The following is a 57,399-nucleotide window of genomic DNA, read 5'->3' on the forward strand; positions in this document are numbered from 1 at the left end:
GTGTGACCATCAAGGTGCGTTACCAGGCTGGTGTGCGCTGCCTGATGACCGGACCCTCGGGCACCGGCAAGACCCTGGCGGTGAGCTGGCTGGCCACTCAGCTGGGCCTGCCCCTGTATCGCGTCGATTTGGCCGGGGTAGTGAGCAAGTATATCGGCGAAACGGAAAAGAACCTGGCCGCGCTGTTGGCGCGCGCGGAGCACAGCGAGATCGTGCTGCTCTTCGACGAGGCCGATTCACTGTTCGGCAAGCGCACCGACATCAAGGACTCCAACGACCGCTTCGCGAATTCCCAGACCAATTACCTGCTGCAGCGCATCGAGTTCTATCGCGGCATCGTGCTGCTGACCAGCAACAGCCGCGACCGTTTCGACGCCGCCTTCACGCGCCGGCTGGACAAGATCATCGAGTTTCCCCTACCCAATCCGCAGGAGCGTCGCGCCCTGTGGCAGAGTCATCTGGGCCAGGCCCCGCAGCTGAGCGTCAAACAAATCAATCAGCTGGCCGTGGCCAGTGACCTGGCCGGTGGTCATATCCGCAATGCCGTATTGAGCGCGGCGGTGTCGGCCGATGCCGCTGGACGCGCCATCGCGTTTGAGGACGTGGTGCTGGGCCTGGCCGGTGAGTATCGCAAGCTGGGGCGGCAGTTTCCGGCGGAGTTGCGGCGTTATGAAAAGAGATGAGGAGGTGAACTGATGAGAGTGTTGAGACACCGATTGCAAATGGATGGGAACGCCGTCCCCTTCGCCCAGTCGCCCAACGTAGGGGGGGTATTGGAGCCCAAATACCTGGTGATCCATTTTACCGCGGGCAGCAGCGCCCAGGGGTCTATCAACTGGCTGAGGAACCGGGCCGCCCGGGCATCGGCGCACCTGGTGATCGCGAGAAACGGGGAGGTGACCCAGCTGGTGCCCTTCAATCGGGTCGCGTGGCACGCCGGCGCCAGTGAGTGGGAAGGCCTGCGCGGCATGAATCGGCATTCCATTGGCATCGAACTCGACAACGGCGGCCGTCTCGAGCGCAAGGGAAATCGTTGGTGTTCCTGGTTCAGCGCAGTCTATCCCGAGGAAGAGGTCATGCTGGCAAGCCATCGCCACGAGACCGAGGCCTGTGGATGGCATGTCTATACCTCGGAACAGCTGGAGATGACGATGGAGGTCTGCCAGGTGATCATCGGCAAGTATGGCCTGCACGGCATTGCAGGCCACGACGAGATCGCCCCCGGCAGAAAGTCCGATCCGGGGCCGGCGTTTCCGATGGCCAATTTTCGTGCCCGGCTGTTCGGGCGCGCAGAAGACGACTTCCCCGTGTTTCGCACGCGAACGGCGCTGAATATCCGTACCGGCGCGGGCATTGAATACGAGCGTCTGCCTGACAGCCCGCTCCAGCCCGACACCCGGGTGGAGGTGTTGGAGGAGGGGGACGTCTGGCGCTTCGTCAATGTCCTGAATATGGATCCCCACCACGGTGAGATTCAGGGCTGGGTCCATGGAAAATATCTGGAGCGTGTGGAGTGATGTGCCACCGTTTAGGCGACGGGTTCGTCCGCTTCCATGCGGCCTTTCCTTCGCTCTTGGAGGCCGCCACCCGACAGCCAGGAAAGCTCGATACCTGGGGGCGTGACAGCACCGGGCTGTCGTTCGACGGTACCCGCTCCGCCTTCGCCGGGCGCTTCATAGTGGCGCTGGTGAACGCGCGCCATCCGGGCGATCGGTCGGGGCTCACCATGACACTTGCCTACGCGGTGGGTATCGACTGGCCGGCGCGGGTCTCGGCCGGCGCCGGCATCGATTATTCGGGCGAGGCCGCCGTGTTCGTGCTGGGGGCCATCGGGGCCCTGGTCGGCATCAGCGCCCTGGCGCCGGGCAAGGGTAAATAGGCCATGGCGCACCGCAATGATGGCGGCCGGACGCGGCGCTGAACGGGGCTGAACATGGAAGCCGCCGTACAATCCAAGGAGGACGAGTCGTCCGCCAAGGCGACCCAGCAGGCCACGCCCGAGCCCCAGGCCGCTGAAACAGCAGCGACCGGGATCACGGCGGGTATGCCGCTGTACCTCGGTGGCGGCACTTGCTCGACCTCGCCACTGCCGCCGGGAACGAACACGGCCCGAGCCATCCAGTGCCGAGTGGAAGCAGAAGAGCAGGATGAAGAGGAACTGCTGCAGGCGAAGTGCTGCGTCGGCACGACTACAAGTCAGCCGCAAGATGAGGAATCGTTCCAGCCCGCACGGCCAAGCCCGTCTTATGCTCAGGCCAAGCTCACGCTCGGCCCCCCCGATGACGAATACGAGGACGAAGCGAATCAGGTGGCCGACATGGTGATGCGCATGCCGCAAGGCGAGGCGCTGCAGTCGGGACCAAAGGCCGTTCAGACTCATATCGACACACCCCGCTATTTACAATATTCATCCGCAGCGGCTGTTGCGGCAGCGCCGCCACACTCCCAATCCGGGATCGGTCCCTCGACGGTAACCTCCGCCAAGCTGGCTCGGGCCATCGAGTCGCCGGCTGGCGGTCGGCCGTTGCTCCCCGAGGTTCAGGCACGCGTGGGCCGAGTGCTGGGCCATGATCTGAGCCATGTGCGGGTTCATTCCGATACCCAGGCCGGGCAGGCGGCGCAAGCCATTAACGCCAAGGCCTTTACCCATAAATCCCATGTCTACCTGGGCGATGGACAAAGCGAGCACGAACTCGGCTTGATGGCCCATGAGGCCACTCATGTGGTACAGCAGGGAGCTGGTCAGGGAGCCATGGTGCAACGCAATCCCAATGATGATGAAGCCGAAGACGCAGCGGGCGAGGCGCCGTCGGTTGTGTCACCGGCGCGCCGTCGGGAGGCGAATGTCGGGACCTTCTTTAGCCAGTTGCCGGAACGTTCAGCGCAACAACAGGCCAGCCTGGACACTATTTTGGATGCCTATGAACTGTATCGCTTGATCGAACAAAAAGAAGCGATGGAGCGGCGCTTTGCTTATCAAGAGCGCCGCGGGATGGGGATAGTGCGTTTCACTTCCCACAATATGCAATTAATGCAGCGTATCCAGAGTGAAATCGACAGCGAGTGTCAGCGCTTGGGGCTGGCCAATGAGATGGTTGCCAAAACACTGATAAGGCAGCATATGCCGGTGATGGTGCTGCGGCGTGCCAAGCAGGCGGCCATCGCGTTGTTGAATAAAAACGAGGCAATGGCGCGCGCGGAAATGGAGCGCTATTCAGAACTGGTGTGCAGCCCGGATATTGACGGGCTGCTGGATGCGGATGGTGAACTGGCGGCGCGACGCAATGAAATACAAATGACTCAATATGAGATAGAGCGCGCCTCCATGTACATATCCGCGGTCCCGGCCGGCGTGCCTACAACGGCCGAGGAGTATGGCATACCGCCTAGCGAAGCATCGATAATGTATGTTATTTCCCGTATCGATGAGTATCGAGAACGTCTGAGCAATCAGCAGCAAGAGTATGAGCAAATGCGCGCACGTTTCGGTCAGGCGTTTCCCATACTGCTAACCGAAGGTTATGAGCCCGGGCGTTTTTCGTCGGCACCACCCGAACAGTTGGCACAGCTCACCGCCGAACCGCTGCAAGAGATCATCGAGAATATCCATGACGTCAAAGAGGCGGTGCGTGAAGATGAGATGAAAGTCTGGAATATGCAGCAGGTAATCGATATTGCGATAACGGACATGGGGATCGCTGCGATTCCGGAATACGTGGAGATCGTAACCAGGCATATCGAACGTCAACTGCATGATAGCGCTTTTATGGAACTGGTTAAATCCGCGTTGGCGATTACGACCACGGTTATTGCAGGCCTGATCGGCGGACCACTGGGGGCGGGACTGGTGGGTGGTGCATGGGGCGGCTATTTCCTCAGTGAGAGTGCCGGTCGATACATGATGGAGTCAGCGGCGGAGAATGTCGCCATGGATCCGGCAGTGCGGGATATTTCAGTCAACGAGCCGGAGTTGATTTGGGTTGTGGTCGATGTGGTCGGGCTGGGGTTGGAAGTAGGCCCATTGGTGCGGACGATTCGACCCTTGGCGCGGAGCGCGCTACGGACACGACGTATCGCCGAATTCGCCCGCGCGGTCAGGCGTATTGCACCCGACGCGGCGGAGCGTTTGATCGGCAGTCTGCGGCGCCGCTTGGGGCGAGAGGCGGTTGATGAAGGTGCCGACGCCGCCAGAGCGGCACATGCCCTGGGCGAAGGGCGTAACCTGGATGAGTATTTGCAGGCACTCCGCGCCGAACGCCATGAAGCCGGCACGGTCGGTCGTAGTTGGGACTATGACCATCATCCCCAGGGCCTGCCGGATAGTCGCTGGCAGCCCGGCGATCCCATCGATATGCCCAATACCCAGGGAACGTACCCCGCCTACGACAGGGCCCGGGGACGATATTGGCGCAACCGTGCCCACTTCGAATTAGAGGCCAGGGCACGGGGAGGAGCGGCGCGCCGTCCCGGTGTGACCACTGATCCCGTTTCAGGCTTGAGCGATGACGAACTGCGCCGTATGCGGGACAGTGGGCGGGCGCCGGAATATGCCTTTGGTAATCGCGCCGGACAGACCTGGGAACTGGAGCACCACGGAGTACCGCAACGGGTGGGCGGTTGGTTGCGTGAATTGGGATTTGATAGCCCCGGCGAGGCCAGCCGTCTTATCGAGGCGTCCCGCCCCGGTTCATTGATGGAGGTCACACCGCTCGAACACGCCTTCTTCGACGTGGAAGCACATGGCTTTGGACGCTTAAGGGCCGATGTCAGCGGTGTCCGCTGGGGTGGTACCGCCGCGGCCGATGTACGGGGCGCACGGCCACTGTATCATATGTCTGATGACACGATTCGCGAGATCGTTGCGCGTGCTGCCAACGAGGGAATGGACTTTTCAAAGAGCGCGGCGACACGGCAATTGCGCGATGCGCTGGAATCGGAAATCAGTTCAAGGGGCTTGGGTCTTTCGCTGCATTAGGGGGACTAAGCGGCTCCATTCGGGGAGGGGTTGAAGTGAATAGCCAACTTGAATCAAACACCGAAGGGCGCAGTTATCGTACCCCTGCACCGCTTGATGAAACGCATGAATCGGACGTGGGCTTGCCGCGCTATATGCGCGAGGCCGAAGCCGATGCCGGCGCGCCCGATGCAGGGGTGGGACAGACTGACGCCGGCGTACCGTTGCCCGGCGGGGTGCCTGAGGCCGAAGCAGCGGCGCCGACCGGGCCCAACGCCTGTGCCACGCAAGAAGAGGAAGAACGTAAAGAGCGTTTTCGCCGGCGCAGTCTTTCGGCAACGGACTTCCGCCCCGCGGCGGGCTACGGCAAGTTCGATGCTTATTATTGGCCCTTCATGTCGCTGATGTCGGCCATCGTCAAGATGAAATTCAACTTTCTCGAGGCCGAAGACACGCCGGACATCCCGACCCTGTTCTCCATGGTCCTGGCTGGGCAGGACATCAGCGTCTATTTCTGGACCGACGGCGAGAAGCGCCAGTATGAACGGGACTATGTACAGACGGTGTCGCAGCAATGGTCGTTCCAACACACCTTCCGTTCCACCAAGCCCTGCTGGCCCTTCATCGCCGTACCCTATGTGACGCCACACATCGTCAATGATGCCAGCGACGCTCACTTCAACGTCTCGGTGTTCAAGATGTCCAGCGCTACGGGCAAGCGCACCTCTTCGTTCAGGGCGCGCAACCCCGGCACTGCTGGCTGGCAGGGCACAGGCGAGTTGGACGAGAATGATGTCATCGAGGAACAGGACAAACGCAGTCGCGACGTGGCGCGTTCGGAACGCCGGCGCCTGGAACGGGCCATCGCTGCCGCTGGCGCCTCGCCGGTGTTGTTTTCCCATAATCGCTCCGATATCCAGCCGCCCTTCGGTGCGCGTCTCACCGCCCTGGCAGAGGCCATGAAGGCCAAGAACCCCTCCGACCCGGCCATCCCCCTCATCCTGCGGGGCTTCGCCAGCGCCGAAGGCCCGCGCGCGCGCAACGACCGGTTGTCACGCGAGCGCGCCGAGGCCACCGCCGAAGAGCTGCGCCGTACCGGCGTGCCGCAATCCTTGATCGTGGATCCCCAGGGTCCGGTCGGTGCGCCCAATGATGCCACCAACCGCAAGGTGGAACTCGTTCCCGACAGCGGCTTCGAGACCGGCTACACGGGCAACCGCTTCTCGCCCGCCGCGCACGAATTCGGCCACGCCATCGGCCTGCCCGATGAGTACGTCAACCGCACCACGGGCAACCTCGGTGCCAAACAAACCGCCTTTGTCAACCTGGCGCGGCAGGCCGGCGTCTCACCACCCGACCGCTGGGGCGATCGCACCGCCAGCGTGATGTCGGTGGGTGTGGACGTGTTGCCGCGGCACTACCTCACCATATGGGAGGCGCTGGGGCAGATGACCTCGCCGGATATCGTGCGCAACGAATGGAGCCTCGGCTGAAGGGACGGCGTGATGACAGCACCAGCCCATCGTGGAACACCCCCTGTGAAAGCCCCCGAGTCGGAGGTGTCGAGGCGGCCGCCTTAGCCATCCCATACTGGTTTTTCCGATCAATTCCAACTATATAAGCCAGATAAGCGGCCACCGCAGAACGCTTCCCCATGGAATCGACCCTCACCCTTGCTGCCGGTGCCCTGACCCGACTCGTCGCCCTCGGCATCGGAGCCTTCCTCTGTTACCTCGGCTTTCGGTTGTTCTCGGAGGTGCCCGTTCCGGCGGAGGGGGAGGCGGAGTTATCCGGGGTGCGCGGTATGACCATCAAGCTGACCCGCGTCGGTCCTGGGGTGTTCTTCGCCCTGTTCGGGACGGTGGTGGTCGTCTGGAGCCTCAGCCGCCCATTGGAGTACGCCGAAACGCGCCTGGCCGCGGCGGGGGATGTGCTGGAACGCCGCGCCGGGGCCATGAATCCTCCTGCTGGAGGGCAAGGGCACGAGGACGCCGGCAGCCGGCGCAATGTCGTCGCTCAGGAGGTGCAGTGGCTGAACCAAGTCGCCTTGGGCCTTTCGGGGCGGCCGGACTCCGAACTGGTTCACGACCCGGAGTACATGGTGCCACGCATCAAGCAGGTGTTGATGGAATCGGTCTGGGACGAGACCGTGTGGGGCAGTCCCACGGCCTTCCGTCAGTGGCTTGAACGCACCGGCGGCCTCACCCCTCCCGCCGATCCCGCCACCGCCCAGGCGGCCGCCTTCTACCAGGCTTTGCCGGAGGGCGACCATTGAGTTCGCGCCGCAGTGGGCAGATCCTCCTGGCGGTGCTGCTCGGGTTATGCATCGCCACGGCCGCGGCCCAAGTCCGCTACAGCGACGCCGAACTCAGCGAGCGCCTCCCAAATTACCGTGATGACCTCGGGGTCAACTACCGGGAAGTGATGCTGCCCCGCATCACCCCCCGGGAGCGTGCCGCCCTCGAGAATGCCCGCATCCAATTCCCCTTGCGGATGGAGGGTGACGGTCTGTTCGGCTACTACTCAGCCTACGGTACCGACGGCCCCAAGATCGTCATGCCGGTGAGTTCCCTGCGCTTCCTGAGCGATCTGTGCGTCGCCACCGCCTGGCTGTGGGCCAACGGGTACAGCCAGAGTACCCTTCACGACTACCTCGGCATGCTGAAGTACCGGCGCCCCCAGGACCTCGGCCTCATCGCCATGCCCCAACCCCTGCCGGCCCTGGGCGTGCCGGATAACGCCACCGACGAACCGGCCGTCGAGCGGGTCCGCAGCCAGTGCTTCTCCACCGCGGTGGTCTTTGTTCTCGCCCACGAGATGGGCCACCTGATCCTCGGCCACCGGGGCTACGAGGGCGTGACTCCAGAGCAGGCCCAGGCCAATGAGGCGGCGGCGGACGATTTCGCGCTTGACCTGATGAGCCGGCTGGGTGACCTGCCGTTCGGAGTGCTGTTCTTTTTCACCTATGCGGCCTACATCGAGCCCCATCGGGGCGACTTCGGCGGGGACGATGCCTGGCGCACCCACGTGGCGGGGAAGACCCACCCCCTCTCCGCCGGGCGCATCCTTGCCCTCGCCGACGGTATCGAGCAGCGCGCCGGACGCTTTGCGGCCGGGACCATGCAGGCCCGCAGCTTGGCGGCGGACCTGCGCGTGGTGGGTGAGACCCTGGCCGACCCTGATATCCAGCAGCTTTTGCGCCTCCAGGGCCAGAGCGTACGACCCTACATGCTTGCCTCCCGGAAGGGTGACGTGTGGGAGGTCAGCCCACCGCCGGAGCCCCTGCCGGATGGACCCTTCAGCGGGTTCTTCACCGGCTGGATGGGATCCGGCCCGGAAGACGGTATAGAGGTTAGTCTCGTCCTGTTCCGGCAGGGCGACCGGGTGCACGGACGCTACAGCTATGCCGGCATCGCCGGCACGGTGCGCGGCCGGGTAGAGAACGGGGTGCTCGACTACGAGTTCGTGGAGCCCGGAAGCAGCGGGATTGGGCGCCTGGAAATGATTGGCGAGGGCGCCATTAGTGGCCGCTGGCGCTCCCGCAGTGGACGGGAGGGCGCCCTGGGCGCCGAGCGCGGGGGCTGAGGAAATCCCGACGGAAGGACATTAGCGGCGGTGCTCTCCTTCGACGACGACCAAGAGGCGGTGTACCGGCAACCGCCGCCGCTGGTGATCATCGGCTCGGCGGGCAGCGGCAAGACGGCCCTCACCCTGGAGAAGATGAAGGAGGCGATGGGCGATGTGCTCTACGTCACCCGCTCGCCTTTCCTGGTCCAGAACGCGCGGGATCTCTACTTCGTGCGGGTTTCGATTACCATCGACAGAGCCCCATTATCCCGGATGAGACCCCACTCATGAAGACCGTCTACCTGCCCTATCTCGCCCTCGGACTGGGCCTGTTCCTGCTGGCCGTGGTCATACTTGGCAGCCAGCCGGTCGCCGAAGGGCAGAGTGTACTGCCCTTGTTGACGCGGCTCGTGATCAGCGAATTCGGCTTCTTTCTCACCGCCATCGGGGCCTGGATCGGAGTGCGTCACGCCTTGGTCGAGGCCCCGCGTCCGTTCTATCTCGTCGCCACCGGGGGCTGTGTGTTGTTGGCGCTCGGTTTCGCGACATGGGGGATAAGGCTGTGGCCGACATGAAGCCGCCTGCCAGCGGACCGGTTGGGCATTTAATCTAAATTTCGCAATGCGCCGCGCCGGGTTCCGCCCCGGGTGGTCAGCCAGTCGGCGAGCGCCGGAATGATCTCTCCGAGCACGGCTTCGAAACCTTGGAGTATGGCGGCCGGTTGCGCAGCGCTGACCGGCTGCCGGCCCTCGAAGAGTTCGCGCGCCATCAAGTCGGCCGTGCTGCTGTCATACAGGCGGGCCTCGAAGCCGATTTCCACCTGCAGGCGAGCTTCACCGGTTTCGGCCAGTTCGAACCGACGCAGGTCCAGCACCAGGGTACGCTCCATACCGGCTGCGCTGGCGTTGATCTGGGCGATTGTTCCGGCATCGCGAAGGTGGCGAACGAGTAGGGTGCGCAACAGTTCGGGCCCCGCGGCGATCCAGCGGGCGCTGGCATGGGCCTGCAGTTGACCTTCGCCGGTTCGCACCAGCACCCGCGTCGAATCTCGGATGGGGTCGGAGTCGGGCCGCGTGATGTTCAGCGTCCAGGATGTGTCTCGCCCGGACGGCGAGGGCGCGGGCAGTCGCGGGTCCAGCAATTGCACTGGCGCGCTTTCGGGAAGAATGGAGCAGGCGCTGGTCGCGAGCAGCAGTATCGTGACGGCCAGCGCAATGTTGCGTGGTTTTTTCATCGGGACGGGTACTCTGCCGGTCGTTCCCCGTCAAGCAGGAAGCGCATCGGTTCGTTCTGTATGCGGCGCACCAGGCTCGAGAGATCGCGCACCAGGCGGCGTATTTCCTCGAGACCGCCCGACATCTGGCGCATGCCAACTCCGCCCAGTTGGCTGAGTTCGTCCTGATTGTGCGCCACGATGTTATCGATACGGACTGAAAAGGATTCGAGATTGGCCAGCGTGCTTCCCAGCCGGGCCTTGAGTTCGGGCAGGTCCTGGATTAGGCCCCTATCAACGTCCACTACGAGTGCATCGAACCTTTGGGTCGTTGCGCTGAGTTGAGCCAGCAATACGAGCAGCGATTCGCTGGCCAGCGAGGTGTTGTTCAGTAGCCGATTCAATGCGCCGTCGGGATCGGCTAGCGCTCCGCTCATGTGCTCCAGAGATGCCAGCGTGGCGCCGACGTGCTTGAGATTGCGGTCGCTGAGCAGCGTGTCGAGCTGGTTGAGTACCTCGTTGGCGGTGATCACAATTTGTTCGGAAGACGCCAGCAGGCGATTGAGCGGTGATGAGATGGACTGGATGCGCGGAGGAACTCCGTCGTGTGCTTGCAACAGCGAACTATCGGGGCTGCCACCGCTGAGCTGGATGGCGGAAGTACCGGTCAGGCCGGTCAGCCGAATGCTGGCTACGGTGTCCTGGCGAATGGGCACCTCGGCCTCGATGTCAACCGTGACCAGTACTTCCCGCACGTCTTTCGGGTTGAGGTCCAGTGCGGTCACGCGTCCCACGTTGACGCCGTTGTACAGCACCGGACTACCATCGGACAGGCCGATGACGGACTCGTTGAACAGGATCTGGTAAGTATTCCAGGCGCTGTCAGTGGCGTAGCGCGCGGCAAACAGCCCGAACACCATTGCCCCTATGGCCACTGCGAACGTGAACGCACCGATGATGACATAGTTGGCCTTCGTTTCCATTCCGTATCTCTCAGCCCGGCGCTTGCTGCTGATGCCGGGCGGCGCGTGCGCGTGGCCCGTGAAAATAATCTCTGATCCACTCGTGATCGATCTGTTCGATCTCACGCAGTGGCGCCACCGCCAGAATCTTGCGCTCGGCAATGATCGCCACGCGGTCGCATATCGCATAGAGCGTATCGAGATCATGGGTGATCAGGAACACCGTAAGCCCCAGTGCTCGCTGCAGCGTACGCAGCAAGTTGTCGAACTCTGCTGCACCGATGGGATCCAGTCCGGCGGTTGGTTCGTCTAGAAACATTAATTCGGGTTCCAGTGCCAAGGCGCGTGCCAGTGCCACGCGCTTGCGCATGCCGCCGGAAAGATCCGACGGCATCTTGGGGCTGGTGGGCGCGGGCAGTCCCGATAATTGGATCTTGGATCGGGCGAGGTCGCGCCGCAACTGCTTCGAGAGTTCGGGTACATGGGTTTTAAGCGGAAGCTCTACGTTCTCCAGTACGGTTAGCGATGAAAACAGTGCTCCATCCTGAAAAAGCACGCCGGTGCGACGGGACATGAGCCGTTGTGCATCTGCGTTATCATTCAACGACTGCCCAAAGACCTCGATAGTGCCCGCCGTAGGACGCAGCAGGCCGAGAATCGAGCGCATGAGTACCGATTTGCCACTGCCCGATCCGCCAACCACGCCCAGGATCTCGCCGCGTTGGACGTCCAGGTCGAGTCCCTGGTGAACGATGTCCGAACCAAAGTGATTGTCCAGACCCCGTATCCGTATTACTGGGTCGTCGGGGCCTGGTTCGCCACTCATGTCATCGTTCGTGCTCACCATCCGATTTCCATGAAGTAGACCGCGGCCAGTGCGTCGATGACGATAACCATAGTCAGGCTGCGCACCACGGCGGTGGTGGTGTGTTCGCCTACGGACTGGGCGGTGCCACTCACCCGGAGCCCTTCAAGGCAGCCGATAAGGGCAATGATGACGGCGAACATCGGCGCCTTGACCATGCCGACCAAGTAATGTTTGAGGGCCACCGTCTGCCCCACGCGATCCAGGAACAGGGTCAGGTTGATATCCAGCGACCAGACCGAGACCATCAGTCCGCCGACCAGGCCGGCAATGGTGGCGATGAACGCAAGCAACGGCAGGGTGATCAGCAACGCGATGAGGCGTGGCAGAACCAGCACCTCGATCTCATCGAGCCCCAACGTGCGGATGGCATCGAGTTCTTCGCGGGTCTTCATCATGCCAATCTGGGCGCAGAAGGCGCTCGCAGTCCGGCCGGCCAGCAGGATGGCCGTCAGCAAGACGCCGAATTCTCGCAGGAAGGCAAAGGTCACCAGGTCGATCACGAACAACTCGGCGCCGAAGTTTCGCAGCACGGTTGCGCCAAGAAACGCGACCACCGCGCCGACCAGGCCGGCGAGGAGGATCGATAGCGGCACCGCATCCAGACCGGTCTGCTCTATGTGGTAGACCGTCGATGTCAACCGCAGCCGCTGCGGCCTCACCACAGTTCGGCCGAGGCGCAGCATGGTGAGGCCCATGAAATTGAGCAGTTCACGTGTGCTTTGCGTGACTTCGACGGTGGTTCTGCCGATTTGCGCCAGGATCTGCCGCCACTGCGGTTCGGTTTCCGGTTCGGGCTCATGCTTGACGTCACACGCCGAATCAACCGCCTCGAACAGTTTGCGCCACTGGTCGGTCAGACCGGCCGCCGCCGCATCCTGCCCGGTGCGGGCGAACAGGCGTTCCAGTAGTACCGCACCCGAGGCATCCAGTCGCGAGATACCGCTGACGTCCAACCTGGAGGCGCGCCCCGCAAGGGCATCGACTCTTTGGTTGAGCACTTCGACGTTATCCAGGATCCAGTCCCCGCGGGCCACCAATAGTCCCTCGGCCCCGGCTTCCCATACCAGGTCGGTGCTTGCATTGGATGTCTTGTTCGCGTTCATCGTGGTACTGGACCGTAAAGGACCGGGTAGTAGGGCAGGCGGCGTGGCATCCGGGCTATGCCAATGGGGCTGCGGACCACGGGTCAATCGAGGCCGGAGTTGTATTGGCCGGTTCCCGGCGTATAGGCAGTGGTACGCCGGGTGTCGTTCGCTGAGCTAGTGTAATCCGTCCGTATTCACACTCCAATTCAAAACTCGGATGCTCCGGACCACGGGATGATTGCAATTGTTCAAGAACTCTTGTAGCGTCGCGACATGGATCAGACCCGCGCGATCGCCGTTCTTGAATCTTTGGCCTCCGGGCTGCGGCTGGAGGTGTTCCGCCTGCTGATGCGCCAGAGCACGCAGGGTATGGTGGCCGGTGAGATCTCCAGTACCTTGAATATCCCCCCGACCAATCTCTCTTTCCATCTCAAGAACCTGACCCACGCGGGACTGGTGGTGGTCGAGCAAGAGGGCCGGTTTCAGCGTTACCGCGCGAACATGCCTCTGATGCTCGACCTGGTCGCCTACCTCACCGAGGAATGCTGTGGGGGTGACGCCGGACAGTGTCGGGACCTGCCTGGGGGATCCACGGGCTATGCGGGCATCGTCTCCGCGCATAGCCCCCCGTGTGCCGGAGCAGGCTCCTGAGGAATGCCGGTTATTCCATGACTCAAAAGCATTTATTCAACATTTCAACCATTCATGGAGTATCGTAATGATTAACATACAGGTGTTCGACCCCTCCCTGTGCTGTAGCACCGGCGTTTGCGGTGTCGACGTGGACCAGCGACTGGTCGACTTCTCCGCCGATATGGACTGGGCGAAGCGTAACGGTCTGGCCATCGAGCGCCTCAATCTTTCCCAGCAGCCGGTCGCCTTTGCCGAGAATGGGGCGGTACGCGGGATCCTGGAACGTGCGGGTGAGGCCGCCTTGCCGGTCATCCTCGTCGATGGTCAGGTGGCACTGACCGGTCGATATCCCACCCGGGACGAGTTGGCGCGCTGGGCCGGTCTGCCGGAACCGGCCGAGGGGTTCAACATCGCGGCAGCGCCTGCGTGCTGTGGTGGTGGGACCAAGTGCTGAGCATGGGCGACGCAAACCTGAACTTTCTGGCCGACCCGCCGCGTTTCCTGTTCTTCACCGGCAAGGGCGGAGTGGGCAAGACCTCCATCGCCTGCGCGACGTCCATTCATCTGGCGGAAGCTGGCCGGCGCGTGCTGCTGGTCAGCACCGACCCGGCATCGAACGTCGGCCAGGTCTTTGGCATCGACATCGGCAACCACATCACCCCGGTTGAGGCGGTTGCGGGGCTGGCGGCGCTGGAGATCGACCCCCAGGCCGCGGCCCAAGGCTATCGTGACCGCATCGTGGGTCCGGTCCGCGGGGTGCTGCCCGAAGCCGTGGTGGCGGGCATCGAGGAGCAGCTTTCGGGCGCCTGCACCACCGAGATTGCGGCCTTCGACGAGTTCACGGCCCTGCTGACCGACTCCGAACTCCTCGACGGTTACGACCACATCGTTTTCGACACGGCGCCGACCGGCCACACCATCCGCCTGTTGCAGTTGCCGGGCGCCTGGAGCGGGTTTCTCGAGACCGGCAAGGGCGATGCCTCCTGCCTGGGGCCGTTGGCCGGATTGGAAAAGCAACGGGAGCGCTACGGCGCCGCGGTGGCGGCGCTGGCAGATCCCGAGCGCACTCGTCTGATCCTGGTGGCCCGCCCGCAGCGGGGCAGCCTGACTGAGGTGGCACGCACCCATGCCGAGCTTGCGGCCATCGGACTGCGGCGCCAGCACCTGGTGGTCAACGGCGTATTGCCCGCCAGCGAGGCCGCTGCGGATGGGCTGGCCGCCGCCATTCACGAACGCGAGAGCCGGGCGATGGCCGATCTGCCGGCGACCCTGGCCGACCTGCCGCGCGATCGGCTGCCGCTGAAGGCCTTCAACCTGGTGGGCGTGGAGGCCCTGGGACGATTGTTCCAGGATGACGATAGCGCGGCAGAGGCCGGCGACCGGGCCGGGCCGACCCAGGGCGCACCTGATGCTCGGCCCCTGGCGGATCTGGTGGATGCCATCGCCGCGGATCGACATGGCCTGGTGTTGTTGATGGGCAAGGGCGGGGTCGGCAAGACCACGGTGGCGGCGGCCATCGCGGTGGCCCTGGCCGAACGGGATCTGCCGGTGCATCTGACCACCTCCGATCCGGCCGCTCACCTCTCGGACACCCTGGCCGAGGATCTCGACGGGCTGACGGTCAGCCGCATCGATCCGCGGGTGGAGACCGAACGCTACCGCCAGCACGTGTTGGAGACCAAGGGCCGCAAGCTCGACGCCGAGGGCCGCGCCCTCCTCGAGGAAGATCTGCGTTCGCCCTGCACCGAGGAGATCGCCGTGTTTCAGGCCTTCTCGCGGATCATTCGCGAGGCCGGCCGTAAATTCGTGGTGATGGATACCGCCCCGACCGGACACACCCTGCTGCTGCTCGATGCCACGGGTGCTTACCATCGCGAGGTGAGCCGCCAGATGGATGGTTCCGGTGTCGGCTACACCACGCCCATGATGCAGTTGCAGGATCCGGCGAGAACCAAGGTGTTGATCGTGACCCTGCCGGAAACGACCCCGGTGCTGGAGGCGGCGAACCTCCAGGTCGATCTGCGCCGGGCGGGCATCGAGCCCTGGGCCTGGGTGGTCAACCAGAGCATTGCGGCCACCCAGACGCATTCGCCGTTGCTGCGCCGCCGTGCGCGTGCCGAATTGCCGCGCATCGCCGAGGTGGCGGACCACTATGCCCGACGCCATGCGGTGGTCCCGGCCTTACGGGACGAACCCGTCGGGACGAAGCGCCTGCTGAAGCTGCTCGATGCGGTGCCAGCGGCGTCCGAACTGGCTGGCGGCCGGCATTGACCGCGGCCGTGAAAGCCGGGGAGCGGGCGTGGACCCATACACAGACACGGTCCGCTCCAATCCCGGCCACCCATTGTACGCCGCCCGAGGCCTCACCATGGAGCCGCGGCGCAACAACCCCTGGGGGAAACCATGAATGTGAATGACTTGATGACCCGGGACCCGGTGACTGTGCGGCCGGAGCTTCCGGTCGAGGCCATCGTGGACCTGCTCGTGGACCGTGGCATCAACGGCGTACCGGTGGTGGATGACAAGGGCGCACTGCTGGGCATGGTGACCACGGGTGATCTCATCCACCGTGTCGCCGATGAGCGCCTCGATGACCCGGGCCCCATCTGGCGAGAGTCCTTTTACAAATCGGTCTTTAGCGGGACCGAGGCGGAACCGAACCCCGCGCAAGGCACCACGGCCGCGGAGGTGATGACCCCCGATCCCGCCTATGTGGCACCATCCGACGACATGGCCGTGGCCGCGCGTCTGCTGATCGAGCATCGTGTGAACTCGCTGCCCGTGCTCGACGCCGGCCGGGTGGTGGGCCTGGTGTCCCGCCTCGATCTGCTGCGCTGCCTGCGGGGGCATCCCGATTGCTGCAATCCCTTCAAGCGGCATGACTGATGCCCCTCTACCCTCCGGTTTTTCCCTCCAATCCAATTAAGGATCCGTCATGCTTCTGACCGCCCTGGTTATCTTCGTGGCCACCATCGCCCTGGTGATCTGGCAGCCCAGGGGGCTGGGGATCGGCTGGTCCGCCCTGGGCGGCGCCGCCATCGCCCTGGCCACCGGCGTGGTGAGTTTGTCGGATGTCCCCATCGTGGTGGACATCGTCTGGAACGCGACCCTGACCTTCGTGTTTATCATCATCATCTCACTGCTGCTGGACGAGGCCGGATTCTTCGAATGGGCGGCGTTGCACGTGGCCCGCTGGGGTCAGGGCAACGGCCTGCGGCTGTATGGATTCATCGTGCTGCTGGGGGCAGCAGTGGCGGCCATGTTCGCCAACGATGGCGCCGCGCTGATGCTGACCCCCATCGTACTGGAGATCGTGCGGGCCCTGGGGTTCGGTCCGGTGGCGGCCGTGGCCTTCGTGGTGGCGGCGGGTTTCATCGCCGACACCGCCAGCCTGCCCCTGGTGATCTCCAATCTGGTGAATATCGTGTCGGCAGACTTCTTCGGCATCGGCTTCGTCGAGTACGCGACCGTGATGGTGGTGGTGAATGTGGTGTCGGTAGCGGCTTCACTGGTGGTCCTGATGCTGTTCTTCCGCAAGCAGATTCCGCTGCGCTATGACTACACCCAGTTGCGCCGGCCGCACGAGGTCATCAAGGATCCGGCCGTATTCCGTACCGGCTGGTGGGTGCTCGGCCTGCTGCTGTTCAGCTTCCTGGTGCTCGAGCCCCAGGGTGTGCCCATCTCGGCCATCGTCGGCGTGGGCGCGGCCATACTCCTGGCCGTAGCGGCGCGCGGCCACGCCATTTCCACCAGACGCGTCATCAAGACCGCGCCCTGGCAGATCGTGATCTTCTCCATCGGCATGTACCTGGTGGTCTACGGACTGCGCAACGCCGGGGTCACTGCCGACATCGCGCGGATGCTCGATGGGGTCGGCGATTACGGCGTAACCACGGCGGCGCTGGCGACCGGCTTCATCGCCGCGTTCCTGTCCTCGGTGATGAACAACATGCCGGCGGTGATGGTGGTGGCCCTGTCCATCGACGACGCGAACGTGAGCGGCCTGATAAAGGAGGCCATGATCTACGCCAACATCATCGGCTCCGACCTGGGTCCGAAGATCACCCCTATCGGCAGCCTGGCGACCCTGCTGTGGCTGCACGTGCTGGCACGCAAGGGCATCGTCATCACCTGGAAGCAGTATTTCCTCATCGGCATCGTGATCACACCCCCGGTACTCCTGGTGACGCTGCTGGGCCTGTCCGGCTGGCTGCAATTCCTGAGGTGATCGCTGTGGGGATTACCCCAGGGCTGGACCGCGGGTGCGCCGCGCCTGATCCGCTCTATGGGGCATCATGTACATTCCGACAATGCCTTGAGGAATCCTCGGTGAATTGATTCAGGGCTCGTTGGGGGGCAAAGTGGACACCGAGGCTCTATGCCTCCCGACAGGTCTGGTTGGAGCCTGGATATGACAGCGTCCCAGAATTCACGCCCACCGACACCGACCGGGGCATTGGAAACCGAGGAGTATTTGCGCGCGGCCAATCATTCGAGCTGTGGCGTGGGGGTACTGGCGGATCTCGATGGCAAACCCAGCCATGGACTGGTGCTTAACGGCCTGGAGTGCCTGCGAAACCTCGACCATCGAGGGGCACGCGGTGCCGAGGAGAACACCGGCGATGGCGCCGGCATGCTGCTGCAGAAGCCCCATCGCTTCTTCCGGGAGGTGGTGCCCGGGCTGGATGAGTGCGACGGCTATGGGATCGGCCAGGTATTCATGCCCCGCGACGCCGATCAACGGGCCGCCCTGCGGGCCCTCGTGGCGGACCGCTGCCGCGCCAGGGGCTTCGACCTGGTCGCCTGGCGCGAGGTGCCCACGGATAACCATGGCCTGGGGCAGACGGCCCGCGACAGCGAGCCGGTGACTCAGCAGTTCTTCGTCCGGCCGCGGGAGCCCCTCGAGCCCTCAGAGCTGGATATCAGGCTCTACGTCCTGCGGCGCGAGATCGAGAACGAGGCCCTCTACCGGAGGCTGGTGGGCTTCGGTGGGGAGGTCTTCTACGTCTGCTCCCTGTCGCGCACCACGGTGGTCTACAAGGGTCTGCTGACCTGCCCGCAGCTCGAGGCCTATTATCCGGACCTGACGGATCGGCGGGTCACCTCGGCCCTGGTCCTGGTTCATGCGCGTTTCTCCACCAACACCCTGGGCGCCTGGGACCTCGCCCATCCCTACCGCCACCTCGTGCACAACGGGGAGATCAATACCCTGCGCGGCAACCAGAACTGGATGCGGGCCCGCGAGGCGACCCTCGCCTCGCCCCGTTTTGGCGCCGACATCGAACGCATCAAGCCTTTCACCGGGGAAGGACTCAGCGACAGCGCCCAACTGGATAACGTGCTGGAGCTGCTGGTGGTTGGCGGTCGCAGCCTGCCCCATGCCCTGCGCATGCTCATCCCCGAGGCGTGGGAACAGGACCCTCACATGGACCCGGCGCGCCGTGCCTTCTATGCCTATCACGGCGCCCTGATGGAACCCTGGGACGGGCCCGCCCTGGTGGTGGCCACGGACGGCGAACGCGTCGCGGCCGCCCTGGATCGCAATGGACTCAGGCCCTGCCGCTACAGCATCACCCGCGATCGGCGCCTCATCATGGCGAGCGAGAGCGGCGTGGTGGATGTGCCCGCCTGCGATGTGCTCCAGAGGGGCCGGCTGAAACCGGGGGCACTGTTCGTTCTGGACCCCGCACGCGGCGGCATCGTTGCCGAAGACCACGTATTCGCGGAGCTGGCCCGGCGTCCCTACGGGGCCTGGCTCGAGGGCCAGCGGCTGTCCCTGGCGGACCTGGTCGACCCGTTGGCGGCGGACATCCACCTGCCGCCCCTCGAGCGCCCCCTGGACGAATACCAGCGGGCCTGCGGTCACACCCTGGAGGACCTGCGGGTCCTGGTACAGGCCATGGCCGCCAACGGCAAGGATCCCATCGGGGCCATGGGCAACGATACCCCGCCGGCGGTGCTGTCATCCCGGCGACGCCCCCTCAGCCATTACTTCCTGCAGCAGTTCGCCCAGGTCTCGAATCCACCCCTGGACTACATCCGCGAGGCTCTGGTGACGTCCCTCGCCGATGCCATCGGCCCCCGGGAGAATCTGCTGGCGGAAACCCCCGGCCACTGCCGGCAGCTGTACCTCGAGTCGCCGATCCTCAGCGGCCCGCAGCTGCGGGCCATCGAGCACATGGACCACGATGGTCTGCGCAGCCGCCCCATCGACATCACCTGCCCCCGGGGCCAACCCATGGTCACAGCCATCCTGACGATGCGCCGCGCCGTCGTTCAGGCCATCGGCGAGGGCTGCGGGATCCTGTTGCTGAGGGACCACGCCATCGGTCCGGGGCGCGTCGCCATCCCGAGCCTGCTGGCGGTGTCGGCCCTGCACCATCATCTCATTCGCCAGGGCCTGAGGACCCGTGCCGCCCTCGTGATCGATGCCGGCGAGCCCCATACGGTGCACGATTTCTGCACCCTCATCGGTTACGGGGTGGATGCGGTGCACCCCTGGCTGGCCTACGGGGGCATTGCCGACATGGTGGCCAGGGGCCTCATCGCGGGCGCTACCGGCCAGGCCCTGGCCCAGTATCGCCGGGCCCTCGAGGGCGGCATCCTCAAGGTGATGTCGAAGATGGGCATCTCGACCCTGCAGGGTTACAAAGGGGCGCAGATCTTCGAGTCGATGGGGCTGGACCACGAGTTCGTCGACGCATACTTCAGCGGCACGACGGCTCATGTTCCGGGGGTGGGCCTTAACGAGGTTGAACAGCAAACCCTGGACACCCATGCGATCGCGTTCGGTACCCGCGTCCCCGGCAATCTGCCCCTCGACCCGGGTGGTCAGTTCTACTGGCGTCGCGACGGGGAACGGCATCACTGGAACCCCTACACCATCGGCAAGCTGCAGCAGGCGGCGCGCGGCAACGATGCCAGCGCCTATGAAGACTTCACCCGCTATGCCAGCCAGGTGGATGGTGGGCTGCAGAACCTGCGGGGCCTGCTGGAGTTCGTCACCCCGGACGCCGCGGCCATTCCCCTCGATACGGTGGAGCCGGTGGAGTCCATCATGACACGTTTCTCCACCGGCTCCATGTCCTTCGGCGCCCTGAGCCAGGAGGCCCATGAGGCCCTCGCCATCGCCATGCACCGCATCGGTGGCAAGTCCGGGACGGGAGAAGGCGGCGAGCAGGCCGAACGCTTCGGCACGGAGCGCGAGTGCTCCATGAAGCAGGTGGCGAGCGGCCGCTTCGGCGTCACCGCCCATTACCTGGCGCGGGCCCGCCAGATCGAGATCAAGATGGCCCAGGGGTCCAAGCCCGGAGAGGGCGGCGAGCTCCCCGGCGACAAGGTGGACGAAGGCATCGCCCGGGTTCGCTTCACGGTGCCCGGGGTCGGCCTGATCTCGCCGCCGCCCCATCACGACATCTATTCCATCGAGGACCTGCAGCAGCTCATCCACGACCTGAAGTGTGCCAATCCGAGCGCGGAGATCCACGTCAAGCTGGTGGCCAAGGCCAATGTCGGCACCATCGCCGCCGGCGTCGCCAAGGCACGTGCCGACGCGGTACTGATCAGCGGTGATTCCGGAGGCACGGGGGCCTCGCTGAAGACCTCCATCAAGCACGCCGGCGCGCCCTGGGAATTCGGGCTGGCGGAGACCCAGCGGGTGCTGCTGGCCAACCGCCTGCGCTCCCGTATCACGGTGCGTGCCGACGGGGGCCTGCTGACCGGTCGCGACGTGGTGATCGCGGCCCTGCTGGGGGCGGAGGAGTACGGCTTCGGCACGGCGCCGCTGGTGGCCCTCGGCTGCATCATGCTGCGCAAGTGTCACTGCAATACCTGCTCGGTGGGCATCGCCACCCAGGACCCGCGCCTGCGGGAACGCTTCCAGGGCCGCGCCGAGCATGTGGTCAACTACCTGCGCTTCGTCGCCGGCGAGGTGCGTGAACACATGGCGGCCCTCGGCTTTCGCCGCATGGACGACATGAGCGGGCGGGTGGACAGGCTGCGGGCGAAGCGGGTTGCTCATCCCAAGGGCATCCATCCTGATGTGTCCGAACTGCTACGGCGCATGAAGTCCGAGGATGCGCCGCGCCGCACCCGCGCCCAGGATCACGGCCTGGACCGGAAGATCGATCACCGGATCATCGCGCAGGCGCGGCCGGCCCTGGAGGAGCGCCGGCCGGTGGAGATCGCGGTCGAACTGTGCAACCGCGACCGCACCTTCGGTACGCTCCTGAGCCACGAGGTCACCCGCCGCCACGGCGCCGAGGGCCTGCCGCCGGGGACCATCAACCTGCGCTGCACGGGCACCGCCGGACAGAGTCTGGGGGCCTTCCTGTGCCGCGGCATCGGGCTGCACCTCGAGGGCGACGCGAACGACTACGCCGGCAAGGGGCTCTCGGGCGGGCTGCTCAGCGTCCGCACACCGGCGGACGCCGGATACGCGGCGGCGGAAAACACCATCGTCGGCAACGTCGTCCTGTTCGGCGCCACCGCCGGTGAGGCCTATTTCAACGGCCGCGGTGCGGAACGCTTCTGCGTGCGCAACTCCGGGGCGCTCGGCGTCGTCGAAGGGGTGGGCGACCATGGCTGTGAATACATGACCGGGGGGGTTGCCGTGATCCTGGGGCCCATAGGCAGGAACTTCGGCGCCGGCATGAGCGGCGGCGAGGCCTATATCTTCGATGAGGAGAGGCTGGCGGAACGGCATCTGAACGCGGATGGGAGACGCATCGAGCCCCTGCAGGACTCGCGGGATCAGGAACTCGTGCGGCGCCTGCTGGAGAACCATGTCGGCTATACGGGCAGCAGCAAGGCGGCGCGGATCCTGGAGGATTGGGAAGGCTCCCTCGGGACTTTCGTAAAAGTGGTAGCCGACGCCTACGCCGATGCCGTCGCCCGCCACCTGGCCAGCGGCCAGGATATCCGCATCAAGCCGCCACGGCGGGCCGCCTGAGGACCACCATCATGTCCGAGAATCACCCCGACGGATTCCTGCGTCACCGGCGCCGACCCATCGGCTACCGCGAGGTCCAATCGCGCCTGCGCGACCACCGCCAGATCTACCGCTTCGAGTGGAATGAGGCGGAGCTGCGCACCCAGGGACAGCGCTGCATGGACTGCGGCGTGCCTACCTGCATGGGCGGCTGTCCCATCGGCAACATCATTCCCGAGTGGAACGACCTCGTCTACCAGGGTCAGTGGGAGGAGGCCCTGGCGCGGCTGCATGCCACCAACAACTTTCCCGAGTTCACCGGCTACACCTGCCCTGCCCCCTGCGAGCCGGCCTGCACCCTCGCGTACAACGACGCCGCCGTGACCATCAAGGACATCGAGCGGGCCATCGTCGACATGGGTTGGAAAAAAGGCTGGATCATCCCTTGTCCGCCGGCCGTGCGGACCGGGAAGCGGGTGGCCATCGTGGGCAGCGGGCCGGCGGGCCTGGCCGCCGCCCAGCAACTCAACCGCGCCGGTCACGCCGTCACGGTGTTCGAGCGCGACGACACCATCGGCGGACTGATGGTCTACGGCATCCCCGACTTCAAGTTCGAGAAGCCCATGGTCGCCAGGCGGGTGCGGCAGCTGCAGGAGGAAGGCATCGAGTTCCACACGGGCGTCAACGTCGGGGTGGACGTGTCCCTGGCGGATCTGCAGTCCCGCTTCGATGCCGTGTGCCTCGCCATTGGCGCCCTGCGCCAGCGCGACGTGCCGGTGCCGGGGCGTGATTTGATGGGTGTGGTGTACGGCATGGCGTATCTCACCGCCGAGAACCGGCGCCAGGCCGGGCGGCCCGTGAACGGCGCCGCCCATGCCCGCGGCAAGCGTGTGGTGGTGCTCGGCGGGGGCGACACCGGCGCCGACTGCGTCGCCACGGCTCACCGACAGGGCGCGCGGGAGGTACTCCAGTTGAGCATCAATCCGCGCCCCCCGGAGGAACGGCCGGCGGACAACCCGTGGCCGCAGCAACCCCAGACCTATCGGCATACCTACGCCCTGGAGGAAGGCGGGGAAGAGGCCTTCAGCCTCAACGTCGCCGGCTTCATCGACAGCGACGGGGATGGCCGAGTAAACCACATCGAGGCCGAGCGGGTCGACTGGAAGCGCGACCGGCACGGCCGGCGCATCGAAAAGATCGTGCAGGAGAGCGGCATCGAGATCCCGGCCGATCTGGTGCTCATCGCCATCGGCTTCGAAGGTCCGGAGGTGGAACTCCTCCGGGAGGCGCGCCTGACCCTGAGCGGGGACGAGGCCCTGGAGACCGATGCCCGGAAGATGTCGGCCATCCCCGGGGTGTTCGTGGCCGGCGATGCCCGGCGCGGTCAGTCCATCGTCGTGTGGGCCATCGGCGAGGGACGCGATGTGGCCCGGCATATCGATGTCTGGCTGATGGGGAAATCCCGCCTGCCGCCCAGCCTGGAGACCCCCAACCCCCCCAGCCCGCCGCGCGGTCTGTGATGCCCCACGCCGTTGGGCGGCCATCACGGCCTGGCAGGAGGCCGCGGTCGTGACGCGGCAGCGCCGGGCCGCCAGGGAATCTTACATCTCGTTATATGTTAGTTAATGTGAAAGTCGCGAAGCACGAACTCCCCCTCTCCCACTGGGACAAATCCGTCGGGAACGGATTTGAACGCGCCTTGGCGCGGCCCGCAGGGCGCAGGGCAGGATGCCCGGAGTACAGGGATGGGGTGAGGGAACGAACATGGCGATACGCGCTCCTCTTTCATCATCTTGGGTGGCGCGTATCGCCATGAGAGTTAACGCCGGTATAACTCCATACGATTCCCCAAATGCCTTTATGTATTTCCTTCACTCCTGAGGGAGGGTACGGCTGCCTATGAAGACTGCTGTGGATGGCCCGTTCTGGCTCAACGTCGAGGGCCGGGGCTTTCTCGGCACGGGACGTATCGAGTTACTGGAGCATATCGCTGAGATGGGTTCCATTGCAGCCGCGGCGCAGGCGGCGGACTCCAGCGTGCTGAACTGCCTGCCGGCCCGGGTGCTCGAGGTCAACGGCGATCCCCACCCCGGGCATGTGCTGGTGCGTCTGGGGCTCCGGGATCAGATCCTCCTGGCGCGCATCACCCGCCGATCGGTGGAACACCTCGGGCTCGCTCCGGGTATGGCGGTTCATGCCCTGGTCAAGGGCGTGGCAATTACCTGAGGGGGGGGCGTGGGGTGAGCCGGGTTGTCGGGATGAATCCCGACCTACAAAAGCGTAACCGCGAAAGACGCGAGTGACGCGAAAAGGGAGAAGGTCAGGGAGGAGTGGCAGCTTGAAAAGGCGCAGCGGATCCACCGTTTCGGCGTCAGCAGAGCCGACGCACGGGTGGTAATCTTTTCCCATTTCCCATTTCCCCTTTCCCCTTTCCCATTTCCCCTTTCCCCTTTCCCACTTCCCCTGGGGAGAAGGACAGAGGCGTAGGTCGGCTGCTCCTGGCAGCCGACGGGATCCCGGCGGGTAGCGGGCGGGATGTCGGTTGCCAGGAGCAACCGACCTACATCCGTGCCGCGGGAACGTGCGGTGGCGGCGTATCTGGCCGGGATGTCGGGATGAATCCCGACCTACATTCGTGCCCCGGGAACCGGCGGTGGCGATGTGTCTGTGGGTCGGGCTGTAGGTCGGGCTTTAGCCCGACATCCGGCCGGGCCTTGATTAAGCCTGTTGAAAAATATACACTTCGCGGCTACTTGGGAATCGCTGCCTAAGGGTAGATCAACGAAGGTCCGAAGGCAGGCGATAAGCGTTCCGCCGGTCAGGAGAAACCCCTCGTCGGGGTTTTTTTTTGCCGGCCCCGTGGTGAATGCCTTTGCAATGACGTTCACCTGGGGCCGCGATGCCGGTGGGTCATGAGCCCGCCTGGTCGTGCACTACCCGAAAAGGGTCGGTGGGCGGATCGGGTAGGGGTTTGCAGTGGGCCTAGGGCCCATTTTTTTTTACTGATGGCTAGCAGACTGAACAGATTGAGCGAGTTGGTTGCGTCGGGTGTCGAGGCCCTCGGCTACGAGTTCGTGGGCGTCGAACTGGATACCGGCGGTGGCCGGCGGGTGCTCAGGGTCTACATCGATCACCCGGACGGCATCACCCTGGGGGACTGCGAGCGGGTGAGTCATCAGGTGAGCGGGGTGCTGGACGTGGAGGATCCTATCCAGGGGAACTACCTTTTGGAGGTGTCCTCCCCTGGAGTGGAGCGGCCGCTTTTCGAGGCCGAGCACTATGAGCGGTTCATAGGCGCCAGGGTGCGGGTGAAGCTGCACGATCCGTTGCACGGACGGCGCAAGATCAAGGGTGTAATCGTGGCGTGCGGCCAGGGTATGGTCACCCTGGATGAGGACGGCGAAGTGTGGGAGATCCCCCTCGCCGACATTTCCAGGGCAAACCTGGTTGCCGAAGTGTAGGCCTTGTGAGGTATAGGCGTTATGGGGAATGGGGTCGTTAAATGACTAAAGAGATCCTGCTGGTAGCAGAAGCGGTTTCGAACGAGAAGGGGGTGTCCAAGGACATCATCTTCGAGGCCATCGAAGCCGCGTTGGCCACGGCCACCAAGAAAAAGAATGGTGGTGAGATCGACGTGCGCGTGAGTATCGACCGCGCGACGGGTGAGCACAGCACCTTCCGCCGCTGGTTGGTGGTGCCCGACGATGTGGAGGCCCGGCTGCCCGAATCGGCGGAGACCACGATGGCATTGGAGGCGGACGAGGAGGACTCCCTCGAGTTCTCTCGCGAGCGCCATATCCGCCTGGCCGAGGCCCGGGAGCATGACCCGCAACTGCAGGTGGGGGACTATATCGAGGAGCCCATCGAGTCGGTGGAGTTCGGGCGCATCGCCGCTCAGACCGCCAAGCAGGTTATCGTGCAGAAGGTGCGGGAGGCGGAGCGCGCCCAAGTGGTGGAGGCCTACCAGGGGCGTCGCGGTGAGCTGGTGACGGGTATCGTCAAGCGCCTGGAGCGGGGCAACATCATCATCGACCTCGGCGGCAACGCCGAGGCGGTCATCCTCAGGGAGGAGATGATCCCGCGGGAGGCCATCCGCACCAGCGACCGCGTTCGGGGTTATCTGCGGGATGTGCGCCTGGAGGCCCGGGGACCCCAACTCTTCGTCAGCCGCACGGCACCGGAGCTGGTCATCGAATTGTTCAAGCTGGAGGTGCCGGAGATCGGCGAAGGCCTCATCGAGATCAAGGCGGCCGCTCGCGACCCGGGCTCGCGGGCCAAGATCGCGGTGCTTACCCGCGAGCCGCGCATCGACCCCGTGGGGGCGTGCGTGGGCATGCGCGGCTCCCGCGTCCAGGCGGTATCCAACGAACTCGCGGGCGAGCGCGTGGACATCGTGTTGTGGGACGACAACCCGGCACGCTTCGTGGTCAACGCGATGTCGCCCGCCGAGGTGGTGTCCATCGTGGTGGACGAGGATGCCCACAGCATGGATGTGGCGGTCAACGAGGATATGCTGTCCCAGGCCATCGGCCGCGGTGGGCAGAACGTGCGGCTGGCGAGCGAACTCACGGGCTGGACCCTCAACGTCATGTCCGAGGAGCAGGCCGACGAGAAGAGCGAGGCCGAGGCCGGGAAGCTCCAGGCCATGTTCATGGAGCAACTCGATGTGGACGAGGAAGTGGCCGCCATCCTGGTGGCGGAGGGCTTCACTTCCATAGAGGAACTGGCCTATGTGCCGGCCCAGGAGATGGTGCAGATCGAGGAGTTCGACGAGGACATGGTGGAGGAGCTGCGCTCGCGTGCCGCCGATGTCCTGCTGACCCGCGCCATCGTCTCCGAAGAGCGGGCCGAAGGCGGTGCCAGCCAGGACCTCATGAGCCTGGACGGCATGTCGGCCGAACTCGCGGCATCGCTGCGCGAGCAGGGTATCGATACGGTGGATGACCTGGCGGAGTATGCCGTGGATGAACTGCTCGAAGTCGCCGAAGTGGATCCCGGTCTCGCCGGGGACCTGATCATGGCTGCGCGGGCCTCATGGTTTGAAGAAGAACAGCAGGACGACGCGTCCAGCTGAGCGAAGGTCGAAGAGGCAAGTTATGGCAGAGGTTACCCTGAGACAATTCGCCGACGTCCTTGGCGTACCGGTCGATCGGCTCCTGACTCAGTTGCAGGAGGCGGGCGTCGGCACCAAGACGCCGGAGGATTCCATCGATGATGTGGAGAAGAAGAAGCTTCTGACCCATCTGCGGGAGCGTCATGGCAAAGGCGATGCGCCGGCCGCGACGCCCGAGAAGCGAATCTCCCTGAAGCGCAAGACCGTCAGCGAGCTGTCCCTGTCGGCGGAAAAGAAGGGTCGTGGCACCACCGGCCCGCGCAAGACCGTCACCGTGGAGGTCCGTAAGCGCCGTAGCTACGCCAAGCCCGGGGAAGAGGGCGGCGGCGCGGTGGACGACGCGGAGTTAAAGGCCCAGCAGGAGGTCAACAAACAGGCTCTGCTGGAAGAGGCCAAGCGCCGCCAGAAGGACCTGGGTGAGAAGCTGCGTATCGAGGAGGAGGCCCGTCGTGAGGCCGAGGAGCGCGAGCGCAAAGAGCGCGAGGAGAAGCGCCGTCAGGACGAGGTGAAGCGCCTGCAGGAGGAAGAGGAGGCCAAGCGCCGGGAAGCGGATGACGCGGTGCGCCGCGAGGCCGAGGAGAGCGCCCGCCTGGCCAAGGAGTCGGAGGAGCAGCGTGCGAAGGTGGAGGCGGAGCAGGCCGCCCCCAAGCGCGCCAAGGAGAAGACCGCCCACGACAAGACCAAGAAGGAAAAGGACAAGGAGAAGGGGCCCACCCGCTATGGCCGCGAGCAGATCCACGTGGCCACCGACAAGCGCGGCAAGCGCAAGACCCGTGGCAGGCCGCGGGCGGGTCAGGGGGCCATGGCCGCCTCCGGCCAGCACGGCTTCGCCAAGCCCACGGCGCCCATCGTCCGCGAGGTGAGCATCCCCGAGACCATCTCCGTCGCGGAGTTGGCCCAGAAGATGTCCGTCAAGGCCACGGAGGTCATCAAGACCATGATGGGCATGGGCAGCATGGTGACCATCAATCAGGTGATCGACCAGGAGACCGCCACGGTGGTGGTGGAAGAGATGGGGCACAAACCCAAGCTCATCAAGGAGAACGCGCTGGAGGAGGAGGTGTTGCAGGCGGCCCAGCCCGAGGATAGGGAATCCACTACCCGGCCCCCGGTGGTGACCATCATGGGGCATGTGGACCATGGCAAGACGTCCTTGCTGGACCATATACGCAAGGCCACCGTGGCCGCCGGCGAGGCGGGCGGTATCACCCAGCACATCGGCGCCTATCATGTCACCACGCCGCGGGGCACCATCAGCTTTCTGGACACCCCCGGTCACGCGGCCTTCACCGCCATGCGGGCCCGCGGTGCCAAGGTCACCGACATCGTCATCCTGGTGGTGGCGGCAGACGACGGGGTGATGCCCCAGACCATTGAGGCCGTTCAGCACGCCAAGGCGGCGGGGGTACCCCTCATCGTGGCGGTGAACAAGATCGACCGCGAGGACGCCGACCCGGATCGGGTCAAGCAGGAACTCACCGTCCACGAGGTGATACCCGAGGAGTGGGGCGGCGAGAACATCTTCGTGCACGTGTCGGCCATCACCGGCGAGGGCATCGACGACCTGCTGGACGCCATCCTGCTGCAGAGCGAGGTAATGGAACTCACCGCCCCTACGGAAGGGGCGGCCGTGGGCGCGGTCATCGAATCGCGCCTCGACAAGGGCCGTGGCCCGGTGGCCACCATCCTGGTGCGCGAGGGCACCCTGCGCAAGGGCGACATCCTGTTGTGTGGTCAGGAGTACGGTCGCGTGCGCATGCTCGTCGACGAACGCGGCGAGGAGGTGGAAAGCGCCGGGCCGTCCATTCCGGTCGAGATGCTCGGCCTCTCCGGTACCCCCAACGCCGGCGACGAGGCGGTGGTGGTGCCCGATGAGCGCAAGGCCCGGGAGATCGCCCTGTTCCGCCAGGGCAAGTATCGCGAGGTGCGGTTGGCCAAGCAGCAGGCGGCGAAGCTGGAGAATGTCTTCTCTCAGATGGAGGAGGGCGAGACCTCCAGCGTCAACCTGGTGATCAAGGCCGATGTGCAGGGTTCCGCGGAGGCCCTGCAGGAGGCCCTGGAGAAGCTCTCCTTCGAAGAGGTGAAGGTCAAGATCCTGGGCGCCGGCGTGGGCGGCATCAACGAGACGGACGTCAACCTGGCCATCGCCTCCGACGCCGTCATCATCGCCTTCAACGTGCGGGCCGATGCCACGGCCCGCCGCCTCATCGAGTCCGAGGGCGTGGACGTCCACTACTACAGCGTCATCTACGATGTCATCGACGACGTCAAGAAGGCCATCAGCGGCAAGCTGGCGCCGGAGTTCAAGGAGGAATTCGTCGGCCTCGCCGAGGTGAGAGACGTATTCCGTTCGCCGAAGCTGGGCGCCATCGCCGGGTGCATGGTCATCAATGGCGTGGTGCGCCGCAACAACCCGATCCGCGTGTTGCGGGACAACGTGGTGATCTTCGAGGGCGAGTTGGAATCCCTGCGGCGCTTCAAGGATGACGTCAGCGAGGTGAAGGCCGGGATGGAATGCGGTATCGGCGTCAAGAACTACAACGACGTCAAGCCGGGGGATCAGATCGAGGTCTACCAGACCATCCAGGTGGAGCGCACCCTTTGATGCCCATGTGGGGCGGGAAGTACGGGTAATGCCGCGGGAGTTCGGCCGTACCGACCGTATGGCGGATCAGATCCAGCGCGAACTCGCGGATCTGCTGCAGCGCGAGGTCCATGATCCCCGTCTCCACGGCATCACGGTGTCCGGGGTGAAGGTGTCCCGGGATATGGCCGTGGCCAAGGTCCACGTCTCCAGCGTGCTGGAGGAGCACGATCCCAAGGAGCTGATGGCCGCCCTCGGGCGCGCCGGCGGGTTCCTGCGTTCCGGCCTCGCCAAGCGCCTGCGTACCCGCACCGTCCCCGAGCTGCGTTTCCTGTATGACGACTCGGTGGAAAAGGGCCACCGTCTGGCATCCCTCATCCAGCAGGCGGTGGACAGCGACCGTGCCAACGAACAATCACGAGAGGAAGACTGATCATGGGTCGAAGGCGCCAGCACGGGCGCAACGTCACGGGGATCCTGCTGCTCAACAAGGCCGCCGGACTGAGCTCCAACGAGGCCCTGCAACAGGTGAAACGGTTGTTCCGTGCCCGCAAGGCGGGGCATACCGGCAGCCTGGACAAGCTGGCCACGGGGTTGCTGCCCATCTGCTTCGGCGAGGCCACCAAGATGTCGGGCTTCCTGCTGAACTCGGACAAGCACTACCGTGCCACCTTCAAGCTCGGCGAGAAGACCCGCACCGGCGACACCGAGGGCGAGGTCATCGAGCGTCGTCCCGTGCCGCCCCTGACGGTGGCCGAACTCGAAGAGGCCATGGCCCGTTTCCGGGGCGAGATACAGCAGATCCCGCCCATGCATTCAGCCATCAAGCAGGGGGGGCAGCCCCTGTACAAGCTCGCCCATCAGGGGCTGGAGGTGGCGCGGGAGCCACGCACCGTGACCATTCACGGCTTCGAACTCATCGCCCACCGGGATGACGAGCTGGATGTGGACGTGAGGTGCTCCAAGGGCACCTACATCCGCACCCTGGCGGAGGACCTCGGGGAATACCTGGGCTGCGGCGCCCATGTCTCCGCGCTCCACCGTATCGGGGCCGGTCCCTTCGGCGCCGAACAGATGGTGACGGTGGAGGAACTGGAGCACATCGCCGCGGAGGGTACCCACCACCTGGACAAGCTTCTGCTGCCTGCCGATGCGGCGGTGGAACAATGGCCGGAGATCCGGCTGTCCCAGGACCTGTCCTTCTACATGCACCAGGGGCAGGCGGTCATGGTGCCGCGGGCCCCCACCTCGGGCTGGGTGCGCCTCTACGATGTGGACAAGGGCTTCATCGGCGCGGGGGAGGTGCTGGAGGACGGACGCATCGCGCCGCGGCGGCTGTTGGCGGGTCACGGATAGGCAGTCCGGTCCTTGTTACGACAAAGGGTTAGGGATTAACATACACGGTTTTTGAGACACGAGATCCTTGTGGGAGTCCATCTTCAATGTCACTGAATGCACAAAGCAAAAGCGAAATAGTCAAGCAATATCAACGGGGTGCGTCGGACACGGGCTCGCCGGAGGTGCAGGTGGCCCTGTTGACCGCCGAGATCACGCATCTCGCGGGCCACTTCAAGACCCATATCCATGACCACCATTCCCGCCAGGGCCTGCTGCGCAAGGTCAGTCAGCGGCGCAATCTGCTGGATTACCTGAAGAGAAAGGACCTCGATCGCTATCGCGAGCTGATCAGCCGTCTCGGCCTGCGGCGCTGATGGCGCGGCGCTGATGACAAGGGGCCGGCGGGACTCGGGTCCCGCCAGCCGCTGTATCGAGGACCCTTCTCAATCGCACACGCTTCAGGAAACGCCATGACTCCCATTACCAAATCCATCCAATACGGCAAACACACCCTGACCCTGGAGACCGGCAAGGTCGCCCGCCAGGCCACGGGGGCGGTCATCGCCTCCCTCGGAGACACCAAGGTTCTGGCCACGGTGGTGGCCGAGAAGAAGGCCAGAGAGGGGCGCGATTTCTTTCCCCTCACCGTCGACTACCAGGAACGCACCTACGCCGCCGGCAAGATCCCCGGCGGTTTTTTTCGTCGTGAGGGCCGGCCCAGCGAGAAGGAAACCCTCACCTGCCGCCTTATCGATCGGCCCATCCGGCCGTTGTTTCCGAAAGGGTTCACCAACGAGGTGCAGGTGGTGCTCACGGTCATCGACCTCGACCCGGATATCGACCCCGATATCCCGTCGTTGATTGGTACCTCCGCCGCCATGGCCATCTCCGGGTTGCCTTTCAACGGCCCGGTGGGCGCGGCCCGGGTAGGTTACCGCGACGGCGAATTCCTGCTCAATCCCGGCCTCGCCGATCTCGTGGATTCGCAGCTCGACCTGGTGGTATCGGGTACCGAGCACGCCGTCCTGATGGTGGAGTCGGAGGCCAAGGGGCTGCCCGAGAAGGTGATGCTGGATGCGGTGCTCTATGGTCACGAGCAGCAGCAGAAGGTCATCGGGCTCATCAAGGAGTTGAAGGCCGAGGCGGGCAAGCCGGAGTGGGAGGTCGCTCTACCCACGGTGGACGAGGAACTGGCGGCAGCGGTGGAGGCCGCCGCGGCCGATGCCATCCGCGAGGGCTACGCCATCGCCGACAAGATGGAGCGTTACGGTCGCCTCAACGAGGTGCGCAGCGCCGTGGTGGCGGAACTCACCGCCGGCGACGAGCCGCGCTGGAGCGAGGGCGAAGTGGCCGGCGCCATCGGCAAGCTGGAGAAGAAGATCGTGCGCAGCCAGGTGCTGGCCGGGCAGCCCCGCATCGATGGCCGCGACACCCGCACCGTGCGCCCCATCGCCGTGGAGGTGGGGATCCTCAAACGCACCCATGGCTCGGCCCTGTTCACCCGCGGCGAGACCCAGGCCCTGGTGGTGGCCACCCTTGGCACCGAGCGGGATGCCCAGATCATCGACGCCATCGAGGGCGAGCGCCGCGAGCCCTTCATGCTCCATTACAACTTCCCACCCTACTGCGTGGGCGAGACGGGTCGCGTGGGCACCCCCAAGCGCCGGGAGATCGGCCACGGCCGGTTGGCCAAGCGCGGCATCCAGGCCGTCATGCCCACCCTGGCGGAATTCCCCTACGTCATCCGCGTGGTGTCCGAGATCACCGAGTCCAACGGCTCCAGTTCCATGGCCTCGGTATGCGGCACCAGCCTGGCCCTGATGGACGCCGGCGTGCCCATCGAGGCGCCGGTGGCCGGCATCGCCATGGGGCTCATCAAGGAGGGCGAACAGTTCCAGGTGTTGTCGGACATCATGGGCGATGAGGACCATCTGGGCGACATGGACTTCAAGGTGGCCGGGACCGCCGACGGCGTCAACGCCCTGCAGATGGATATCAAGATCGACGGCATCACCCGCGAGATCATGGAGGCGGCCCTCGACCAGGCCAAGGAGGGACGCATGCACATCCTCGGCGAGATGGCCAAGGTCATCGACCGGCCGCGGGAAGACATGTCGACCTTTGCGCCGCGCATCATGACCATCAAGATCAACCCCGACAAGATCCGTGACGTCATCGGCAAGGGTGGCGCGACCATCCGCGCCCTCACGGAAGAGACGGGTGCCACCATCAACGTCACGGACGACGGCACCGTATCCATCGCCTCGGTGGACAGTGCCGCCGGAGAGGAGGCCAAGCGGCGCATCGAACAGCTCACCACCGACGTGCAGGTGGGGGTGATCTACGAGGGCCGGGTGGCCCGCCTCATGGATTTCGGCGCCTTCGTCACCATCCTGCCGGGCAAGGACGGCCTGGTGCACATCTCCCAGATCTCCGATGAGCGGGTGGAGAAGGTCAGCGACAAGCTGTCCGAGGGCGATACCATCAGGGTGAAGGTGCTGGAGGTGGACAAGCAGGGCCGCATCCGCCTGTCCATGAAAGCGGTGACCGAGGGCGAGTCGGCGGCGGTCTGAGCCCGCCGGCAGCACCGGAATACGAAGGGGCCGCAAGGCCCCTTTTTAATGAGAGCCCTCCGCGGGTGCAATGCGCGGCCGAAATCCGCCGTCTTGATTGAAAGGCCGGAATAACAATGCTCTCCACCCTGAGTTCCCTGCTGATACGGCGCTTCCCCTATATCGCCATCGCCTTGTGCGCCGTGGCGGTGGCGATACCCGAGTTCTTCATCCCCGCGCGCGTGGCCATCGTACCTCTGCTGGGGCTGGTGATGTTCGGCATGGGTATGACCCTGCGCCTCGAGGACTTCAAGGCGGTGGCCCGCCGGCCCCGGGTGGTGGGACTGGGGGTGCTGCTGCAGTTCACCATCATGCCCTTCGCCGCCTGGCTGGTGGCGCTGGCCTTCGGGTTGCCGCCCCAACTGGCGGCGGGCATGGTGCTGGTGGGGGCGGGTCCCGGTGGTACTGCCTCGAACGTCATCTGTTATCTGGCCCGCGGTGACGTGGCCCTGTCCATCACCCTCACCGCCGTATCCACGGTGATGGCCATCGCCCTGACCCCCTTCCTCACCTGGCTCTACGTGGGCCAGACGGTGCCGGTGCCGGTCACGGACATGCTGTGGGATATCGCGAGGATAGTGCTCCTTCCCGTGTTCGCCGGCGTCGCCTTCAATACCTGGCTGGGGCATCGGCTGGGGGCGGTGCGGGAGCTGTTCCCTGCCGTCTCGGTGCTGGCCATCGTGGCCATCATCGCCATCATCGTGGCCCTCAATGCCCACCAACTGGGGAGCATCGGACTGGCCGTGGTGGGGGCGGTCATGGTGCACAATCTGCTGGGGCTGGGGGGCGGGTACTGGGTGCCGCGCCTGCTGGGCCACGACGCCCGCACCAGTCGCACCCTCGCCATCGAGGTGGGCATGCAGAATTCCGGGCTGGGGGTGGCCCTGGCCATCAAGCACTTCTCGCCCCTGGCCGCCCTGCCGGGGGCGGTATTCAGCATCTGGCACAACCTCTCGGGGGCCGCCCTGGCCGCCCACTGGGCCCGGCGCCCCGCGCCCTAGGGCTCCCTGCCCGGAGGCAACGCCGGTCCGCAGGGCCTGCGGGGCGCAAGGGGGCGGCGTTTGGGTATAGACTCGTACCTCTGCTTTGGTACGGTTACGAGCCTCGAACATGTCATCAGACACGCCTCCCCGCGTCCTCGAAAACTTCTGGATCACCATGGCCGACGGCTGCTCCCTGGCCGCCAAGATCTGGCTGCCACCTGATGCGGAGCAGAATCCCGTGCCCGCCATCCTGGAGTACATTCCCTACCGCAAGCGCGACCACAAGGCAGTGCGGGACGCGGAGATCCACGGCTTCTTCGCCCGTCACGGCTACGCCGGCGTGCGCGTGGACCTGCGGGGCAGCGGGGATTCGGAGGGGATCCTGCGGGACGAGTACCTGCAGCAGGAACTGGATGACGGCCTGGAGATCCTGCGCTGGCTCGCGGCCCAGCCCTGGTGCTCCGGCAAGGTGGGCCTGTTCGGCCTGTCCTGGGGGGGATTCAACGGCCTGCAACTGGCGGCCCTCGGGCCGCCGGAACTGGGAGCGGTGATCTCCGTATGTTCGTCCGACGACCGCTACGCCGACGACGTCCACTACATGGGTGGGTGCCTGCTCACCGACAACCTCTCCTGGGCCTCCACCATGTTCGGCTTCAACTCCTGCCCGCCCGATCCCCGGTTAGTGGGTGAGCGGTGGCGCGATATGTGGCTGGAGCGCCTCGAGGGCAGCGGTCTGTGGATCAAGAACTGGCTGGAGCATCAGCGCCGCGACGACTACTGGCGACATGCCTCGGTGTGCGAGGACTACGATGCCATCCAGGTGCCGGTGATGGCGGTGAGTGGCTGGGCCGATGGCTACTCCAACACCGTGTTCAGGTTGCTGCGCCATCTCAAGGTGCCTCGGCGGGGTTTGGTGGGGCCGTGGGGACACAAGTATCCCCACATGGGTGGGCCCGGACCCACCATCGACTTCCTCGGTGAGTGTGTGCGGTGGTGGGACCAGTGGCTGAAGGGCATCGACCGCGGGGTGGACAAGGACCCCATGCTGCGGGCCTGGATGCTGGACCGCCGCGATCCGCTGCAACCGGAGATCACGGGTCATTGGGTGGGCGAGGAGCAGTGGCCCAGCCCTCGCGTCCACCCCCGCAGCTTCGCCATCGACCGCCGTGGCCTGCTGCCAGAGGACCACGACACGGCCATGGAGGGAGACGAACTCACCATACAGAGCCCCCTTCACGTAGGCCTGTTCGCCGGCAAGTGGTGCTCTTATGCGGAGGTCATGGATCTGCCTTCGGACCAGCGCCTGGAGGATGGCGGCTCGCTGGTCTTCGACACCCTGCCCTTGGAGGATGATCTAGAGATGTTAGGGGCGGCGGAGGTGGAGCTGGATCTCAGCGCCGACAAGCCCGTGGCGATGGTGGCGGTACGCCTGTCCGATGTGGCGCCCAACGACCGCTCCACGCGAGTTACCTTCGGCGTGCTCAATCTCACCCATCGCAACGGCCATCATGAGCCTGTCGAACTCCACCCCGGCCACCGCTATCGGGTGCGGGTCCAGCTCAATGAGATCGCCCAGCGCTTCTGGGCCGGCCACCGCATCCGGCTCGCCATCTCGAGTTCCTACTGGCCACTGGCCTGGCCCGCCCCGGAACCGGTACGCCTGACCCTTTACACCGAGGGCTGCCGCCTGCACCTGCCGCAGCGCCGGTTGCGGCCAGAGGATAGCGACCTGCGGGATCTCGGCCAGCCGCGCCAGGCCCCTGCACCGGCCACCACCCTGCTGGCGCCGGCCCAGCGTCAATGGACGGTGCGCCACAACCTCGCCACCAACGAGGTGGTGCTCGACGTAGTCAACAACGATGCCCGGCTGCGCCTCGACGACCTCGGCCTGGCTTTCGGTCGCAATGTTGAGGAGCATTACAGCTATCGCAACGAGCGTTACGATACGGTGCGTGGCGAGGTCACCCACGAGCGGAGCTTCGAGCGGGGCGACTGGCAGGTGCGCACGGTCACCCGCACCGTGCTTGTCTCTACCCGCACCCATTTCGTGATTCGAGCCACCCTGGACGCCTACGAGGGCGATGTCCGCGTCTTCAGCAAGAGCTGGGACGAGTCCGTGGCACGGGACTACATCTGATAAGGCTGGATACCCATGACCAAGAAAAACGTCTTCATCATCGGCCTGGACTCCTTCAACCTCGACAAGCTGAAGCGCCTGCCCCAGGCCGGGGAGTGCGCCTTCCACGCGGCCCTGGACGTAAGCGACATCCGCAACATCGATGCCTTCGACGTGCCGGCCCTCATCGACAAGGCGACGGCGACCATGGAGGCCTTCGACGGCACCGTCGATGCCGTGGCCAGCTACTGGGACTTTCCCGGTACCCTGATGGTGGCGATCCTGGCGGAGCGCTTTGGCGTGCCCGGCCCGTCCCTGGCCGCCATGTTCAAGTGCGAGCATAAATACTGGAGTCGCCTCGAGCAGCAGAAGGCCATCCCGGCCAATATCCCGCCCTTTCGTGCCTTCGACCCCCACGATGACAACGCCTACGGCAAACTGCAGCTCATGCCCCCGTTCTGGATCAAGCCCATCAAGTCCTACCGCTCATTCCTTGCCTTCGAGATCAGCGACGAGCACCAGTTCCATGCCGTGATGGAGATCTGCCGGGAGCGTCAGGGCTTCATCGTCGAGCCCTTCCGGGAGCTGTTGAAGGCCTACGACATGCCCGATGAGATCGCCGGGATGAGCGAGACCTTCGTGGCCGAATCCCCCATCGGTGGCGCCCAGTGCACCCTGGAGGGCTACGTCCACGAGGGTAACGTGGTGGTCTACGGCGTGGTGGACTCCATCCGTACCCCCGACAGCTCGTCCTTTTCCCGCTACGAGTATCCTTCGTCCCTGCCTCTGGAGATCCAGCATCGAATGATCGACGTGGCACGGCTTGCCGTGGGCCAAATCGGGCTCGACAACTGCCCCTTCAACGTGGAGTTCTTCTACGACCAGACGGCCGACAAGGTCTGGTTGTTGGAGATCAACCCGCGGGTATCCCAGGCCCATACCGACATGTTCGAGAAGGTGGTCGGCATCTCCCACCTGTCGGTGATGGTGGACCTTGCCCTCGGGCGCAAGCCCAAGCCCCTGGAGCGTGGTGGCCAGTTCAATGTGGCCGCCCACTTCATGTTGCGCACCGTGGACAGCGGCTGCGTGACGCGCATACCCAGCGACGAGGCCATCGCTCGCCTGGCTCAGCGCCAGCCGGGCACCCGGGTCAAGATCGCGGTCAGGCCGGGCCAACATCTCAAAGAGTTGCAGGGCCAGGACATGTACAGCTTCGAGTTGGCCCAGGTCTTCATCGGCGGGCGCGATCAGATGGATTTGCTGGACAAGTACGACGAGGCCCTCACGGCCCTGCAGTTCGATATCGAGAAGGACCCCGATGTAGTCGTGTCCTGAGCCATGGGCGAGGGGTGGTGACCTGCCCGCCGGCCTCCGGGCCGCCGGCGGTCCTCAAGGCCGGGGTAGGGTGCCGGGGAATCTCCTCGGGCCTTGCCGCGGGCGATGCCTACCGGATAGGCCGGGGAGGCCGTGAATGCACCTGTGGCCGCAGGTGTAGCATCATTCGGAGCCGGTACTCAGCGCTCGGATTCGGCGAGACCATCCAGGGCATCGGGGACGGCGGCGGTGCGGAATTGTACGAGGGTGGTGGTGCCATCGGCACTGTCGATGCGCAGGCCCTGATGGGCATCGCCGATGCGCCGGCTGTATAGGGCCACCACATCGTCCACCACAAGGGATACCCCATCGTCCCCGTCCCCCGCCGTCACCACCACGGCGGTGCGCCCGCCGCTGGTTTGGGTCGTGACCCCGGTGAGGGGACGGTAGCCCGCCATCAGCGGTGTGGCCTCGGCGCCCTCGTCGGCGGCCTCGCGCGTCGCCAGACGACTAACCTCCACCAGCCAGCCATGGTGCTGGTCGCCGAATCGGGCGCAGAAGGCAGCCCATTCCCGGGGTGGTATCTCGATGTTATCCATGGCGCTCTCCGGATTCCTGTGTCGAAGGCCCGCGTAGGTCAACCTGGACATCGTGCACCCGCACCCACCGCCCTCGTCGGTGCCCTACTGTCAAAATATAGCCCATAGTACGGCAGGCCGAGTGGCATATCGCAGAGTTGGATGCCGCCGAGAGGTAACAAAACCGGGCTCGTCAGCAGAATTCGTGGGTGTAGTAGAGAAGAATTTTCTCTCGCCAAGACGCCAAGAACGCCAAGAAATCAGCAGTCTCTTCTAACCAACCGATGAACGATGCGGGTAATCCCGTGCTTCAAGAGCGCCTCGCCGTTGTGAGCAAGTACCCGAGTCTCCTATCAACGATCGGCCTCCCAACCGCGTCTTGCGTCATGTACCCAATTCCTTGGCGCTCTTGGCGCTCTTGGCGAGAGCCTGTGGTTCGTTGCGCAAAAACCAACTCGAACGTGGAGCCCGCCACCACTATTTGTCCATACGCACCATATACATGGCGCTCGCCGCGAAAGCCGGTGCGCTATGACTTTCTCGACTTCAGCACCGTGGAGGCGCGGCGGCGCGATTGCGAACGCGAGGTGCGGCTCAACCGGCGCCTCGCGGGTGGCATCTATCTGGGCATGGTGGCACACCGATGATCACACCGTCCACGACCACGACAAATGGCGCGTCCGCGCCCGCGACTACATCGAACTGGGCCTCCGTCATGGGCCCTGAGGCGGCCGGTTTCGACGTTCTCCTCGGGTGCCATACTATGGGTGAGGGGAGCGGGTGGGAACCGCATCAACGGCCGAACCATCCGCTTTTGACATCACCACAGTCTCAGGGGAGGCCCCATGCGGATCGTCACCCGCTTTCCCAACAACATCATCGAGATCGAAAACGCCTGGATCCCCATGGCCGACGGCAAGCGGCTGGCGGCCCGGCTGTGGCTGCCCGCAGGCGCCGAGGAGGAGCCGGTACCGGCGGTGCTCGAATATATCCCCTACCGCAAACGCGATTCCATGCGTGCGCGGGATAGTCAGATCTATCCTTATTTCGCCGGCCATGGCTATGCCGGTGTGCGCGTGGATCTGCGTGGCAGCGGGGATTCGGACGGCGTACTGCGGGACGAATACCTGCAGCAGGAACTCGATGACGGTATCGCCATACTCCAATGGCTGGAGCAGCAGCCGTGGTGCAACGGGCGAGTCGGCATGATGGGCATTTCCTGGGGTGGCTTCAACGGCTTGCAGCTCGCCGCCATGCGCCCCCCGCAGCTGCATGCCATCATCACCGCCTCCTCGACCGATGACCGTTATGCCGACGATGTCCATCACATGGGGGGCTGCCTGCTGGGCGACAACCTGTCCTGGGCCTCCACCATGTTCTCCTACAACTCCTGTCCACCGGATCCCGCCATCGTCGGCGAGGGTTGGCGGTCGATGTGGTTCGAGCGCCTGCGGGAGAGCGGCCTGTGGCTGGAGAAATGGCTGCGTCATCAACGCCGCGATGGGTACTGGAAGCACGGTTCGATCTGCGAGGACTACGATGCCGTGCAGTGTCCGGTGATGGCCGTCAGTGGCTGGGCCGATGGCTATTCGAACGCGGTCTTCCGGCTGCTGGAGCATCTCACGGTGCCGCGCCAGGGCCTGATCGGACCCTGGGGGCACAAATACCCGCACATCGGTCAACCTGGTCCGGCCATCGGTTTTCTGCAGGAGGCGCTGCGCTGGTGGGACCACTGGCTCAAAGACATGGAGAACGGGGTCATGGACGAACCCATGCTGCGCGTGTGGATGCAGGACAGCGCCCCCCCACTCCCCGTTACGCCATGCGCCCCGGGCGCTGGGTGGGGAGAGCAGCTGGCCGTCGTCCCACATCGAGACGCGGGAATTGCGGCTCGCGCCCGCCCGCATGCTGGTCACACAGCAGGAGGCCGTGTCGTCGGAAGCACGTAATCTGCAATCCCCGCTGGGCCTCGGACTCTTCGCCGGTAAATGGTGTTCCTATGCCGCCGCGCCGGATCTCCCCCATGATCAGCGCCAGGAGGACGGGGGGGCACTGGTCTATGACAGTGAACCCTTGAGCGCCCCCCTGGAAATACTCGGTGCGCCCGTCGTGGAACTGGAGATCGAGGCCGATCAGCCGGTCGCCATGCTGGCGGTGCGGTTGTCCGACATCGCGCCGGACAACAAGGCCACACGCGTGACCTACGGCCTGCTGAACCTGACCCACCGCAACAGTTTCGAGCAGCCGGAGCCCCTGGTGCCGGGCCAGCGCTACCTGGTGCGGATCCCCCTCAACCATATTGCGCAGGCCTTCCCCCGCGGCCACCAGTTGCGGCTGGCGGTGTCGACCTCTTACTGGCCCCTGGCCTGGCCGGCGCCCCGTTCAACCCGGGTCAAGGTGTTCACGGGCAAGAGCCGGATGTTGCTCCCCGTGCGGGCACCGCGCGCGGACGATGGGCAACTTGCCGCGTTCGGGCCGCCCGAGGCCGCCAGCCCCCTACAGACCCGGGTCATCACGCCGGAGCACCACAACTGGCGTGTCATTCGCGATCTGGCGGACGATATTTCCACTCTCGAGGTCATCAACGACCACGGTGTCGTCCATATCGACGAGATCGGCCTTGAGATGGGCCGTAAGGCCATCGAGTGGTACACCTATCAGGACGACGACTTCAATTCAGTCAAGGGCGAGACGCTCTGGGAGACCCGCCTGGCACGCGAGGAATGGTGCGTCATGACCCGCACCCGCACCGTCCTTACCTCGACCGCAACCGAGTTCCATCTGCGCGCCGAACTCGACGCCTATGAAGGTGACAAGCGGGTTTTTTCCGAAAACTGGGACCATGTCATTGAACGCGATCTGGTATGAAGGCGTTCGAGTCGGAGACATGGGCCCGAAATATCTAATGCGACAGATAAGGATGGTTTGATGGGCAAGAACGTATTCGTCGTGGGCGCGGACGCCTTCAACATGCGCAAGGTCCGGGCCCTCGATATCCAGGTCGATCACCGGATCCATGAACTGCTCAGTTTCGAGGAGGTGAAAGACGGCGGCCGCTATCCGGTGGAGGCGTGTCTCCGATTGGCCGAAGAACGCCTTGAGGCATTCGACGGGACCATTGACGCCATCGTGGGCTATTGGGACTTTCCCGTCACCGCGCTGGTGGCCATCCTGTGCCGGCGTCACGAGCTTCCCTTGCCGTCCCTGGAGAGTGTGCTGCGCTGCGAACACAAATACTGGAGCCGTGTCGAACAACGAAGGGTGCTGCCGGACCTGACGCCGCGTTTCTCCGAGGTAGATCCCTTCGACGATGCGGCCGTCGATGCCATCGATGTGCCCTATCCGTTGTGGATAAAACCCATCAAGGGGACCGACTCCCTGCTGGCCTTCAAGGTCAGGAGCGATGCCGAGCTGTATTGATCGAAGTCAAGGTCAAGCAGGGCATGCGCCTCGCCGACCTGCTGGAACAGGACAGCTACAGCTACGATATCGCCCATGTCCATACGGGGGCCAGAAACCGGCAGGCCCTGCTCGAGAAATACAATCGCATCCTCGAGGCCCTGCATTTCGATTTCGCACCCGTGGAGGAGAACCAGGAGGTCGCTCCAGACGTTGTCGGAATAACAGAAAAGAGTGATCTGGAGAATTGATGGGTATGAAAACCCTGTGGGGGCACGTCATGTCCCCTCAAGGGAGTCGTCGTGTCGGGGCTGGGGGGTGGTCGCCGGCGTCCTGTCCGATCACTCCATCCCCATCAGTTTCTGGATGGAACCGCCTTCGTGGACGCGGCCTACGGCGTGCGCCAGCATGGGGGCGACATCCAGTACCGCCAGCTTGTCTCGAGCCGCGGTGCCGTCCAGGCGAAAGGGGGGGATGCTATCGGTGACCACCAACGCGTCGAGGGCCGGATCGTTGAGGGTGGTGGCGGCATCGCCCGTGAACAGCCCGTGGGTGGCGGCGGCGTAGATCCGCGCCGCGCCATGGTCACGGCAGGCGCGGGCGGCCCGCACCAGGGTGCCGCCGCTGCTCACCATATCGTCAATGACGATGACCGTACGGCCTTCCATCTCCCCCACCACCGCTTGGCCTGTGACCTCGCCGCCGCTGCGGTACTTCTCCAGGAAGGCACTGCCGGGTTCGCTCCCCAGCCGCCGCCCCAGCAGTTGGCGGAAGGCCTCGGCGCGTTTGGCACCGCCCACATCCGGTGATACCACCACCGGCGGCTCCTTCAGCAATGGAGCAAAATGTTCCACGAACAGGGTGCGGGCGGTCAGGTGATAGGCCGTGCGCCGGAAGGCGTTCTCGAATGCGGCCGGGTTGTGGACATCCAGGGCCAGTATCCGGTCCGTGCCTACCGCCTCGATGAGTTGGGCGATGTAGCGGGTGGCGAGGGGGTCGCGGGACTTGGTGCGCCGGTCCTTGCGGGCATAGCACAGGTAGGGCAGCACAGCGGTGATCCGGGCCGCCGCGGCGTCCTTGAGGCTGCCGAGGAAGAACAGCAGGCGGACCAGCTTGTCATTGACGCTTAAGTTGTCATCGCCATACAGGGACTGCACCACGAAGACATCGCGGTTACTCACGTTCTCCAGGGGACGGGCCTTGTGCTCGCCGTCGTCGAAGGAGCGCTCTTCGTGGTCGGCCAGGGTGATGCCCAGGTGGCTCGCCATGCGCGTGCCGAGATCCCCGGACTCACTCAAGGCAAAAAGACGCAGGTCAGGGTTGCCCACTATTCCTGCCATGCCCGCGCCAGGTAGCCCCTGACCTCGTCGTCGCTGAGTTGGGGGAAAGACTGGTACCGATGATCATGACATCCAGGGGTGCGTCGATGCGGCGTGCCACCTCGTAGGCCACCGGTAGCCCGCCACGGGGCAGGGCCAGCACCAGCACGTCGTCGCGCCCGGCGTAGTCCGTGAGGGCCTCGCCGAGGGACTGGCCAGCGGTCGTGCGGTCGGCGATGGGCAGCTCCATGGTCAGGTCGCCTATAACACGGTGTAGGTGACGCAGACGGCGCCGTCGCCATCGCGGCCCACGAACACGTGGGCGGCCGTGCACTCGAGGTCATTGTTGAAGACGCAATCCCGTACCTTGCAGGCACCGACCCCGGCGATGTTCATTTCATCGGGTTCGATGTCACCCTGGACCATGGTGTCGCAGGCGGGGCTCACGCCATTGCCTATGGTGATGGCCTTGGCATGGCAGGTATCGTCGGAATTGTAGGCACAATCGCTGACCTCACAGCCCGCGATGACCGGCACGTTAAGGGTGATTTCCATCGTGTTACCTCCCGGCTGATGTCTCGGTACGATGTGAAAGGGCCGTTTCCCGGCCTTCCATAGGGCCGACTGTGGATTACGGTGGCCCGGTCTTCATTACGGTATATCAATTCACCGCGGCTCGATTCACCCGGGCGCTCGAGTGCGCCGCAAGGCCGCCACCGCCTTTAGTATCTCCGGGCGCAGCAGGAAGCGGTTTAGTACGGCCTCGCGCAACTCGGCGTCACTACCTTCCAGCCCCGTGCGCCAGCGCATCAGGCGCCAGAAGTCGGCCTCGCCGCCCGTGCCGGTGACATAGCCGGAATCATGGAGGGCACGCCGGCCTTCCAGAGTCACCGTGCCGGGGTCCAGTCCCTGGCGGCGGGCCAGCGCCTCCAGAGCGGCGCGGAAACCCTCTTCCACCAGTACGCCACCGAAGTCGAGGAGCATGACGCGACTCACCGCCCGACGGGCGGCGACGTCGTGGGCCGGGATGTCAGGCCTTTTCACCGGCTTCATGGCATCTTCCGGCCGGAGGCGACTGGCATCGGCCGGGGCGGACCGAAGCCCACGGGGTGGGAGGACATGAATGCCGACGACACGACGCTGGCCGTGGGGGCGGCGATGGGGGGGGGTGACGGACTTCATGGCGGTCCTTTCCTCGCTGGTGGATAACAGACGTTCTGGCCGATATGCCTGCCCGGCGCTTTCTCGCTTGTGCCCCAACCACTCTAAGCATCCTGGGGGTCGCGCGCGTTGAAATTTCACAATCTCGCCGGGGGAAGAGCTGGGTCAGGGGTGTCGTGACCCCGTGGCGCTATATGGCTGGGGCGTGGGGCTGACATGGGGGCGGCAACGCGACCGCGCATTGAGATCCTTCAATGCCGGCGCCGGTGCTTCGAGGCAATTTGTCACCGGCGCGTCGGCCGTCGCCCCGGCCATCGTTCCCGGTCGGCCCGGCATGTAGACTATCTAGAGCAGATTCTTTTGCGGAGCGGCGGGCAACGGCGATTTGCCGGTGGCCTGCCGGAGGGTGAGGGTTATCCCTGACCGTGCCTGGAGGGCACGATAAGGGGATGCCGGGAGGGGATAACTCATGAGCGAGTCGGAAAGGGAGCGGCAGCGTAGCGTGCTGCGTGAACGGGCCGCAGAAGTCTTGCAGTTGCACCCGCAGGAGACGCCCACCATCGCCACGGCGGACGTCCAGGAACTGCTCCATGAGCTGCATGTCCACGAGGTGGAGCTGGGGCTCCAGAATGAGTTTCTGCGCGAGGCCCAGATGGACCTGGCCCACGCCCACGACCGCTATGCCGACCTGTACGATTTTGCGCCCGTGGGCTACCTCACCCTGGAGGAGGATGGCGCCATTGCGGAGGCCAACCTGACCATGGCCATGATGCTGCACGTGGACCGCAAGACCCTGCGGACCAGCAGGTTGAGCCACTTCCTCACGCAGGATTCTCAGGACACCTTTTATCGCCACTGCCAGGCAGTCTTCGGCGGCGACAACCGGGAGGTCTGCGAGGTAGGGCTGGTGTGTGGCGATGGCCAACGGATAACAGTACAGATGGAGAGTTTGCCCTTCGCCCCTGGCCGGGGGCGGCGCTGCCGCTCGGCCCTGATGGACGTCACGGCGCGCAAGCAGGCCGAGACCGCCCTGCAACGGCTCGCCGGCACCCTGGAGGACAAGGTGGCGGCGCGTACCGCCCAACTGGAACGGGAACGGGCCTTCTCCGACTCCATCCTCGAGAACCAGCCGGCGCCGGTGCTGGTGCTGGACGACACGGGAGCCGTGCTGCGCTACAACCGCGCCTGTGCCGCCGCTGCGGGCAACGATTTTAGCGCTTACCAGGGCACCCGCGGATGGCTGGGGCTGGTGCCGGCAGAGGAGCGCCCCGCGGTGGAGCGGATGCTGGCGCGGCTGGAAGGGGGTGAGGCACCCCTGTCCCAGGAAAGCCGCTGGTCCCATGCCGATGGCACGCGGCGTCTCTTCAGTTGGAATTACGACGTGGTTTCCGATCCGGACGACGGCAGCCGTTACATCATCGCCACGGGCGTGGATATCACCGCCCTGCGGGCCGCGGAGCAGGACGCCAGCAGGCGGCTGGCGGAGGCGGCCCGCATGCAAAGGCTGTACACCGCCGCCGAACTCGGTTCGGCCCTGGCCCACGAACTCAAGCAGCCCCTGGGGGCCATCGCCCTGTTCGCGGCCGCCGCCCGCAAGCAGTTGGAAGAAGAACCCCTGTCCCGGGACAGGCTCATCCGCAACCTGGAGCAGATTGCCGAGAGCGCCCACTTCGGGGACGAAGTGGTGCGCCGCATGCGGGATTTCCTGCGCGTGGGCTGCGACCTCGAGCCCGCACCCTTCGACCTCAGCGCCACCGTGGAGCGCGCCGCCGGCCTACTGGCGATGCGCATGGAGGCCGCGGGATTCCAATTACGGGTAGAACCGGCGGAGGGGATCCCCCCGGTCCACGGTGCGGCGGTGCATGTGGAGCAGGTGCTGCTCAACCTCCTCGGCAACGCCATCGAGGCCATGGATGGCGGTGGCGGGGAGATAGCCGTGGCGGTGCGCCGCGATGGGGAGATGGTACGGGTCAGCGTGCGGGATGGCGGACCCGGGGTGGAGGCAGAGGTGGCGGAGCATTTGTTCGAGGCCCTGTACAGCACCAAGGACCAGGGGCTGGGGGTGGGCCTGGGGATCAGCCGCGACCTGGTACGGGCCTATGGCGGGCAGCTGTGGGTGGAGCCCCGCTCACCCGGGGGCGTGTTCCACTTTACGCTGCCGGTGGCGGCCGGGGAGGCCCCGCCGTGAGGAAGGTGGCCCCCCGGGATGCGCAGGGGCCTGGCCTCCCCGACGCGGCGGTGTCCGCGGCCCTCCATCTGCCACTGCTGGTGCTGGCGGCGGACCTGTCGGTGCGCTATGCCAATCCGGCCTTCTGCGAACTCTTCGGGGTGACCGCGTCGGAGGTTGAGGGGGCCCCCCTGTCCGCGCTGGCCGGTGGGCCCTGGGACTCTCCGGCCCTGCGCCAGGGGCTCCTCGACGCGTCGTCCGGTGAAGGCGGGGGCGTGGATCAGCGCCTGGCGTGGACCCACCCCGACGCGGGCGGGCGCTCCCTGCGGTTGCGCGCGCGGCGCCTGGAGGGCAGTGACGGCCAGCTGTTGTTGACCATCGACGACGTCACCGAGGGCGAGCGCCTGCAGCATGAACTCGCGGCACGCCACGAGTTTGCCGAGAAGCTCATCGACAGCCTGCGCGAGGCGGTGCTCGTGCTGACCTCGCAGTTGCGCGTACACACCGCCAATCAGCCCTTCTATACCCTGTTCGAGGTGATGCCGGCGGAGACCGTCGGTGTCTACGTCTATGAACTCGGCGATGGCCAGTGGGCCATTCCGAGCCTGGAGCGGCTGCTGGAGGAGATCCTGCCGGCGGAGCGCGCCTTCGATGACTACATCGTGGAACAGACCTTCCCGAAGGTGGGATGGCGGCGTATGAGCCTAAACGCCCGCCGCCTGGACCACGAGCCCCTGATCCTGTTGACCATCCGCGACCTCACGGGAGACGTTCTCGGCCAGCAGCGGCTGGCAGCCAGCGAGGAGCGCTTCCGGGTGCTGGTGGAATCCACCTCCCAGGCCGTATGGGAGACGGATGCGGCCGGCCGGGTGGTCGTGGACTCACCCAGTTGGCATGCCTTCACCGGCCAGGGCCCGGAAGAGTGGCATGGTGATGGCTGGCTGGAGATGATACACCCCGACGACCGTGACCACGCCGCCGCCCAGTGGCGCGCGGCCCTGGCCGCGGGCCGGCCGCTGGATGTCGAATATCGGCTGCGTGGTGCGGGCGGGGAGTGGTACTGGAGCAACGCCCGGGCCACGCCGCTGGGGGATGGCCAGGGCCACATCCGTGGCTGGTTGGGCATGAACCTCGATATCACCGCACGCAAGGCGACGGAGGCGGCGCTGCGCAAGAGCGAGGCGCGTTTCCGCGTCATGGCCGATGGCCTGCCCCTCATGATCTGGGTGCATGATGCCGCGGGCCGTCTGGAGTTCGTCAACCGCACCTATCTCGAGTTCTTCGGCACCACCGCCGCCGATGTCGCAGGCGATGGCTGGCGACTCTTGATGCACCCGGACGATGGCGGAGCCTACTGCGATGCCCTCATGTCCTGCACCCGTGAGGAACAGCCCTTCCACGGCGAGGCGCGGGTGCGCGATGCTACCGGCGAGTGGCGCTGGCTGGAGTCCTGGGGCAGTCCGCGCTTCTCCGCCGGCGGCAGCTTCCAGGGCATGGTGGGTACCAGCGCCGATATTACGGAGCGCAAGGGTATGCAGCAGGAACTGCTGGACATGAAGGCCGCGCTGGAGGAGCGGGTGGCCGAGCGTACCGCCTCCTTGGTCCAGGAGCGCAGCTTCCGCGACAGTATCCTCGACACGGCCAGTGCCCTCATCGTCACCGTGGACCCCGCCGGGCGGGTGGTGGATTTCAACCGGGCCTGCGAGGAGATGACGGGCTACGATGCCGCCGGGGTGGCGGCGGGCATGGCGGTGATGGATCTGGTGCCGGCCCGTGAACGCCAGCGGGTGCGGCGCATCCATGAGCGGGTATGGGCCGGGGAGCCGCGGGTCGGCGTGGAGCACGGCTGGTGTCGGCGGGACGGCACCTGCTTCCCCGTGAGCTGGAACTATACCCTGCTGAGGGCTGCCGACGGCAGCCCGCAATACATCATCGGCAGCGGCGTTGACTTCAGCGAGCAGCGTGCCGCCGAGGAGCAGGCACGCCGCCACCTCGAGGAGGCGGCGCGCCTGCTGCGCATGCACACCGTCACCCAGGTGGCCACGGTGGTGGCCCACGAACTCAATCAGCCCCTCGGCGCCATAGCCATGTTCGCCGATTCCAGCCGCGCGCTGCTGGAGCGGGCGCCGGAGGAACGGGTGCGCCTGTTGAGGAACCTCGAGCGCATCAGCGGCCAGGCGCTGCGCGGGGGCGAGATCATCCAGCGTTTGCGCTCCTTAATTAAGCAGGGCAGGATCGAACCCCAGCCGATGGACGTCAACATCGGGGTGCGTGACGTCTGCACCCTGCTCGCGGGCAAGGCCGATGACTTCGGTATAAGCATCGATATGGAACTGGCGGCGGATCTGCCGCCGCTGCGGGGGTGGCCGTGCATATCGAACAGGTGGTCTTCAATCTAATCAACAATGCCATAGAGGCAATCCACGATGCCGCGATGGAGGGTGGCCACATCGAGGTCGAAACGGCCTGTGACGGCGCCATGGGACGGGTGAGCGTGCGCGATTCCGGTCCCGGCATCGACGTTGCGGCGGCCGACACGCTGTTCGACCCCCTCACCGGCACCAAGGGCTACGGCCTCGGCGTGGGGCTGGCGGTGAGCCGCAGCCTCATGGAGTCCCAGGGCGGGCGGCTGTGGGTGGAGCCCCGAAGGCCGGGAGGGGCCTTCCATTTCACCCTGCCCCTGGCGCCATGAATCCCGCCGACGCCACCGGGGCCGGCCGGCCCACGGTATTCGTCGTCGACGACGACGAGCCCATGCGCGAGGCCCTGGAGCAGTACCTTGAGAGTGCCGGGTTCACCACCCTCTGCTTCGCCGATGGCCCCACCTTCCTGGCGGCGGTGGATGACGGTGCGGCGGGCTGTGCCCTGCTGGACGTGGCCATGCCGGGTATGAGTGGTCACGAGGTCCACAGTGCCCTCAAGGCACGGGAGGTGGGCCTCACGGTGATGTTCCTCACCGGCCATGGCGACGTGCCGGGGGCCGTGAACGCGGTGCGTAACGGTGCCGTGGACTTCCTGGAGAAACCGGTGAGGGCGCAGGACCTGCTCGAAGCGGTAACCAAGGCCCTGGAGGTGGATGAGGTACGCCGCCAGGCACGGGCCTACGCCGAGGATGTCCGCCACCGCTACGGCCGCCTCAGCCCGCGGGAGCGCGAGATCATGGTGCTGGTGGTGGATGGCCTGACGAACAAGGAGATCGCCCGCAGCCTGGGCCTCAGCCCGCGTACCGTGGAGGCCCATCGCACCCACGTCATGAACAAGATGGCGGCGGACGGCCTGACCGACCTGGTGCGCATGGCGGCCTGCTGCAGAGCGGCGGAGCCGCCGCCCGCCTGACCGGCTGGCCCCGGCGCTCCGGCCGGTTGCCCGGGGCGTGCGGGCTCCTTGGAGCCCGAATACCCTGAATCCCGTTTCCCCCTCATCCCGCACTGCTCCCTCCCTGGGTATTTCTACTCAGGGTTCGCCCCAATAACCGCGAAAAGTGTGAAGTAGTATGCTTTTCATGAATCACCAAAACCCTTCGGGGGCCTCCTGAACGCCCCGGGAACCAGCAATCATTCCACGGAGAACCATGATGAAGACGCAAATTCCGAGTCCGCCGCCGGCCGATGCGGTGGCGGTGTCCGACAGTCAAAGCCCGAGTACGGCGGATGAGCGCCAACGCGACATCGCCACCGCCGCCTATTACCGCAGCAAGGCCCGTCATCAGGTTCCCGGCTTTGTTCCCGGCAACGAACTCGAGGACTGGCTCGAGGCGGAACGCGACATGGAAGCCCTGTGGGCCGGCAGGCGATGAGCCGCGCTGTAGCGGCCGTTCTCGGCGTCACGGCCCGAAGGCCCCTGTAGACTCGCGACGGCCCTAGAGCGATTAAATTTGTTCATATCCCCCATGGGATGACGTGGAGGTGGAACGATGTATGAACCGACCCCGGCGATGGATGCCGCAGACCGTCAGACGATATCGCCCGCAGTACGCGCAGGCGCCGATGGCGACGCCCCCTGGCCTCGAACGGCCCTGGCCGCCAGCCATCGTCGCACCTTCCAGTCGCAGGATCTCATCTATCATCAGGGCGGTGCCGTCCAGGGCGTCTACCTGATCCGCAGTGGCATGGTGAAGCTGCTGAGCTACCTGCCCCACGGCCGGGCCCGCATCGTGCGCTTGCACGTCCCGGGGGACAGCCTTGGTCTGGAGGGGCTGCTGGGCCAGCCCTATATCCACACCGCCATGGCGACCGGAAGCGTGGAGGTCGAGTGTCTCTCCATGCCGGTATTGCGGCGGCTTCAACACGAGGACCCCGGTGTGCTGATGGGGGTGCTGCGTCAGTGGCATGAATACCTGGCCCAGGCCGACCGCTGGATCGCCGATTTTTCCACCGGCGGCATCAAGCCCCGCCTGGCGCGGCTGCTGAAGTTCCTCGCCGAGGTCGAGTACGGCTCTCCCGCCGATCAGGTGAAGCTGCTTTCCGGCCCGGAGATGGCGGATATTCTCGGCGTGACTCCCGAGAGCATCAGCCGCGTCCTCGCCGGCTTCAAACGCAGCCAGATGCTGCAGAAGTGCCATGGCCTGCGGCGGGAAATCTATCGTGTCGATAACGGCAAGTTGCAGGAGGCGGCCTGCCAGTAGGATGGGCGGGCAGCGGTCTGGCGGCCCGTCATGGGCCGCCGGCCGGTAGGGTAGGGTGTCTCCTCACAGTTCGAGTTCCCGTACCTCCCCGGGTCTCACCTCGTGGACCTCGGTGCGCACCGTAGCGCTCCCGATAGGCCGCCCAGTCGAACTCCTCCAGGTCCTCGTAGCCCGCGAACTGGCTGATGATGCCGTCGCCGTGGAAAGGGACCAGCATGTGACGGCTCACGTTGTCCCACAACTCCAGCTCGGCGGTGGACAGTTCGAGGCTGCGGCACAACTCATCGAAACGCCTGCGGGGCAGGACCTCCCGCAGTTCCAGGGCCCTTACCAGCACCCACACCGCCATCAGGTTGGTATAGGCGTTGTTGTCGAGGCCGGGGTGGTCGGCCCCCGGGTAGGCCTCGTGGTACTCGTCGGGGCCCATCACGCCGCGGATCTCGTAGCGCCCCGACGCCTCCTCGTAGCGGGCCACGCTGGCCCAGAAGCGGGCCACCTCTAGGTGCAATCGCAGCACCCGCTCCGTGGCTTCGCCCTGCTCCGGGTCGTCGTGCTCGATGGCGAGGTCGAAGCGCTGCCACAGCTGGCTCCAGGCCCTGACATGGCGCACGGCGAGGGTGGCGTAGCCCGGCGCGTCGGTCATCGCCTTGCGGGCCTCCAGGGCCGGCTCGCTGATGGCATCGTCCCGCGAGGTGTAGATGGCGGCCACCTTCTCCATTCGCAGAGGACGCTCCGGGCCGACTTCGAGGCGGTAGTGATGGGCGACGTAGGCGTCGTCGCGCTCGACCCCGGGTTGCGGGGCCAGTTCCTCGCCGGCGCTCCAGAAACGGGTGGTGGCGGTCTCGGCGATGCGAATCTGGGACTGGCGAGTCATGACCGTCAAGGCCATGGCTTCGGCATTCAGGGAGGCCCCGCCCAGGCCCACCAGGTGGTCACCCCGCAGGTCGCGGTAGCGGGCCACGCCGCTGTTGGTGACACGGCCGTCCAGGGCGCTGCAGACCTCCACCATGCCGGACCAGTCCTCCGCCACCAGGGTGGTTTCCAGGGCGGCGAGGTGGGGATCGTGCATGGATACCAGCCGCTGCTGCTCGAGGCGGGTGTGACGGCCGGCGGCATCGCGAACTCCGCCGTGCCGAAAGGGGCATTGAAGATCATCAACGGCCCCGTTGGGGATCTCAGTCATGCTGGCATCGGGGACAGTGCCAGGCGAGGCGGCCGCCGTCGGTGAATTCCATCAGGCAGCGGCTGAGTGCCCCGCCCTCCAGGCGACGGCGATAGACCTCCACGTCGGGGAGTTCGGGCATCTCACTTGAAGCGTTCCAAGGCGCGGTCGGCGGCGGATCGCATGTCTTCCCAGGCGGCATCCAGCCCGGCCTTGACCTCCTGCCAGGCGTCCGCGCCGGCATCCTGGAGTTCCTTCATCCGCTCGCGAACCTGCTGCTGTTTGGCCCGCACGGATTCTATCTCCTCCTGGTATTCGAGCTTCTGGTCCGCTTGTGCCTTGTCGGCCTTGGCCTTGAGCACGTCGATCCTGGCCTGCCACTCACGCAGCTCGGCCTCCATCCGTTCCTGATAGGCCTTTTTGCTCTCCATGGTGTCACCTCCTGCTCTAATTGGAATCGTGTGGATGGCGCCGGTGTGCTGTGGGCCGGGGGGAGGGCGTCCCACATCAGGATCATGGGCTCAATCCAGCTCTAATATGATTTTGCCGTTGATGCGATAGACGGTGACGCGGTTGTCTTCCACCTTGGCCTCATGAAAAGTCTAGGGGCCGGGCGGCCCCTGTCATTGTCGGATTTCAATGAGGGTCGCCATCATGAGTTTTTGTTGAAGTGTCCTTCGGATCCATCGTTTCGTGCAGGCGCAGGGCTCAGGACACCATGTCCAGGAGCCGGGCCGCATTGGCGGCGGCGTAACCGGCCTCGTCGTTGTCGAAGAAACAGTAGACCCTGCATCCGGCCGCTGCCCAGCTGTGGAAGGCACCGGCCCAACCGGCGAGGGTGGCGGTGTCATAGCACCCTCGGTAGGGGCCGCCGGGGCCGTGCAGGCGTACGTAGATAAAATCCGCGGTCACCTCTTTGGGGGAGGTGAAACCGGCCAGGTCGTAGATGCACAAGGCCGCGCCATGGCGTGACAGCAGCTCGTAGGTATGGTCATTCAGCCAGCTGTGGTCGCGCAGTTCGAAGGCATATTCAAAATCCCTATCGAGGGGGAGATTGCTGCCGAGGGCCTCGAGGAAGGCATCGAGACGCGCGGCGTCGAAGCGCCAGTGGGGCGGCAGTTGGAACAGAATGGGACCCAGCCGGTCCCCCAGCACGGTTATCCGTTCCAGAAAGGTGGTGAGGCCATGGCCGGGATCCTTGAGCTTCTTCATGTGGGTGACGTAGCGACTGGCTTTGGCCGTGAAGACGAAGCCGTCGGGTACCTTCTCCCGCCAGTTTTCCAGGGTATGGGCCGCCGGCAGTTGGTAGAAGGAGTTATTGATCTCGACGCCGGGAAAGCGGGCACCGTAGTAGGCCAGGTACTCCGTCTTGGGCAGGTCGCGCGGGAAGAAGGGGCCGCGCCAGTGGTCGTAAGACCAGCCGGAGGTGCCGACCACGATGGCGGGGTGGCCGTCGTTCACCGCGGGTGGCCGCCCATGGGCTCAGGCCCCGAACTTGCGCAGGCGCCCGGCGTATGCATCCGTGATGATGCCCCGAGGATCCCCATATGGTTAAACTTAGCGCGAGGCCGGGTACTGGACATTACGATCCTTCAATCCCGCAGAGTCTATTGCGTTATCGCAATGCCGGTCGGGCGGGTTGCTCCTAACTTGTAACCATTCCGGGCGGATACGGCCAGGCCATGGCCAGAAGCATCTTCGGAGGCTATGTATCCGACGTGCAGATGGCATGGCCTGAGCCCCGTGACGACGCAATGAGGCGGCGCCCCGCAGTCTCGTGTTGCTGCGTTATCCGCGACACGGTTGAGGTATTCGGCAATCACGACGAGGAGAGCATCATGGCAAAAGTGGCAATGGCAGTGGGAGAGGGCTTCGAGGACGTGGAGCTGGAGACGCCGCGGTCGCGACTGGTGGAGGCCGGCCATGACGTGACCCTGCTCGGTGTGGAGCGTGGCGCCACGGTCCATGGCAAGCGTGGCCGGGCGGCGGTGACCATCGATCATCGTGCCGACGAGGTGAGTGCAGCAGACTTCGACGCCCTGGTGATCCCCGGTGGTTACGGCCCCGACCATCTGCGCCTGGACACGGCCCTGGTGGCCTTCGTGCGTGAGTTCCACGCCAGCGGACGGCCGGTCGCCGCCATCTGCCATGGGCCGCAGTTGCTCATCGAGGCGGGCGTAGTGGAAGGCCGGACCATGACATCCTGGCCCTCGGTGCGCACGGATCTGGTCAACGCCGGCGCCCGCTGGGTCGATGAGCCGGTGGTGGAGGACGGGAACCTCATCACCTCCCGCAAGCCGGACGATCTCGAGGCCTTCTGCACCGCGCTTCTACGGCGGCTTTAGCTTTCCGGGCGGACGAATGAGCCCATGGCGCGCGAATGGTCTCCACCGGACTCGGCATCGTGGCCTCTCGAGGCGGACGACATCGCCGCAGGCATAGTCTACCTCGCCTCCGGCGGGGCGAAGTTCGTAACCGGCAGCGAACTGGTGATCGACGGTGGCTACACGGCCAGGTAGAGGAGTGATCCGATGGCCGCAGCAGGTGCAGGGAACCGGGGGCAAAGAATGGGCAGCGAAGAGATGAAAGAGCGGCCCTGGCATGCCATGGCGGTGGAAGAGGCCGTGGCCATCCTGGAGTCGGATGCCGAGAAGGGCCTCAGGAACGAGGCGGTCGAGGAGCGGCGGGCGAGATCCGGCAAGAATCGGCTGACACCTCGTTCCCGGCGCACGGCGCTCGGGCGTTTCTTCAGCCAGTTCAAAAATCTCTTCATCTACCTGTTGCTGGCGGCCACCGTGGTCACGGCGCTGCTCGGCCAATGGCTCGACAGCGGGGTGATCTTCGGCGTCGTGCTGATCATCGTCATCATCGGCTTCATTAGCGAGCCGAGGAGATGGCCGGGCGTGGCCAGCGGCTGTTGGCCGCGGCGCGCAAGGAGGCCGGCCAGCGTGATGAGCTGACCGAGGAGGACGTCGAAAAGGACCTGGTCCTGCTCGGTCTCTTCGGTCTCATCGATCCCCCGCGCCAGGAGGCCATCAATGCGCTGGTGATGAGCCAGATCTTCTATCTCCTGAACGTGCGGGTCTATCGCCAGCCGGCCTATACCCTCGAGGGCCTGTTCGGCAGCCGGGTCGTGCTTTTGGCGATGGCGGCTTGCGCCGTCCTCCAGGTCCTCTTCACCCATCTCCCCTTCATGAATGCGCTGTTCGGCACCGCTCCCCTCGACGCCTGGGCCTGGGCCCAGTGCATCGCCGTCGGAGTCGGCATCTTCATCATCGTCGAGATCGAAAAGGCCATCCGGCGCCACAGCTCGATGCTGGCGGCAGAAGGCCTGCGCGCCCGGGGTGGTTGAACATGAATAAACCATGAATCATTGATCCGCGGCGGCCATAGCGCCGCTCTCCAAGTCGAGATCGTCGCAGGCGCTGTCGAAAGCGTTGGCGGAAGCCGCGGATGCCGCAGAGGCCCATGCAGCTCTCGTGGCGGAGGCTGGTCTTGATACCCCAGCGGCTCGAGGCTGCCCCGGCGCCGCAGGTCAGGGAAGGAGCCTCCGCAACGGGACCGTTCATTTCCGGGCGCCATGGCCGATATCACCCACCCGGGCGAGAGTCCAACGGGTCATCACTGGCCCCGTCACTTCGAAGAACACCGTGGCGCCGAGGACCACCGGCAGGATCACATCCTTGAACTCGGGGAAGCGCTGGCTCGCGAGCAGGGCCATGCCGATGGCAACCCCCGCCTGTGGCAGCAGTGCCAGTCCGATCCAGCGACGGATGGTGGGATCGGCGCCGCTCAGGCGGCCGCCGAGGCGAGTGCCAAGGAGCCGGCCGGCCACCCGCAGGCCGATGTAGCCGGCTGCCAGCAGTCCCGCCTGGGCCAGCGCCTGCACATGCAGGGCGGCGCCGGCCAGCAGGAAGAACAGGATCAGGAACGGCCACTCGATACCCTCGATGGCGCGAAAAGGCCGCTGGTGATGCCGGGCAAGGTTGGCCACCGTCAGCCCCATCACCATGGCTGTCAGGATGTAGGACACTTGCAGCCACTCGGCGATGCCGGCGGCCAGCAGCACCAGCCCCAGGGCCTCGGCCTGGGTGGGTTCACCGGGGCGCACGCGACCGGTGAGGTAGGCCATAGGCAGGCCGAGGGCCACTCCGAGCAGGACCGCGCCGCCGATCTCACGGGCCCCGTACAGGATACTGTCCAGCGTGCCCCCCTGGCCGGTGAGGGCCTGGGCGGTGGCCAGCAGCAGGCTGAAGGCCAGCAGTCCCCAGGCGTCATCGATGGAGACGATGCCGAGCAGGGTATCGGTGAAACGCCCTCGGGCCCGGTACTCGTGGACGACGTCGATGGTGGCCGCCGGGGCGGTGGCGGGGGCGATGCCGGCGAGTAGCAGGGCCACCTCCAGGGATACTCCGAACAAGGCAAGCACCGAGAATACCAGCAGCACGGTCATGGTGACCTCACCGAGGGACATGGCGATCACCGGGCGGCCGAGTTCGTGGATACGCTTGCGGGTCATGTTCTGGCCCAGCAGGAAGCCGATCATGGCCAGTGCGATGTCGGTGAGGACCGGAAACCACTGCTCGGTAAATGGTGGCAGCCAGTCCAGCACGGAAGGTCCGATGACGAAGCCCGCCACCAGCAGCAGGGTAACCCGCGGCAGCGGGGTGCGGCGCCCCGCGATGTCAGCCAGCAGGCCGAGCATGAACAGGCCACCA

General features: G+C 65.3%; 52 protein-coding genes and 3 pseudogenes (2 of these 55 running past the window's edge). 41 read left to right on the top strand and 14 right to left on the bottom strand.

Annotated features, from left to right (window positions below):
• The 9 genes and pseudogenes from U5S82_21125 to U5S82_21165 form a co-directional block, all read left to right on the top strand.
• Positions 1 to 683 carry the end of an ATP-binding protein gene (locus U5S82_21125; protein MDZ7754070.1) on the top strand. Its footprint begins 1,318 nt before the window's first position, so only the last 683 of its 2,001 coding nucleotides appear in the window; its start codon lies off the left edge, out of view; it ends in the stop codon at positions 681 to 683.
• A 12-nt stretch (positions 684 to 695) separates the two neighbouring features.
• On the top strand, positions 696 to 1,517 hold the full coding sequence (locus tag U5S82_21130) for an N-acetylmuramoyl-L-alanine amidase (protein MDZ7754071.1): 822 nt from the start codon (positions 696 to 698) through the stop codon (positions 1,515 to 1,517).
• On the top strand, positions 1,517 to 1,879 hold the full coding sequence (locus U5S82_21135; GenBank protein MDZ7754072.1) for a hypothetical protein: 363 nt from the start codon (positions 1,517 to 1,519) through the stop codon (positions 1,877 to 1,879). Before U5S82_21130 ends, U5S82_21135 begins: the two co-directional genes overlap by 1 nt.
• Before the next feature lie 54 nt (positions 1,880 to 1,933).
• Positions 1,934 to 4,975: a DUF4157 domain-containing protein gene (locus U5S82_21140; GenBank protein ID MDZ7754073.1), complete on the top strand. Its 3,042-nt coding sequence runs from the start codon at positions 1,934 to 1,936 to the stop codon at positions 4,973 to 4,975.
• Between the two features lie 122 nt (positions 4,976 to 5,097).
• Entirely contained in the window at positions 5,098 to 6,447 is a 1,350-nt protein-coding gene (locus U5S82_21145; GenBank protein MDZ7754074.1) for an OmpA family protein, read from the top strand.
• Between the two features lie 161 nt (positions 6,448 to 6,608).
• Complete coding sequence (locus tag U5S82_21150) at positions 6,609 to 7,229, top strand: hypothetical protein (protein ID MDZ7754075.1); 621 nt, start codon at positions 6,609 to 6,611, stop codon at positions 7,227 to 7,229.
• Entirely contained in the window at positions 7,226 to 8,539 is a 1,314-nt protein-coding gene (locus U5S82_21155) for a hypothetical protein (protein ID MDZ7754076.1), read from the top strand. The genes U5S82_21150 and U5S82_21155 overlap by 4 nt, the downstream gene beginning before the upstream one ends.
• A gap of 33 nt (positions 8,540 to 8,572) precedes the next feature.
• Positions 8,573 to 8,752: pseudogene (locus U5S82_21160) on the top strand (hypothetical protein).
• A gap of 56 nt (positions 8,753 to 8,808) precedes the next feature.
• Positions 8,809 to 9,096 (top strand): hypothetical protein, encoded by a 288-nt coding sequence (locus U5S82_21165; protein ID MDZ7754077.1) that lies wholly within the window; start codon positions 8,809 to 8,811, stop codon positions 9,094 to 9,096.
• A gap of 29 nt (positions 9,097 to 9,125) precedes the next feature.
• Here U5S82_21165 and U5S82_21170 read toward each other — a convergent pair whose 3' ends face one another.
• Genes U5S82_21170 through U5S82_21185 form a run of 4 tightly spaced genes read right to left on the bottom strand, consistent with a single transcriptional unit; the run spans position 9,126 to position 12,667 of the window.
• Complete coding sequence (locus U5S82_21170) at positions 9,126 to 9,755, bottom strand: ABC-type transport auxiliary lipoprotein family protein (GenBank protein MDZ7754078.1); 630 nt, start codon at positions 9,753 to 9,755, stop codon at positions 9,126 to 9,128.
• On the bottom strand, positions 9,752 to 10,717 hold the full coding sequence (locus U5S82_21175; GenBank protein MDZ7754079.1) for an MlaD family protein: 966 nt from the start codon (positions 10,715 to 10,717) through the stop codon (positions 9,752 to 9,754). The genes U5S82_21170 and U5S82_21175 overlap by 4 nt, the downstream gene beginning before the upstream one ends.
• A gap of 10 nt (positions 10,718 to 10,727) precedes the next feature.
• Positions 10,728 to 11,543, bottom strand: coding sequence for an ATP-binding cassette domain-containing protein (locus tag U5S82_21180; protein ID MDZ7754080.1), 816 nt, complete (start codon positions 11,541 to 11,543; stop codon positions 10,728 to 10,730).
• A complete protein-coding gene (locus U5S82_21185) occupies positions 11,537 to 12,667 on the bottom strand; it encodes an ABC transporter permease (GenBank protein ID MDZ7754081.1) in 1,131 nt (376 codons plus the stop codon). The genes U5S82_21180 and U5S82_21185 overlap by 7 nt, the downstream gene beginning before the upstream one ends.
• 255 nt (positions 12,668 to 12,922) lie before the next feature.
• On the opposite strand from U5S82_21185, the gene U5S82_21190 reads away from it, so the two are divergent.
• The 18 genes from U5S82_21190 to U5S82_21275 all read left to right on the top strand — a co-directional run bounded on the left by U5S82_21190 (position 12,923) and on the right by U5S82_21275 (position 38,292).
• Entirely contained in the window at positions 12,923 to 13,300 is a 378-nt protein-coding gene (locus tag U5S82_21190; GenBank protein MDZ7754082.1) for a helix-turn-helix transcriptional regulator, read from the top strand.
• Between the two features lie 67 nt (positions 13,301 to 13,367).
• The gene (gene arsD, locus U5S82_21195) at positions 13,368 to 13,736 is read left to right on the top strand and encodes an arsenite efflux transporter metallochaperone ArsD (protein MDZ7754083.1); all 369 of its coding nucleotides are present in this window, start codon (positions 13,368 to 13,370) and stop codon (positions 13,734 to 13,736) included.
• Between the two features lie 2 nt (positions 13,737 to 13,738).
• A complete protein-coding gene (gene arsA / locus U5S82_21200) occupies positions 13,739 to 15,553 on the top strand; it encodes an arsenical pump-driving ATPase (protein ID MDZ7754084.1) in 1,815 nt (604 codons plus the stop codon).
• Between the two features lie 132 nt (positions 15,554 to 15,685).
• Entirely contained in the window at positions 15,686 to 16,168 is a 483-nt protein-coding gene (locus U5S82_21205) for a CBS domain-containing protein (GenBank protein ID MDZ7754085.1), read from the top strand.
• Between the two features lie 49 nt (positions 16,169 to 16,217).
• Positions 16,218 to 17,510 (top strand): arsenic transporter, encoded by a 1,293-nt coding sequence (locus U5S82_21210; protein MDZ7754086.1) that lies wholly within the window; start codon positions 16,218 to 16,220, stop codon positions 17,508 to 17,510.
• Positions 17,511 to 17,693: 183 nt separating this feature from the next.
• On the top strand, positions 17,694 to 22,232 hold the full coding sequence (gene gltB, locus U5S82_21215) for a glutamate synthase large subunit (protein MDZ7754087.1): 4,539 nt from the start codon (positions 17,694 to 17,696) through the stop codon (positions 22,230 to 22,232).
• Positions 22,233 to 22,243: 11 nt separating this feature from the next.
• On the top strand, positions 22,244 to 23,731 hold the full coding sequence (locus U5S82_21220; GenBank protein ID MDZ7754088.1) for a glutamate synthase subunit beta: 1,488 nt from the start codon (positions 22,244 to 22,246) through the stop codon (positions 23,729 to 23,731).
• Between the two features lie 379 nt (positions 23,732 to 24,110).
• Positions 24,111 to 24,437 (top strand): TOBE domain-containing protein, encoded by a 327-nt coding sequence (locus tag U5S82_21225; GenBank protein ID MDZ7754089.1) that lies wholly within the window; start codon positions 24,111 to 24,113, stop codon positions 24,435 to 24,437.
• 779 nt (positions 24,438 to 25,216) lie between these two features.
• Entirely contained in the window at positions 25,217 to 25,672 is a 456-nt protein-coding gene (rimP, locus tag U5S82_21230; GenBank protein MDZ7754090.1) for a ribosome maturation factor RimP, read from the top strand.
• 41 nt (positions 25,673 to 25,713) lie between these two features.
• Positions 25,714 to 27,285, top strand: coding sequence for a transcription termination factor NusA (gene nusA, locus U5S82_21235; GenBank protein ID MDZ7754091.1), 1,572 nt, complete (start codon positions 25,714 to 25,716; stop codon positions 27,283 to 27,285).
• A gap of 22 nt (positions 27,286 to 27,307) precedes the next feature.
• Positions 27,308 to 29,929, top strand: coding sequence for a translation initiation factor IF-2 (gene infB / locus U5S82_21240; protein ID MDZ7754092.1), 2,622 nt, complete (start codon positions 27,308 to 27,310; stop codon positions 29,927 to 29,929).
• Between the two features lie 28 nt (positions 29,930 to 29,957).
• Complete coding sequence (gene rbfA / locus U5S82_21245) at positions 29,958 to 30,341, top strand: 30S ribosome-binding factor RbfA (GenBank protein MDZ7754093.1); 384 nt, start codon at positions 29,958 to 29,960, stop codon at positions 30,339 to 30,341.
• Positions 30,342 to 30,343: 2 nt separating this feature from the next.
• Positions 30,344 to 31,264, top strand: a complete 921-nt coding sequence (gene truB / locus U5S82_21250) for a tRNA pseudouridine(55) synthase TruB (protein ID MDZ7754094.1) — start codon at positions 30,344 to 30,346, stop codon at positions 31,262 to 31,264.
• An 86-nt stretch (positions 31,265 to 31,350) separates the two neighbouring features.
• Positions 31,351 to 31,620 carry a 30S ribosomal protein S15 gene (rpsO, locus tag U5S82_21255; GenBank protein ID MDZ7754095.1) on the top strand — a complete coding sequence of 90 codons (270 nt, stop codon included), beginning with the start codon at positions 31,351 to 31,353 and terminating at the stop codon, positions 31,618 to 31,620.
• 96 nt (positions 31,621 to 31,716) lie between these two features.
• Positions 31,717 to 33,819, top strand: a complete 2,103-nt coding sequence (pnp, locus tag U5S82_21260; protein MDZ7754096.1) for a polyribonucleotide nucleotidyltransferase — start codon at positions 31,717 to 31,719, stop codon at positions 33,817 to 33,819.
• Positions 33,820 to 33,935: 116 nt separating this feature from the next.
• Positions 33,936 to 34,859 (top strand): bile acid:sodium symporter family protein, encoded by a 924-nt coding sequence (locus tag U5S82_21265; protein ID MDZ7754097.1) that lies wholly within the window; start codon positions 33,936 to 33,938, stop codon positions 34,857 to 34,859.
• A gap of 109 nt (positions 34,860 to 34,968) precedes the next feature.
• Positions 34,969 to 36,978, top strand: coding sequence for a CocE/NonD family hydrolase (locus U5S82_21270; GenBank protein MDZ7754098.1), 2,010 nt, complete (start codon positions 34,969 to 34,971; stop codon positions 36,976 to 36,978).
• 15 nt (positions 36,979 to 36,993) lie between these two features.
• Entirely contained in the window at positions 36,994 to 38,292 is a 1,299-nt protein-coding gene (locus U5S82_21275) for an ATP-grasp domain-containing protein (protein MDZ7754099.1), read from the top strand.
• 179 nt (positions 38,293 to 38,471) lie between these two features.
• Here U5S82_21275 and U5S82_21280 read toward each other — a convergent pair whose 3' ends face one another.
• A complete protein-coding gene (locus tag U5S82_21280; GenBank protein MDZ7754100.1) occupies positions 38,472 to 38,870 on the bottom strand; it encodes a hypothetical protein in 399 nt (132 codons plus the stop codon).
• 503 nt (positions 38,871 to 39,373) lie between these two features.
• Here U5S82_21280 and U5S82_21285 point away from each other — a divergent pair.
• From U5S82_21285 to U5S82_21300, 4 genes and pseudogenes are all read left to right on the top strand, one after another.
• The gene (locus U5S82_21285) at positions 39,374 to 39,496 is read left to right on the top strand and encodes a hypothetical protein (GenBank protein ID MDZ7754101.1); all 123 of its coding nucleotides are present in this window, start codon (positions 39,374 to 39,376) and stop codon (positions 39,494 to 39,496) included.
• Between the two features lie 198 nt (positions 39,497 to 39,694).
• A pseudogene (locus tag U5S82_21290) lies at positions 39,695 to 41,717 on the top strand (CocE/NonD family hydrolase).
• A gap of 60 nt (positions 41,718 to 41,777) precedes the next feature.
• On the top strand, positions 41,778 to 42,269 hold the full coding sequence (locus U5S82_21295; GenBank protein MDZ7754102.1) for a hypothetical protein: 492 nt from the start codon (positions 41,778 to 41,780) through the stop codon (positions 42,267 to 42,269).
• Positions 42,266 to 42,499: a hypothetical protein gene (locus U5S82_21300; protein ID MDZ7754103.1), complete on the top strand. Its 234-nt coding sequence runs from the start codon at positions 42,266 to 42,268 to the stop codon at positions 42,497 to 42,499. Before U5S82_21295 ends, U5S82_21300 begins: the two co-directional genes overlap by 4 nt.
• Before the next feature lie 90 nt (positions 42,500 to 42,589).
• On the opposite strand, the gene U5S82_21305 is transcribed toward U5S82_21300, so the two are convergent.
• The 4 genes from U5S82_21305 to U5S82_21320 all read right to left on the bottom strand — a co-directional run bounded on the left by U5S82_21305 (position 42,590) and on the right by U5S82_21320 (position 44,749).
• Complete coding sequence (locus U5S82_21305) at positions 42,590 to 43,588, bottom strand: ribose-phosphate pyrophosphokinase (protein ID MDZ7754104.1); 999 nt, start codon at positions 43,586 to 43,588, stop codon at positions 42,590 to 42,592.
• Positions 43,563 to 43,817 (bottom strand): phosphoribosyltransferase family protein, encoded by a 255-nt coding sequence (locus U5S82_21310; GenBank protein MDZ7754105.1) that lies wholly within the window; start codon positions 43,815 to 43,817, stop codon positions 43,563 to 43,565. Before U5S82_21310 ends, U5S82_21305 begins: the two co-directional genes overlap by 26 nt.
• 11 nt (positions 43,818 to 43,828) lie before the next feature.
• Positions 43,829 to 44,122: a DUF1540 domain-containing protein gene (locus tag U5S82_21315; GenBank protein ID MDZ7754106.1), complete on the bottom strand. Its 294-nt coding sequence runs from the start codon at positions 44,120 to 44,122 to the stop codon at positions 43,829 to 43,831.
• 126 nt (positions 44,123 to 44,248) lie between these two features.
• Positions 44,249 to 44,749 carry a hypothetical protein gene (locus tag U5S82_21320; GenBank protein ID MDZ7754107.1) on the bottom strand — a complete coding sequence of 167 codons (501 nt, stop codon included), beginning with the start codon at positions 44,747 to 44,749 and terminating at the stop codon, positions 44,249 to 44,251.
• A gap of 448 nt (positions 44,750 to 45,197) precedes the next feature.
• On the opposite strand from U5S82_21320, the gene U5S82_21325 reads away from it, so the two are divergent.
• The 6 genes from U5S82_21325 (at position 45,198) to U5S82_21350 (ending at position 51,519) form a co-directional block, all read left to right on the top strand.
• Positions 45,198 to 46,916: an ATP-binding protein gene (locus U5S82_21325; protein ID MDZ7754108.1), complete on the top strand. Its 1,719-nt coding sequence runs from the start codon at positions 45,198 to 45,200 to the stop codon at positions 46,914 to 46,916.
• Complete coding sequence (locus U5S82_21330; GenBank protein MDZ7754109.1) at positions 46,913 to 49,294, top strand: PAS domain S-box protein; 2,382 nt, start codon at positions 46,913 to 46,915, stop codon at positions 49,292 to 49,294. Before U5S82_21325 ends, U5S82_21330 begins: the two co-directional genes overlap by 4 nt.
• Positions 49,264 to 49,587: an ATP-binding protein gene (locus tag U5S82_21335; GenBank protein MDZ7754110.1), complete on the top strand. Its 324-nt coding sequence runs from the start codon at positions 49,264 to 49,266 to the stop codon at positions 49,585 to 49,587. Before U5S82_21330 ends, U5S82_21335 begins: the two co-directional genes overlap by 31 nt.
• Positions 49,584 to 50,231, top strand: coding sequence for a response regulator (locus U5S82_21340; GenBank protein MDZ7754111.1), 648 nt, complete (start codon positions 49,584 to 49,586; stop codon positions 50,229 to 50,231). Before U5S82_21335 ends, U5S82_21340 begins: the two co-directional genes overlap by 4 nt.
• A 235-nt stretch (positions 50,232 to 50,466) precedes the next feature.
• On the top strand, positions 50,467 to 50,691 hold the full coding sequence (locus U5S82_21345) for a DUF2934 domain-containing protein (protein ID MDZ7754112.1): 225 nt from the start codon (positions 50,467 to 50,469) through the stop codon (positions 50,689 to 50,691).
• A 117-nt stretch (positions 50,692 to 50,808) separates the two neighbouring features.
• On the top strand, positions 50,809 to 51,519 hold the full coding sequence (locus tag U5S82_21350) for a Crp/Fnr family transcriptional regulator (protein MDZ7754113.1): 711 nt from the start codon (positions 50,809 to 50,811) through the stop codon (positions 51,517 to 51,519).
• Positions 51,520 to 51,547: 28 nt separating this feature from the next.
• Here U5S82_21350 and U5S82_21355 read toward each other — a convergent pair whose 3' ends face one another.
• The 4 genes from U5S82_21355 to U5S82_21370 all read right to left on the bottom strand — a co-directional run bounded on the left by U5S82_21355 (position 51,548) and on the right by U5S82_21370 (position 54,142).
• The gene (locus U5S82_21355; GenBank protein MDZ7754114.1) at positions 51,548 to 52,702 is read right to left on the bottom strand and encodes a hypothetical protein; all 1,155 of its coding nucleotides are present in this window, start codon (positions 52,700 to 52,702) and stop codon (positions 51,548 to 51,550) included.
• A complete protein-coding gene (locus tag U5S82_21360; protein ID MDZ7754115.1) occupies positions 52,695 to 52,823 on the bottom strand; it encodes a hypothetical protein in 129 nt (42 codons plus the stop codon). The genes U5S82_21355 and U5S82_21360 overlap by 8 nt, the downstream gene beginning before the upstream one ends.
• Position 52,824: 1 nt before the next feature.
• The gene (locus U5S82_21365; protein MDZ7754116.1) at positions 52,825 to 53,112 is read right to left on the bottom strand and encodes a coiled coil domain-containing protein; all 288 of its coding nucleotides are present in this window, start codon (positions 53,110 to 53,112) and stop codon (positions 52,825 to 52,827) included.
• A gap of 277 nt (positions 53,113 to 53,389) precedes the next feature.
• Complete coding sequence (locus U5S82_21370) at positions 53,390 to 54,142, bottom strand: DUF72 domain-containing protein (GenBank protein MDZ7754117.1); 753 nt, start codon at positions 54,140 to 54,142, stop codon at positions 53,390 to 53,392.
• Positions 54,143 to 54,519: 377 nt separating this feature from the next.
• On the opposite strand from U5S82_21370, the gene U5S82_21375 reads away from it, so the two are divergent.
• The 4 genes and pseudogenes from U5S82_21375 to U5S82_21390 all read left to right on the top strand — a co-directional run bounded on the left by U5S82_21375 (position 54,520) and on the right by U5S82_21390 (position 56,033).
• A complete protein-coding gene (locus tag U5S82_21375) occupies positions 54,520 to 55,026 on the top strand; it encodes a type 1 glutamine amidotransferase domain-containing protein (GenBank protein MDZ7754118.1) in 507 nt (168 codons plus the stop codon).
• 69 nt (positions 55,027 to 55,095) lie between these two features.
• Positions 55,096 to 55,200 (top strand): annotated as a pseudogene (locus U5S82_21380) (SDR family oxidoreductase).
• A 48-nt stretch (positions 55,201 to 55,248) separates the two neighbouring features.
• On the top strand, positions 55,249 to 55,641 hold the full coding sequence (locus U5S82_21385) for a cation-transporting P-type ATPase (protein ID MDZ7754119.1): 393 nt from the start codon (positions 55,249 to 55,251) through the stop codon (positions 55,639 to 55,641).
• Complete coding sequence (locus tag U5S82_21390; GenBank protein MDZ7754120.1) at positions 55,575 to 56,033, top strand: cation transporting ATPase C-terminal domain-containing protein; 459 nt, start codon at positions 55,575 to 55,577, stop codon at positions 56,031 to 56,033. The genes U5S82_21385 and U5S82_21390 overlap by 67 nt, the downstream gene beginning before the upstream one ends.
• Before the next feature lie 213 nt (positions 56,034 to 56,246).
• On the opposite strand, the gene U5S82_21395 is transcribed toward U5S82_21390, so the two are convergent.
• A protein-coding gene (locus tag U5S82_21395; GenBank protein ID MDZ7754121.1) for a cation:proton antiporter crosses the window boundary here: on the bottom strand, positions 56,247 to 57,399 show its 3' portion. It continues 41 nt past the right edge of the window; the window shows 1,153 of its 1,194 coding nt (coding positions 42-1,194); the start codon falls outside the window, past its right edge; the stop codon is at positions 56,247 to 56,249.

It is taken from the genome of Gammaproteobacteria bacterium (assembly GCA_034522055.1).
Lineage (GTDB): Bacteria > Pseudomonadota > Gammaproteobacteria > JAABTG01 > JAABTG01 > JAABTG01.

Bases quoted from the DNA above. Each gene is read 5' to 3' on its own strand.
- U5S82_21130 (MDZ7754071.1), top strand. From the start codon at position 696: ATGAGAGTGTTGAGACACCGATTGCAAATGGATGGGAACGCCGTCCCC.
- U5S82_21135 (MDZ7754072.1), top strand. From the start codon at position 1,517: ATGTGCCACCGTTTAGGCGACGGGTTCGTCCGCTTCCATGCGGCCTTT.
- U5S82_21140 (MDZ7754073.1), top strand. From the start codon at position 1,934: ATGGAAGCCGCCGTACAATCCAAGGAGGACGAGTCGTCCGCCAAGGCG.
- U5S82_21150 (MDZ7754075.1), top strand. From the start codon at position 6,609: ATGGAATCGACCCTCACCCTTGCTGCCGGTGCCCTGACCCGACTCGTC.
- U5S82_21165 (MDZ7754077.1), top strand. From the start codon at position 8,809: ATGAAGACCGTCTACCTGCCCTATCTCGCCCTCGGACTGGGCCTGTTC.
- U5S82_21170 (MDZ7754078.1), bottom strand. From the start codon at position 9,755: ATGAAAAAACCACGCAACATTGCGCTGGCCGTCACGATACTGCTGCTC.
- U5S82_21175 (MDZ7754079.1), bottom strand. From the start codon at position 10,717: ATGGAAACGAAGGCCAACTATGTCATCATCGGTGCGTTCACGTTCGCA.
- U5S82_21180 (MDZ7754080.1), bottom strand. From the start codon at position 11,543: ATGGTGAGCACGAACGATGACATGAGTGGCGAACCAGGCCCCGACGAC.
- U5S82_21185 (MDZ7754081.1), bottom strand. From the start codon at position 12,667: ATGAACGCGAACAAGACATCCAATGCAAGCACCGACCTGGTATGGGAA.
- U5S82_21190 (MDZ7754082.1), top strand. From the start codon at position 12,923: ATGGATCAGACCCGCGCGATCGCCGTTCTTGAATCTTTGGCCTCCGGG.
- arsD (MDZ7754083.1), top strand. From the start codon at position 13,368: ATGATTAACATACAGGTGTTCGACCCCTCCCTGTGCTGTAGCACCGGC.
- arsA (MDZ7754084.1), top strand. From the start codon at position 13,739: ATGGGCGACGCAAACCTGAACTTTCTGGCCGACCCGCCGCGTTTCCTG.
- U5S82_21205 (MDZ7754085.1), top strand. From the start codon at position 15,686: ATGAATGTGAATGACTTGATGACCCGGGACCCGGTGACTGTGCGGCCG.
- U5S82_21210 (MDZ7754086.1), top strand. From the start codon at position 16,218: ATGCTTCTGACCGCCCTGGTTATCTTCGTGGCCACCATCGCCCTGGTG.
- gltB (MDZ7754087.1), top strand. From the start codon at position 17,694: ATGACAGCGTCCCAGAATTCACGCCCACCGACACCGACCGGGGCATTG.
- U5S82_21220 (MDZ7754088.1), top strand. From the start codon at position 22,244: ATGTCCGAGAATCACCCCGACGGATTCCTGCGTCACCGGCGCCGACCC.
- U5S82_21225 (MDZ7754089.1), top strand. From the start codon at position 24,111: ATGAAGACTGCTGTGGATGGCCCGTTCTGGCTCAACGTCGAGGGCCGG.
- rimP (MDZ7754090.1), top strand. From the start codon at position 25,217: ATGGCTAGCAGACTGAACAGATTGAGCGAGTTGGTTGCGTCGGGTGTC.
- nusA (MDZ7754091.1), top strand. From the start codon at position 25,714: ATGACTAAAGAGATCCTGCTGGTAGCAGAAGCGGTTTCGAACGAGAAG.
- infB (MDZ7754092.1), top strand. From the start codon at position 27,308: ATGGCAGAGGTTACCCTGAGACAATTCGCCGACGTCCTTGGCGTACCG.
- rbfA (MDZ7754093.1), top strand. From the start codon at position 29,958: ATGCCGCGGGAGTTCGGCCGTACCGACCGTATGGCGGATCAGATCCAG.
- truB (MDZ7754094.1), top strand. From the start codon at position 30,344: ATGGGTCGAAGGCGCCAGCACGGGCGCAACGTCACGGGGATCCTGCTG.
- rpsO (MDZ7754095.1), top strand. From the start codon at position 31,351: ATGTCACTGAATGCACAAAGCAAAAGCGAAATAGTCAAGCAATATCAA.
- pnp (MDZ7754096.1), top strand. From the start codon at position 31,717: ATGACTCCCATTACCAAATCCATCCAATACGGCAAACACACCCTGACC.
- U5S82_21265 (MDZ7754097.1), top strand. From the start codon at position 33,936: ATGCTCTCCACCCTGAGTTCCCTGCTGATACGGCGCTTCCCCTATATC.
- U5S82_21270 (MDZ7754098.1), top strand. From the start codon at position 34,969: ATGTCATCAGACACGCCTCCCCGCGTCCTCGAAAACTTCTGGATCACC.
- U5S82_21275 (MDZ7754099.1), top strand. From the start codon at position 36,994: ATGACCAAGAAAAACGTCTTCATCATCGGCCTGGACTCCTTCAACCTC.
- U5S82_21280 (MDZ7754100.1), bottom strand. From the start codon at position 38,870: ATGGATAACATCGAGATACCACCCCGGGAATGGGCTGCCTTCTGCGCC.
- U5S82_21295 (MDZ7754102.1), top strand. From the start codon at position 41,778: ATGGGCAAGAACGTATTCGTCGTGGGCGCGGACGCCTTCAACATGCGC.
- U5S82_21305 (MDZ7754104.1), bottom strand. From the start codon at position 43,588: ATGGCAGGAATAGTGGGCAACCCTGACCTGCGTCTTTTTGCCTTGAGT.
- U5S82_21310 (MDZ7754105.1), bottom strand. From the start codon at position 43,817: ATGGAGCTGCCCATCGCCGACCGCACGACCGCTGGCCAGTCCCTCGGC.
- U5S82_21315 (MDZ7754106.1), bottom strand. From the start codon at position 44,122: ATGGAAATCACCCTTAACGTGCCGGTCATCGCGGGCTGTGAGGTCAGC.
- U5S82_21320 (MDZ7754107.1), bottom strand. From the start codon at position 44,749: ATGAAGTCCGTCACCCCCCCCCATCGCCGCCCCCACGGCCAGCGTCGT.
- U5S82_21325 (MDZ7754108.1), top strand. From the start codon at position 45,198: ATGAGCGAGTCGGAAAGGGAGCGGCAGCGTAGCGTGCTGCGTGAACGG.
- U5S82_21340 (MDZ7754111.1), top strand. From the start codon at position 49,584: ATGAATCCCGCCGACGCCACCGGGGCCGGCCGGCCCACGGTATTCGTC.
- U5S82_21345 (MDZ7754112.1), top strand. From the start codon at position 50,467: ATGATGAAGACGCAAATTCCGAGTCCGCCGCCGGCCGATGCGGTGGCG.
- U5S82_21350 (MDZ7754113.1), top strand. From the start codon at position 50,809: ATGTATGAACCGACCCCGGCGATGGATGCCGCAGACCGTCAGACGATA.
- U5S82_21355 (MDZ7754114.1), bottom strand. From the start codon at position 52,702: ATGACTGAGATCCCCAACGGGGCCGTTGATGATCTTCAATGCCCCTTT.
- U5S82_21360 (MDZ7754115.1), bottom strand. From the start codon at position 52,823: ATGCCCGAACTCCCCGACGTGGAGGTCTATCGCCGTCGCCTGGAGGGC.
- U5S82_21365 (MDZ7754116.1), bottom strand. From the start codon at position 53,112: ATGGAGAGCAAAAAGGCCTATCAGGAACGGATGGAGGCCGAGCTGCGT.
- U5S82_21375 (MDZ7754118.1), top strand. From the start codon at position 54,520: ATGGCAAAAGTGGCAATGGCAGTGGGAGAGGGCTTCGAGGACGTGGAG.
- U5S82_21385 (MDZ7754119.1), top strand. From the start codon at position 55,249: ATGGGCAGCGAAGAGATGAAAGAGCGGCCCTGGCATGCCATGGCGGTG.
- U5S82_21390 (MDZ7754120.1), top strand. From the start codon at position 55,575: ATGGCCGGGCGTGGCCAGCGGCTGTTGGCCGCGGCGCGCAAGGAGGCC.